Origin of the sequence: Archangium lansingense (assembly GCF_026626635.1) — a bacterium.
GTDB lineage: Bacteria > Myxococcota > Myxococcia > Myxococcales > Myxococcaceae > Archangium > Archangium lansingense.
This window is the reverse complement of sequence record NZ_JAPNKA010000001.1, coordinates 13,128,084-13,184,373: the sequence shown is the minus strand read 5'-3', so window position 1 is coordinate 13,184,373 and position 56,290 is coordinate 13,128,084. Positions and strand designations below refer to the sequence as shown.

General features: G+C 68.2%; 50 protein-coding genes and 1 pseudogene (2 of these 51 only partly in view). 17 read left to right on the top strand and 34 right to left on the bottom strand.

Annotated features, from left to right (window positions below; all coding sequences use genetic code 11):
• Together mobA and ygiD are read left to right on the top strand one after the other, a co-directional pair.
• Nucleotides 1–606, top strand: the 3' portion of a protein-coding gene (gene mobA, locus OV287_RS53200) for a molybdenum cofactor guanylyltransferase (RefSeq protein WP_267541761.1). The gene continues 51 nt to the left of window position 1, outside the view; only the last 606 of its 657 coding nucleotides appear in the window; the start codon falls outside the window, past its left edge; it ends in the stop codon at nt 604–606.
• A 281-nt stretch (nt 607–887) separates the two neighbouring features.
• Complete coding sequence (gene ygiD / locus OV287_RS53195; RefSeq protein WP_267541760.1) at nt 888–1,685, top strand: 4,5-DOPA-extradiol-dioxygenase; 798 nt, start codon at nt 888–890, stop codon at nt 1,683–1,685.
• Between the two features lies 1 nt (nt 1,686).
• On the opposite strand, the gene OV287_RS53190 is transcribed toward ygiD, so the two are convergent.
• Nucleotides 1,687–2,580: a LysR family transcriptional regulator gene (locus OV287_RS53190; protein ID WP_267541759.1), complete on the bottom strand. Its 894-nt coding sequence runs from the start codon at nt 2,578–2,580 to the stop codon at nt 1,687–1,689.
• A gap of 541 nt (nt 2,581–3,121) precedes the next feature.
• Between OV287_RS53190 and OV287_RS53185 the strand changes: the two genes are divergently transcribed.
• On the top strand, nt 3,122–3,904 hold the full coding sequence (locus tag OV287_RS53185) for an SDR family NAD(P)-dependent oxidoreductase (RefSeq protein ID WP_267541758.1): 783 nt from the start codon (nt 3,122–3,124) through the stop codon (nt 3,902–3,904).
• On the opposite strand, the gene OV287_RS53180 is transcribed toward OV287_RS53185, so the two are convergent.
• The 3 genes from OV287_RS53180 to OV287_RS56305 all read right to left on the bottom strand — a co-directional run bounded on the left by OV287_RS53180 (nt 3,901) and on the right by OV287_RS56305 (nt 7,442).
• Nucleotides 3,901–4,962 carry a hypothetical protein gene (locus tag OV287_RS53180; protein WP_267541757.1) on the bottom strand — a complete coding sequence of 354 codons (1,062 nt, stop codon included), beginning with the start codon at nt 4,960–4,962 and terminating at the stop codon, nt 3,901–3,903. The two genes, OV287_RS53185 and OV287_RS53180, sit on opposite strands and share 4 nt — an antisense overlap.
• Before the next feature lie 98 nt (nt 4,963–5,060).
• The gene (locus OV287_RS53175) at nt 5,061–6,164 is read right to left on the bottom strand and encodes an esterase/lipase family protein (RefSeq protein WP_267541756.1); all 1,104 of its coding nucleotides are present in this window, start codon (nt 6,162–6,164) and stop codon (nt 5,061–5,063) included.
• 441 nt (nt 6,165–6,605) lie between these two features.
• Nucleotides 6,606–7,442 carry a peptidoglycan-binding protein gene (locus tag OV287_RS56305; RefSeq protein ID WP_308809813.1) on the bottom strand — a complete coding sequence of 279 codons (837 nt, stop codon included), beginning with the start codon at nt 7,440–7,442 and terminating at the stop codon, nt 6,606–6,608.
• Nucleotides 7,443–7,722: 280 nt separating this feature from the next.
• On the opposite strand from OV287_RS56305, the gene OV287_RS53155 reads away from it, so the two are divergent.
• Nucleotides 7,723–8,256 carry a hypothetical protein gene (locus OV287_RS53155; RefSeq protein WP_267541755.1) on the top strand — a complete coding sequence of 178 codons (534 nt, stop codon included), beginning with the start codon at nt 7,723–7,725 and terminating at the stop codon, nt 8,254–8,256.
• Between the two features lie 25 nt (nt 8,257–8,281).
• On the opposite strand, the gene OV287_RS53150 is transcribed toward OV287_RS53155, so the two are convergent.
• Both OV287_RS53150 and OV287_RS53145 read right to left on the bottom strand, forming a co-directional pair.
• A complete protein-coding gene (locus tag OV287_RS53150; protein WP_267541754.1) occupies nt 8,282–9,130 on the bottom strand; it encodes an ankyrin repeat domain-containing protein in 849 nt (282 codons plus the stop codon).
• Between the two features lie 327 nt (nt 9,131–9,457).
• The gene (locus tag OV287_RS53145) at nt 9,458–10,180 is read right to left on the bottom strand and encodes a hypothetical protein (protein WP_267541753.1); all 723 of its coding nucleotides are present in this window, start codon (nt 10,178–10,180) and stop codon (nt 9,458–9,460) included.
• 163 nt (nt 10,181–10,343) lie between these two features.
• Between OV287_RS53145 and OV287_RS53140 the strand changes: the two genes are divergently transcribed.
• From OV287_RS53140 to OV287_RS53130, 3 genes are all read left to right on the top strand, one after another.
• The gene (locus OV287_RS53140) at nt 10,344–10,775 is read left to right on the top strand and encodes a hypothetical protein (protein ID WP_267541752.1); all 432 of its coding nucleotides are present in this window, start codon (nt 10,344–10,346) and stop codon (nt 10,773–10,775) included.
• A gap of 28 nt (nt 10,776–10,803) precedes the next feature.
• Entirely contained in the window at nt 10,804–10,959 is a 156-nt protein-coding gene (locus OV287_RS53135; RefSeq protein ID WP_267541751.1) for a hypothetical protein, read from the top strand.
• Nucleotides 10,960–11,021: 62 nt separating this feature from the next.
• Complete coding sequence (locus tag OV287_RS53130) at nt 11,022–11,357, top strand: hypothetical protein (RefSeq protein ID WP_267541750.1); 336 nt, start codon at nt 11,022–11,024, stop codon at nt 11,355–11,357.
• A gap of 138 nt (nt 11,358–11,495) precedes the next feature.
• Here the strand turns inward: OV287_RS53130 and OV287_RS53125 are convergent, their stop codons facing one another.
• From OV287_RS53125 to OV287_RS53095, 7 genes are all read right to left on the bottom strand, one after another.
• Nucleotides 11,496–13,430, bottom strand: coding sequence for a serine/threonine-protein kinase (locus tag OV287_RS53125; RefSeq protein WP_267541749.1), 1,935 nt, complete (start codon nt 13,428–13,430; stop codon nt 11,496–11,498).
• Nucleotides 13,431–13,616: 186 nt separating this feature from the next.
• Nucleotides 13,617–14,717, bottom strand: coding sequence for a hypothetical protein (locus tag OV287_RS53120; protein ID WP_267541748.1), 1,101 nt, complete (start codon nt 14,715–14,717; stop codon nt 13,617–13,619).
• Nucleotides 14,718–14,768: 51 nt separating this feature from the next.
• A complete protein-coding gene (locus OV287_RS53115; RefSeq protein ID WP_267541747.1) occupies nt 14,769–15,542 on the bottom strand; it encodes an Imm49 family immunity protein in 774 nt (257 codons plus the stop codon).
• A 12-nt stretch (nt 15,543–15,554) separates the two neighbouring features.
• Entirely contained in the window at nt 15,555–16,148 is a 594-nt protein-coding gene (locus OV287_RS53110) for an imm11 family protein (RefSeq protein WP_267541746.1), read from the bottom strand.
• 21 nt (nt 16,149–16,169) lie between these two features.
• Entirely contained in the window at nt 16,170–16,946 is a 777-nt protein-coding gene (locus OV287_RS53105; RefSeq protein WP_267541745.1) for a hypothetical protein, read from the bottom strand.
• Between the two features lie 65 nt (nt 16,947–17,011).
• A complete protein-coding gene (locus OV287_RS53100; RefSeq protein WP_267541744.1) occupies nt 17,012–18,328 on the bottom strand; it encodes a TIGR02270 family protein in 1,317 nt (438 codons plus the stop codon).
• Between the two features lie 41 nt (nt 18,329–18,369).
• Complete coding sequence (locus OV287_RS53095) at nt 18,370–18,834, bottom strand: DUF4150 domain-containing protein (protein ID WP_267541743.1); 465 nt, start codon at nt 18,832–18,834, stop codon at nt 18,370–18,372.
• Nucleotides 18,835–19,060: 226 nt separating this feature from the next.
• On the opposite strand from OV287_RS53095, the pseudogene OV287_RS53090 reads away from it, so the two are divergent.
• A pseudogene (locus OV287_RS53090) lies at nt 19,061–19,306 on the top strand (SDR family NAD(P)-dependent oxidoreductase); the annotation flags it as partial.
• 89 nt (nt 19,307–19,395) lie between these two features.
• Here OV287_RS53090 and OV287_RS53085 read toward each other — a convergent pair.
• Nucleotides 19,396–21,003, bottom strand: coding sequence for an FAD-binding oxidoreductase (locus OV287_RS53085; RefSeq protein ID WP_267541742.1), 1,608 nt, complete (start codon nt 21,001–21,003; stop codon nt 19,396–19,398).
• 111 nt (nt 21,004–21,114) lie between these two features.
• Between OV287_RS53085 and OV287_RS53080 the strand changes: the two genes are divergently transcribed.
• From OV287_RS53080 to OV287_RS53070, 3 genes are all read left to right on the top strand, one after another.
• Nucleotides 21,115–22,116 carry a DUF2804 domain-containing protein gene (locus OV287_RS53080; RefSeq protein WP_267541741.1) on the top strand — a complete coding sequence of 334 codons (1,002 nt, stop codon included), beginning with the start codon at nt 21,115–21,117 and terminating at the stop codon, nt 22,114–22,116.
• 153 nt (nt 22,117–22,269) lie between these two features.
• Nucleotides 22,270–22,659, top strand: a complete 390-nt coding sequence (locus OV287_RS53075) for a hypothetical protein (protein WP_267541740.1) — start codon at nt 22,270–22,272, stop codon at nt 22,657–22,659.
• Between the two features lie 68 nt (nt 22,660–22,727).
• Complete coding sequence (locus OV287_RS53070; protein ID WP_506344829.1) at nt 22,728–23,270, top strand: hypothetical protein; 543 nt, start codon at nt 22,728–22,730, stop codon at nt 23,268–23,270.
• Nucleotides 23,271–23,300: 30 nt separating this feature from the next.
• On the opposite strand, the gene nrfD is transcribed toward OV287_RS53070, so the two are convergent.
• From nrfD to OV287_RS53050, 4 genes are all read right to left on the bottom strand, one after another.
• Nucleotides 23,301–24,506 carry an NrfD/PsrC family molybdoenzyme membrane anchor subunit gene (gene nrfD, locus OV287_RS53065; protein ID WP_267541738.1) on the bottom strand — a complete coding sequence of 402 codons (1,206 nt, stop codon included), beginning with the start codon at nt 24,504–24,506 and terminating at the stop codon, nt 23,301–23,303.
• Nucleotides 24,499–25,299: a 4Fe-4S dicluster domain-containing protein gene (locus OV287_RS53060; protein WP_267541737.1), complete on the bottom strand. Its 801-nt coding sequence runs from the start codon at nt 25,297–25,299 to the stop codon at nt 24,499–24,501. Before OV287_RS53060 ends, nrfD begins: the two co-directional genes overlap by 8 nt.
• Nucleotides 25,300–25,305: 6 nt before the next feature.
• Nucleotides 25,306–28,566: a formate dehydrogenase gene (gene fdh, locus OV287_RS53055; RefSeq protein ID WP_373371894.1), complete on the bottom strand. Its 3,261-nt coding sequence runs from the start codon at nt 28,564–28,566 to the stop codon at nt 25,306–25,308.
• Between the two features lie 181 nt (nt 28,567–28,747).
• On the bottom strand, nt 28,748–30,502 hold the full coding sequence (locus tag OV287_RS53050; protein WP_267541736.1) for a sigma-54-dependent transcriptional regulator: 1,755 nt from the start codon (nt 30,500–30,502) through the stop codon (nt 28,748–28,750).
• Nucleotides 30,503–30,686: 184 nt separating this feature from the next.
• On the opposite strand from OV287_RS53050, the gene OV287_RS53045 reads away from it, so the two are divergent.
• Nucleotides 30,687–34,658 (top strand): serine/threonine-protein kinase, encoded by a 3,972-nt coding sequence (locus OV287_RS53045; RefSeq protein WP_267541735.1) that lies wholly within the window; start codon nt 30,687–30,689, stop codon nt 34,656–34,658.
• A 129-nt stretch (nt 34,659–34,787) separates the two neighbouring features.
• Here the strand turns inward: OV287_RS53045 and OV287_RS53040 are convergent, their stop codons facing one another.
• The 10 genes from OV287_RS53040 to OV287_RS52995 all read right to left on the bottom strand — a co-directional run bounded on the left by OV287_RS53040 (nt 34,788) and on the right by OV287_RS52995 (nt 44,476).
• Nucleotides 34,788–36,083: an RCC1 domain-containing protein gene (locus OV287_RS53040; protein WP_267541734.1), complete on the bottom strand. Its 1,296-nt coding sequence runs from the start codon at nt 36,081–36,083 to the stop codon at nt 34,788–34,790.
• A gap of 251 nt (nt 36,084–36,334) precedes the next feature.
• Nucleotides 36,335–37,417, bottom strand: coding sequence for a lactonase family protein (locus tag OV287_RS53035; RefSeq protein ID WP_267541733.1), 1,083 nt, complete (start codon nt 37,415–37,417; stop codon nt 36,335–36,337).
• A gap of 23 nt (nt 37,418–37,440) precedes the next feature.
• The gene (locus OV287_RS53030) at nt 37,441–37,854 is read right to left on the bottom strand and encodes a nuclear transport factor 2 family protein (protein WP_267541732.1); all 414 of its coding nucleotides are present in this window, start codon (nt 37,852–37,854) and stop codon (nt 37,441–37,443) included.
• A gap of 153 nt (nt 37,855–38,007) precedes the next feature.
• Nucleotides 38,008–38,532 carry a hypothetical protein gene (locus OV287_RS53025; protein WP_267541731.1) on the bottom strand — a complete coding sequence of 175 codons (525 nt, stop codon included), beginning with the start codon at nt 38,530–38,532 and terminating at the stop codon, nt 38,008–38,010.
• Nucleotides 38,533–38,620: 88 nt separating this feature from the next.
• On the bottom strand, nt 38,621–39,148 hold the full coding sequence (locus OV287_RS53020) for a hypothetical protein (protein ID WP_267541730.1): 528 nt from the start codon (nt 39,146–39,148) through the stop codon (nt 38,621–38,623).
• A gap of 49 nt (nt 39,149–39,197) precedes the next feature.
• On the bottom strand, nt 39,198–40,187 hold the full coding sequence (locus OV287_RS53015; protein WP_267541729.1) for a HEAT repeat domain-containing protein: 990 nt from the start codon (nt 40,185–40,187) through the stop codon (nt 39,198–39,200).
• A gap of 14 nt (nt 40,188–40,201) precedes the next feature.
• Nucleotides 40,202–41,419, bottom strand: coding sequence for a hypothetical protein (locus OV287_RS53010; RefSeq protein ID WP_267541728.1), 1,218 nt, complete (start codon nt 41,417–41,419; stop codon nt 40,202–40,204).
• A 214-nt stretch (nt 41,420–41,633) separates the two neighbouring features.
• Complete coding sequence (locus tag OV287_RS53005) at nt 41,634–42,158, bottom strand: hypothetical protein (protein WP_267541727.1); 525 nt, start codon at nt 42,156–42,158, stop codon at nt 41,634–41,636.
• Nucleotides 42,159–42,289: 131 nt separating this feature from the next.
• On the bottom strand, nt 42,290–42,781 hold the full coding sequence (locus OV287_RS53000; RefSeq protein WP_267541726.1) for a hypothetical protein: 492 nt from the start codon (nt 42,779–42,781) through the stop codon (nt 42,290–42,292).
• A 261-nt stretch (nt 42,782–43,042) separates the two neighbouring features.
• On the bottom strand, nt 43,043–44,476 hold the full coding sequence (locus OV287_RS52995) for a phytoene desaturase family protein (RefSeq protein ID WP_267541725.1): 1,434 nt from the start codon (nt 44,474–44,476) through the stop codon (nt 43,043–43,045).
• 223 nt (nt 44,477–44,699) lie between these two features.
• On the opposite strand from OV287_RS52995, the gene OV287_RS52990 reads away from it, so the two are divergent.
• Both OV287_RS52990 and OV287_RS52985 read left to right on the top strand, forming a co-directional pair.
• On the top strand, nt 44,700–45,683 hold the full coding sequence (locus OV287_RS52990; protein WP_267541724.1) for an SDR family NAD(P)-dependent oxidoreductase: 984 nt from the start codon (nt 44,700–44,702) through the stop codon (nt 45,681–45,683).
• Nucleotides 45,684–45,767: 84 nt separating this feature from the next.
• Nucleotides 45,768–46,352 carry a Uma2 family endonuclease gene (locus OV287_RS52985; protein WP_267541723.1) on the top strand — a complete coding sequence of 195 codons (585 nt, stop codon included), beginning with the start codon at nt 45,768–45,770 and terminating at the stop codon, nt 46,350–46,352.
• A gap of 16 nt (nt 46,353–46,368) precedes the next feature.
• Here OV287_RS52985 and OV287_RS52980 read toward each other — a convergent pair whose 3' ends face one another.
• The gene (locus OV287_RS52980; RefSeq protein ID WP_267541722.1) at nt 46,369–46,737 is read right to left on the bottom strand and encodes a hypothetical protein; all 369 of its coding nucleotides are present in this window, start codon (nt 46,735–46,737) and stop codon (nt 46,369–46,371) included.
• 14 nt (nt 46,738–46,751) lie between these two features.
• Nucleotides 46,752–47,210 carry a hypothetical protein gene (locus tag OV287_RS52975; RefSeq protein WP_267541721.1) on the bottom strand — a complete coding sequence of 153 codons (459 nt, stop codon included), beginning with the start codon at nt 47,208–47,210 and terminating at the stop codon, nt 46,752–46,754.
• Nucleotides 47,211–47,415: 205 nt separating this feature from the next.
• Here OV287_RS52975 and OV287_RS52970 point away from each other — a divergent pair, with 205 nt between their 5' ends.
• Nucleotides 47,416–51,582: an SIR2 family protein gene (locus OV287_RS52970; RefSeq protein WP_267541720.1), complete on the top strand. Its 4,167-nt coding sequence runs from the start codon at nt 47,416–47,418 to the stop codon at nt 51,580–51,582.
• 53 nt (nt 51,583–51,635) lie between these two features.
• Nucleotides 51,636–52,091, top strand: coding sequence for a DUF4265 domain-containing protein (locus OV287_RS52965; RefSeq protein WP_267541719.1), 456 nt, complete (start codon nt 51,636–51,638; stop codon nt 52,089–52,091).
• Nucleotides 52,092–52,221: 130 nt separating this feature from the next.
• On the opposite strand, the gene fghA is transcribed toward OV287_RS52965, so the two are convergent.
• Together fghA and OV287_RS52955 are read right to left on the bottom strand one after the other, a co-directional pair.
• A complete protein-coding gene (gene fghA / locus OV287_RS52960; RefSeq protein WP_308809812.1) occupies nt 52,222–53,073 on the bottom strand; it encodes an S-formylglutathione hydrolase in 852 nt (283 codons plus the stop codon).
• 13 nt (nt 53,074–53,086) lie between these two features.
• A complete protein-coding gene (locus tag OV287_RS52955; protein ID WP_267542593.1) occupies nt 53,087–54,205 on the bottom strand; it encodes an S-(hydroxymethyl)glutathione dehydrogenase/class III alcohol dehydrogenase in 1,119 nt (372 codons plus the stop codon).
• 129 nt (nt 54,206–54,334) lie between these two features.
• On the opposite strand from OV287_RS52955, the gene OV287_RS52950 reads away from it, so the two are divergent.
• Entirely contained in the window at nt 54,335–55,225 is an 891-nt protein-coding gene (locus tag OV287_RS52950; protein ID WP_267541718.1) for a LysR substrate-binding domain-containing protein, read from the top strand.
• A gap of 6 nt (nt 55,226–55,231) precedes the next feature.
• Here the strand turns inward: OV287_RS52950 and OV287_RS52945 are convergent, their stop codons facing one another.
• The gene (locus OV287_RS52945) at nt 55,232–55,861 is read right to left on the bottom strand and encodes a YigZ family protein (protein ID WP_267541717.1); all 630 of its coding nucleotides are present in this window, start codon (nt 55,859–55,861) and stop codon (nt 55,232–55,234) included.
• Between the two features lie 107 nt (nt 55,862–55,968).
• A protein-coding gene (locus tag OV287_RS52940) for a hypothetical protein (protein WP_267541716.1) crosses the window boundary here: on the bottom strand, nt 55,969–56,290 show its 3' portion. It continues 314 nt past the right edge of the window; the window shows 322 of its 636 coding nt (coding positions 315–636); the start codon falls outside the window, past its right edge; its stop codon occupies nt 55,969–55,971.

The following is a 56,290-nucleotide window of genomic DNA, read 5'->3' as shown; positions in this document are numbered from 1 at the left end:
GTCATCGCGGGCGGAAGAGGCGAGCGGCTGGGCGGAGTGGCGAAGGGCCTGCTGGAGGTGGAGGGCCGGACGGTGCTGGAGCGGGTGCTGGGGCTGGGGCGGCTGTTCGGGGACATGCTGCTGGTGGCGAACGAACCGGGGCCCTACAGGCGCTTCAACCTGCGGACGGTGGAGGACGTGGTGCGAGGGAGGGGCGCGCCGGGAGGGGTGCATGCGGCGCTGGTGGGGGCGAGCACGGAGTGGGTGCTGGCGGTGGCATGCGACATGCCGTTCATCGCGGAGGCGGCGGTGCGGGTGTTGCTGGAGGCGCGGGGACCCGAGGTGGACGCGGTGTGCTTCACGGTAGGCGGTCGGGAGGAGCCGTTGCTGGCCCTGTACCGGAGGGCCCTATCGGGCGAGTGGGGCGAGACCCTGAAGACGGAGGAGCCTTCGCTCCGAGCCCTCCTGTCGCGCTGCCGGACGAAGCGCCTCGAGGAGGAGACGCTGCGAGCGGTGGACGCGGAACTGCGCTCGGTGGTGAGCGTGAACACGCCAGAGGATCTGGCGCGCCACGGGGCCTCACTTCCGCCCTATATCCCCTCTCCCTCTGGGAGAGGGCCAGGGTGAGGGTCTTCCTCCCGCGAGACAGAGGGGGACAAACCCTCACCCCCCGCCCTCTCCCAAAGGGAGAGGGAGCAGCGCTGTTCCACCCCAGGAACGGTGATTTGCCCGGCGGGGCTCTAGTGAAACGACGGCTCGCCGCGCATGATCTCCCCATGTCTTCGTATCGACCGAACCGGCGCGCTGTCCTCAAGGCCGCTGCGCTGGGCGTCGCCACGACCCTGCCACTCCTGGGGTGCCGTGATTCGGCTCGTGCCGCGCGTCCCCCCGAGGAGGGAACCTCCGCCATGCCTACCACCTCCACCGAGCAACGCATGCCGGTGCTCTTCATCGGGCACGGCTCCCCAATGAACGCCATCGAGGACAACACCTGGACCGACGGCTTCCGCTCGCTCGCCAGGCAGTTGCCCAAGCCGAAGGCCATTCTCTCCATCTCCGCGCACTGGTTCCTCCCTGGCACCTTTCTCACCGGGAACGAGCACCCGCCCACCATCCATGACTTCGGTGGCTTCCCCCGCGCGCTCTACGAGATGCAGTACCCGGCCCCCGGCAGCGTCGAGCTCGCTCAACGCGTGGTGAAGCTGCTTGGGCCCTCTCGTGCGTCCGTCCAGCACGACTGGGGGCTCGACCATGGCACCTGGACCGTGCTCCACCACCTGCGCCCCGCGGCGGATGTCCCGGTCGTGCAGCTCAGCATCGACGCGCGGCTCGCGCCCTCCGAGCACCTCGCGCTGGGCCGAGCGCTCGCGGGACTCCGTGACGAAGGCGTCCTGGTGATGGGCAGTGGCAACGTGACGCACAACCTGCGCCATGCCTTCACGAGCATGCGCTCGGGCAATACCACCACCCCGCAGTGGGCCGAGAGCTTCGACCAGGACGTGACCCGGGCGCTCGAACAGCACGATGGTGCCTTCCTGTCGCGCGTCATCGAGACCGACGCGGGCCGGATGTCGCACCCGAGCATCGACCACTACCTCCCGCTGCTGTACGCCGCTGGCGCCGCAGGTGACCGCGATGCCGTGCGCTTCCCGGTGAGCGGATTCGATCTCGGCTCGCTGTCGATGCGCTCGGTGCTCTTCGGCTGATTCAGCCTCCGGCGTGGGGCGCCGAGAGCGGCCGCCCCTTGAGGAACTCGAGCAGGAAGTCCCGGAAGGCGGACACCTTCCTTGGGACGTGCTGAGCGCGTGGGTGCAGCATCACGAGGGTTGTCGACGGTTGCGTGTAGCGCGGCAGCACGCGGACGAGCTGCCCGGACGTCACATCCGCCTGGGCGAGGAACGTGGGGAGGACCGCGATTCCCGCGCCCGCCTTGACCGCCTCGCGGATGAAGAGCATGTCGTCGGCGAGCACGCGCGCGTGCTTCTCCGAGATGCCCAGCTCGCTGAGGTACTTCAGCCCCCGGAACGCGACGAAGTCGTGCTCGGTCAGGTCCTCGGGCGTGCGGGGTGTCCCTCGGCGGGCGAGGTACATGGGCGAGGCGAAGAGCTGCACGTCGAGCGCCCCGAGCCGCCGGACCATCAGCGACGAGTCCGCCAGCTTCGTTCCCGCGGCGCGCAGCGCGAGATCGAACCCCTCCGCCACCAGGTCCACGTTCCGGTTCGTGAGGCGGCAGTCGACCCGCACCGAGGGGTAGCGCGCGGTGAAGCGGGCGATGACCTCGGACAGGAAGGTGGCCCCCATGTCATGCGGCGCGGTGAGCCGGAGCTCGCCCGAGGGCGCCTCCTCCCGCTCGGGCAGGCTCCCCACCGCTTCCTTCAGCGAGGCGAGCAGGGGCGCCGCCCGCTCGTACAGCGCGGCACCGGCGGTGCTCAGCGAGACATGACGGGTGGTGCGGTGGAGCAGCTGCGTCCCCACCGAGGCCTCGAGGCTCACCACACCCCTGCTCACGGAGGACTTGGGCAGTCCCAGCTTGCGGGCCGCTTCCGAGAAGCTTCCGGTCTCCGCGACGGCCACGAAGAGGCCGAGGAGGTTCAAATCCATTGTTCCTCCGGAGGAAGGGCCACCACGGCAACACTATAGGGAACGGGAGGAATCAGAGGCTCTCGGCCGTCCGCACGGGTTCCGGGGCGGAGGCCCGGAGGTAGCGGGCGAGGCACGTGAGACGCACCCTCGAAGGTGGAGCCGCTGAAGAGGGCGGCATTCACGAGGGGGGTAGACGGTGCCAGGACGCACCTTCAACGAGCAGCCCGCCGCGTCCAAGCGGACCGTCTCCCCGGCGAAGGAGGTTTTCCAGGCGCCTCGGAGTCCAGCGCCGCGCGTGGCCCGTGGAGCGACGGGGCGCGGCTCGCAGCGCGGTGGGACGAGGCAGAACCCCGAGCGGCGGGGCTCCACAGCCGGGGCGGCGGCTCCCGGGGAAGGTAGGGCCGCGGAATCCACTCTTGGCCACGTGGATTCCACCCAAGGTGCGAGAAGTTCAGTAATTCTCGAAAATTACATAGCCAGAAAGGTCTGCAACTCAGGTAACGTGTGTCCTCACCCAGGCCCCGTTCCGGGCGGAGAGGGCGAGGGTGGTACGGCCTTTATGAGTCGATTGAAGGACAAGGTGGCCCTCGTGACGGGGGCGGCTTCGGGAATCGGTCGGGCGACGGCGCTGATGTTTGGCCGCGAGGGCGCGCGAGTCGTGGTCACGGACATCGCGCCAGCGGGCGAGCAGGTCGCGCAGGAGATCCGGGCCGCCGGTGGGCAGGCCTTCTTCGTGGTGCACGACGTCACGGACGAGGTGACGTGGCAGAAGGTGATGGCGCGCACGCTGGACGTGTATGGCCGGCTGGACGTGCTGGTGAACAACGCCGGCATCGCCATCTCGCGCCCGGTGACCGAGATGTCCATGGCCGAGTGGCGGGAGCAGATGGCGGTGAACCTGGACGCCGTCTTCCTGGGCACCAAGTACGCGGTGCGCACCATGCGCCTGGGCAAGCGCGGGGGCTCCATCGTCAATGTGGCCTCGGTGTCCGGGCTGGTGGGCAGTCCCGGGACGGCGGCCTACTCGGCGAGCAAGGGCGGGGTGCGCATGTTGAGCAAGGCGGTGGCCATGGAGTGCGCGCCCGATGGCATCCGCGTCAACTCGGTGTTCCCGGGCGGGGTGCGCACGCCCATCTGGCAGAACGCGGACTGGTGGAGCGGCTTCGTCGAGCAGGTGGGCAGCGAGGACGAGGCGTGGAAGAAGCTGGAGGGCGCCGCGCCGCTGGGCCGCATGGGCGAGCCCGAGGACATCGCCGAGTCCATCCTCTACCTGGCCTCGGACGCCTCGCGCTACGTCACCGGCGCGGAGCTCGTGGTGGACGGCGGCTATACCGCTCGCTAGTTGCGGCCCCACTGCCGGGGGCGGGTGAAGCGGAAGAAGCCGCTCTGCTCCTCCTCGGCGACGGTCTGGGCCTCGTCGGAGAAGTAGCGCGCGCGCAGCTCCGTCAGCCGCGCCTCCAGCTCCGGTCCCGAGTAGTCCTGGGCCAGGGCCTCGCGCTCGGACATGTACTGCGAGCCCAGCTCCCAGCGCGTGTCGCGCACCCGGTCCAGCTCCTCCCAGCGCTGCAGCGCCTGCTCGTCCAGGCCCATCTCCTGGCGGATGGTGCGCAGGTTCTGAGCGCGCTGCTCGGGCGGCATGCTCCCCAGGTCCTTCTGCACCGAGCCCAGGTCCAGGAAGCGGTTCATCAGCTCCTGCTGGTGGGTCTGCACGTAGGCCTGCGAGTTCTCGCCATACGCCTTCTGGATGCTCTGCTTGTACTGCGCCATGCGGTCGCTGACGCTCGCGCCGGGCAGCGCGTCGATGACCTTGAGCGAATCGGCCACGGCGAGGTTGCGCAGCTCGGCGACCCAGATTTTCTCCGCCACCTCCTTGCCGAACAGGCGGTTGCGCTCCTCCCAGATGGCGGCGCGGCGCTCGGCCTCTGGCTTGTCCTTCAGCTCGGCGTGGTGCTCCTTCACCCACTTCTCGTAGTCGAGCCGCTGGTGCAGCCGCTGGGCGAGCTCGTCATACAGCTCGGGGAAGGCCTGCTTGAGCACGGCCAGCAGGTCCGCCTCCCAGCCCGTGGGGTTGAGCTTCTGGAAGTGGCGCATGAGCTGCTCCAGCATGCGCATCTGCGTGTGCGGGTTGCGGATGTGGGCGCCAAAGCGCGAGCGCAGATAGGAGACGAGGTCTCCACCTGGCTGCTCCAGTCCGTCCTCGCCCTCCTGTGCACCGGCCGCGGGTGACGCCCGGTTCCGGGCCGCGAGCGCCTGTGCGTTGGCCGCAGTCTGGGCCGAGGCCCGTGCCGGGGCCGCCTCCGGGGACGAGCCTTGCTCGGGACGCGTCTTGAAGACGAGCAGCGCGGAGCCAGCGAGGAGCAGCACGAGCGCCAGCAGCAGGGGGGCCTTCCGACGATTCATGGGCGGCGTCATCTCTGGGAGGGGGGCGGAAGCGGGAGAAGGCTACCCCCGGAAGGCCCTCGCACGCACGGGGGGCCCTCCGGGGAGTGAGGCGTGCGTCAGTCGTAGGTGGCGATGTACTGGAAGATGGCCGCGTAGAACTCGGGCTCATCGAAGGTGTCCGGGCCCACGCCGACCACGTCCATGTGGTCCTGGTTGATGACGCTCGAGGTGGAGGTCATCTGCGCGGACGTGGGCGCGTTGATGGTGCCCAGGTAGGGGACGTTGGCGTCGTTGGTGACGGAGTCGAAGCCGAAGGTGGACTCGCTGTACTTCAGCCGGTAGCCCATCTGCTGCGAGTTGATGCCCACCAGGCCGTCGTCATCGGCCTCGTTGGCGATGCCGTCGCCCTTGCCCGCGGCGCCGTCGTTGTCGCAGTCGTCGGTGCAGTAGCCGTCGCCGTCGATGTCGTAGAAGAACTCGCTCACCAGCCAGAGGGCGGGGTTCACGCTGGCGCCGTTCTGCGCGGTGATGAGGGACACGTAGCGCGAGGCGTAGCGCGCATCGATGGGGTTGTTGACGTTGAAGTTCTTGGCGCCGGTGGTGATGCCGTCGGTGGCGCTGTAGTCGTTGTAGACGAGCTGCTTGGCGCCGGCGAAGGCGTCATTGCCCGACTGGTAGACGACGTTGCCGTAGAACTCGGCCAGGGCGGCGATGACGCTGGTGACGCCGGGCTTCAGGTCCAGGATGTACTTGGCCACGGGCGAGCCGCGGTGCGGCGAGGACACGCTGACGAGCACGGGCACCACGGTGTAGCCCTTGCGGGTGTAGAGCACCTTGGCCGCCTTGCGCGCGTCCAGGCCGCCCTGCGAGTGGCCGATGAGGTTCACGCGCGTGACGCCCGCGCTGGCCATGTAGCCCTCGATGTCGTTGGCCAGGTCCAGGCCACGCACCTCGGAGTTCTGGAAGGGCTGCACCTGGCCGACGAACGTCTTCTGCCCGCCGTCGATGTCCTCGTTGCAGGGCACCTCGAAGAGGCTGCAGACGTCGCCGACGAACATGCCGTAGTCGTCGCCCCAGTAGTCGTAGCCGAGGATGTCGTCGAAGCCGGCCATGCCGTGGGCGAACACCACGGGGTACGTCGTCTTCGCGGCGCCGGCCTGCGCCTGGGTGGTGAGCCCGAGCGCGCACAGCGCCATCAAGAGGGTGTGCAGCTTCTTCATGGTGAGTCCTTGGGGTGTCCCTGCCGGGGGGCCGGTCAGGGCAGTGGGTGTGTGAGCAGGACAGCGCGGGATCCCGGGAGCTTCGGGTCGCCTCCGGGTGAGCAGCAACCCGAGCAATCCTCGCGCCAGACCCACTGCGTCATCGCTGCGGGGACGACGCGACGCGTCATGTAGGTAAAGTGGAGCATTGATGCTCCAGTCAATCTTGCGCCCGAGGTGCTGGAGGCGGCTCTTGGAGGCTGAGAACCTTGGAAGACCAGGGGGTTACATGGCCATACCGCCAACTGTCCTGGATGAGGACAGAGAGTGCCGTGAGTTCGGACAGTCCGTCCGGAGGGCAGGGGCGGGTGGGGGTGCGGAAAAACAACAGCCCCCGCGCCTCGGGGGAGGGGCGGGGGCCAGGGGGGCTTCGCGGTGGGGGGAAAGGCGCGTTGCCCCGAATCAGGGCCGGTACTCCCAGTGCCAGGGCTCGGAGGGGACGGTGCGGGCGAAGCCGAAGCGGCTCGCGTTGTTGGCCAGCCATTTATAGGTGGAGGTGCCGGTGCCGCCCACGTTGATGTCCAGGGCGATGCCACCCTGGTGGTTGGAGTAGCCGGGCTTGGCGGCGAGGTTGCCGGTGCCGTTGAGGTACTTCTGATAGAGGACGCGCTGCTCCTCCATGGTGCGGAAGGCGCTGTTGACGTGGAGGTTGATGCCAGCGGCCTTGGCCGCGGCGTGCATGCGGTTGAAGGCGGCCGCCGCGTCCGAGCGCATCACCTTGCCGCCAGCGATGGGCGAGACGGTGATGTTGCGGGGCACGCCATTGACGTAGCCGGTGACGGCGCGGCCGCCGCCGCCGCCGGACGGGTTGGTGACGGAGCCGGTCACCTTGATGCCGAGCTTGTCCCACGTCTTGGGACCGACGATTCCATCGGCGGTGAGGCCCTTGGCCTTCTGGAAGGCCTTCACGGCGGCCTCGGTCTTGGGGCCGAAGGAGCCATCGGCGGTGCCGGCGTTGAAGCCGAGCTGGTTGAGGCGGTTCTGCAGGGCGCGCACGGGCTCGCCGCGGGCACCCTCACGCAGGGTGGGGCCGGAGCCGCCCGAGGTCGGGGTGGAGGGCTTGGGGGCAGTGGCCTTGTTGAGGGCGCTCCAGGTCTTGGGGCCCGCGATGCCATCGGCCTCGAGGCCCTTGGCCTTCTGGAAGGCCTTCACGGCGGCGAGCGTCTTGGGGCCGAACTGCCCGTCCACGGCGCCAGGGTTGAAGCCCGCGGCCTTGAGCTTGTTCTGGAGGGTGGTCACCGCGGCGCCTTTCGAATTCAGGCGGAGCGTGGGAGGGGCGGCAGCCGCGGCGGTGCGGGGGGCGAGGGCGGCGGTGGATCGGGCGATGGCGACCATGGCGGGGGCCTTGGGGGGGTCGAAGGGGGGTAGACCTGCTCTTATTTTCGTAGGTGCCGGGAAGAAGTTTCCTCACACCCGTCGATTCCGGGTGATCGGCGGTGGACGAGGCGTGGAGGAAAGCGCTGCCACCCGGGGCTGAGGCTCGATACGCTGGAGGGCTCGCGGGTTCCGGGAGGGGAACGTGGCGATCAGAATGAGGCTCGACACGATGGCAGGGGAGACCTTCCTCCAGTTGGAGGATGGGGCGGTGCGGCAGGAGGACGGGCCGCGGCTGGCGCTGGTGACGCGCGGGGAGGAGCTCGCGCGGCTGCTGGAGGGGGCCATGGCGTGCTCCTTCTCGCACGAGGTACCGGAGAGCCTCGAGGAGAGCGCGGTGGTGGAGCGCTTCCTGAGGGACTGCTCGGAGTACAGCGATGTGCACGGGCTGCCGGACTCGCTGCGCGAGGAGATGGAGGAGCACTTCGCGCAGTTGCTGGACGCGCTGTGGCGGCTGGACTGGCTGGTGTTCGGCGAGGCGCGGGAGACGACGCTGGTGCCGGGGGAGGACCCGGTGCGAGGGCGCGCGGTGACGCTGTGCCTGGCGCGCTACGACAGTCCGTCGGTGCAGATGGGAGCGAGGCTGCGCCGGTACCTGGAGAGCTTCAAGGAGGCGGTGGTGCGCATCGAGGGCCGCTCCGAGGCCAACGAGGGCGGCGCCAGCAAGCTGTTGCACTGACACTCCCGGGACGCGGGAGCGGCGCTCAGTTCCGCTTGTTGCCCGGGTGGTGCCACGAGAGCTGCAGCACCTTCGCGAGCGGCTGATCCTCGGCGCGGCGCTCCAGCAACCGGGTGATGTGGGGCCGGGCGTAGCTGCGAGACAGCGACAGGGCACTCTGGCGGCGAGCGTTCTCGCGCAGCGGCTCGGCGCCGGCCAGCAGCAGCAGGCGGATGCAGTCCTCGTCTCCGCGGCGGGCCGCCATCATCAGTGGTGTGGTGCCCTCGCTGGTCTCCGCGTCTGCCTTGGCTCCGGCGTCGAGCAGCAGTTGCACCAGCAGCGCGTACCGGCGGTCCGCCGCGTAGTGCAGCGGGTGCCAGCCGAAGTCGTCGCGGTTCTCGAAGGGCAGGAAGGTGGAGCTGCGCGCTTCGACATCCGCCCCGCGGCGCAGCAGCTCCTCGGCCAGCGCGGCGTGGCCTCCGAGGGCGGCGCAGGTGAGGGGTGTCTTACCGTCCGTGCCCCCGTACTCGAGCGCCGCGCCCGCCTCGTCCAGCAGCCACACCACGAGCTCGAGGCGGCCCGCGCCCACCGCGTGCCGCAGGGCCTCGCCGCGCTCGTCCGGCCCTGCGCGTCCCACCAGCAGGCGCGAGGCCTCCAGGTGACCGCGCTCGGCCGCCAGCATCAGCGCGGTGGTACCCCGAGAGTCCCGGGCCGCCGCGTCCGCGCCGAGCTCCAGCATCCGTTGCACCAGGGGCGCGTGGCCGTGCCAGGCGGCCCACATCAGCGGCGTCATTCCTTGCTCATCGCCGCGGGCGAGCGCACGGGGCTCGGTGTCCAGCAGGGCCTCCACGGCGGCGGTGTCCCCGCGCCGCACGGCATCGATGAGGTTGGTCATGATGTATCCCACCAGGTTGGATGACCCGTAGTGTCGGATTCTAAGGCAGAAGGGCGGAGGCGGCGACACGAGCAGACACCGCCCCCGCCCCGGTGCTGCGACTGCTACAGCCAGCAGGCGTTGGGGCCGTCACCAGTGCGCGTGGTGAGCAACAGCAACAAGGCGAAGGTGTGCGGGCCGCGGCGCTTCGCGCGGGACGACGGGGGGCGCATGGAATTCCTTTTTCTGGAATTCCAGGTTCAAGTCAACGCGCTGGAATATTCTGTCTGGCTATGGGCCATCCCGTGACGGAGGGAAGGGAAGGCCGTCACGGAGCAGTGGGAGCTGTCAGCGGGCCTTGAGGTGCTTGGCGTAGAGGGACTCGAGCGACTGGAAATAGCCGCGCTCTTCCCACATGGCCGCGGCGAGCCGCTCGGCGAGGGAAGCCACTTCCTGGTCCTCGCCCTCCATGGGAGTGCGGGGAGCACCATTCCAATGCTCGAGGGCCTTGGAGAGCTCGGCGAGCAGCAACCGGCTGCCGGCGAAGAGGCGGCGCAGCACCTGGTTGACGGGGCGCGCGTCCAACTCCTTGCAGGCGGCGTCGATGGCATCGTGCACGCGGCGTGGGGTGTCCTCGGTGGCGAGCCGGGTGGCGTCGAGGTCTCCCCGCTCGAGCGCGTGCTGTAGCAGGTAGCCGTGGTGCAGGGAGACGGAGGCCATGTCCACGCAGTCCTTCACCCACAGGGCGGTGGCCAGCCGCTTGTAGGCCTTGCGCCAGGTGAGGCGGAGGGAGATGAGGGCCGTCTTGCTGGCGAACTGCTGCAGGCGGCTGCCCTCGCGCGGGTGGAGGCCGGCGAGCACCGTCACCGTGCGGTCCGGCGGGGAGAAGGAGTACTCGCGGAGGATGGTGCGAACCATGCGCTCGCGCACGCGGCGCAGCGCGTACTCGTCGAGGAAGGGGACGGGGATGAGGGGAGTGAGGCCGGAGACCACAGCGTACAGGGCCACGCGCTGCACCCGCGGGGGCACGGTGGAAGACTGGGGCTCGGAGCCGGATGTCGGGGAGGACATAAGAGGTATCGGCGGGGAGTTATCACGGACGGGCCCGCGCCGTGAGGCCCGTTACGCGATGGTCACCTTCCCACCGGAGGGCGGGCTCCGACGGGGCGGTGGTTGCCGCCCGGGAGCGGCTTGTCCTACATAGAGGGCTCACGAGCCCATCGTCGAGGGATGAATGCTTGCTCGTCTGTTCGGATTTCTCGTGCTGCTTGCAACGACAGCTGCCGCTGCTGGGCCGGTGGCGCAGCATTCGGCAGCACGGGTGCAGCAACTCTACATGGCTCAGGCTTTCACCCAGCCTCTGCGAATTTCCCAGTCCGTGCTCCAGGCAACGGACACAGTCCGGGCCCAGATGCTGGCGATGCTCGCCAGAGGGGAAATCCAGAAGGCCATCGCGCTCTACCAGTTGGAAACCGGGAGGCAGGCCATCCCGCAGTGGTTGCGGCTCTTGGAACTTGCCTTCGTCGCCGAGAATCGCAGGCCAGGACCCTGCATCGAGGTGGCCCGGCGCATCTCCATGGCGTTCCAGCAGCTCGGAGGCAAGCCCGAGTTCATCCGGTTCACGTCACAAGGCTCGAAATACATCGCCTTCGAGATGCGCGGGTGAGCCACGCAGCACGGTTCAGCTCTCCGACTTGAGCTTGCACGTCGCTGTGCGTCTGCAGAACAAGATCTACGATGCCTTCACCGGGCCACAGGGGCTGTCGGAGGACGAGTACATCCGTCGCCTCGTGACGGAAGAGGGAATGAAGATCACCTCCGCGGTGCTGAACAGTCTGGACGACCTATGACCCGTGGCTCGGAAACCGTTGTTAAAGTCGTGCCGCTTCCTGAGGAGTGGCGCGGGCGCTTCGTGTCCCTCATTGATGTCCTGCTGCGCGTCCGGTCCGAGCATGCGCGCGGCAGGCCCCTGGGGGTCTTCTTCGGGGGAATGGAGACGACCCAGGCCGTGGCCGCTTTCGAGACCGGCTATCGGGCCTGCTGCCGGTACCATGGCATGGAGGACCCCTGGTACGAGGCATTCAATGACTGGCTCTTCAGACGGGAACTCTCCACGGAGGGCTGGCACAAGAGGTATCTCTCCGAATGCGGAGGAGCGCACCTGAATGCCATTCAGAGGTACCTGGACACCGTGGCCGAGTTCGCCGCCCAGAACCCCGCGCCTCCTCCCTCGCGAGCCGAGGGTTGAATCACGACTCACGGTGACCAGAGATTTTCATGGGTCAAAGCCATCCTTCAGCTTCTTCCGCGCACGCTCAATCTGCTTGAGGATCTTCTTCCGCCGTCCCTTTGCGTGCGCTCGGACGAGGGGTGGGTGACTTGGGCATTACGCGATGGTCACCTTCCCACCGGAGCCGGGGCCCGAACGCCCCGAGCTTCCCAGGGCTCGGCACACCACCAGGTACTGCTTGTGCAACTCCAGCGAGAGCGGGTCCAGGATGAGGGCTCGCTCGTAGGCTTCGCGCGCATGGGAGAGCAGCCCGGCCTGCTGGTGGGCCTGGGCGGTGGCGAGGTGCACGCGCAGCGGCCCCTGCGCATGGGGGCGGCGGGAGAGGAAGTCGCGGCGCATCTCCTCCAGCTGGCTGGCGGTGAGCCCCGCGGCCAGACAGCGCGCCACGCCCTGGAAGTTGCCCCGCTCGGCGTCGTAGGCGGCGCGGCGCTGCGTGTGGCTGAGCGTCTCGGAGGCCTTGCGCACCCGGTCGAGCACGGTCTCCACCTTGGCGCGCAGCATAGGGGAGATGGGGCGCTCGCGCAGCCGCTCCAGCGCACTGCAGGCCCGGCGCGCGCGCACCCGCAGCTCCTCGCAGCCCGTGTCCGGCGGCAGCGCGAGGACGGCGTAGAGGTCCTCCGTGCCGCGCTCGCGGTAGGGGGCGAGCATCTGCTCCACCTCGGCCTCGGCGGCCGGGTCCATGGGCGGGCGCAGCGTGTTGAGCGGCTGCCCCAGCATCAGGTGCGCCACCGCCGCCTTGAAGGAGACGGAGGGCTCCACGAACTGCACGCCGAAGCCGGCGGCCATGCCCCAGGCGCGCGCCTCCTCGGATTGCACGTGGCGCACCACCTCGCACTCGCACGTGAGCTCCCCGTCCGGGTGCTCCAGCGCCACCACCACTCGGGAGAGCAGCGACGGCAGCGCCTGGTCCGTGCTCAGGAACATGCCCCCACGCGTCAGGTCCGTGCACGTGAGCTGCTCGGCCGCGGCACCAGGGCTCGCCGTCACCAGCACGGGCACGGCCACGGCGGGGCGCACTGCGAAGGTGCCCAGGGGCGTGGGCGTGCGGGCGGGGCCAGCCGGCGAGCGCACCATGTCGAGAGCCACCTGGAGTGCACCGCGCATCATGGAGGCACTTGGGAAACGGTCCCCGGGTTCCTTGGCGAGCACACGCAGGATGACGCTGGAGAGGGCGGGCGGTACGTCCGGGCACAGCGAGGTGGGGGAGATGGGCAGCTTCGTCTGGTGGGCGAGCAGCAGCGCGGTGAGGGAGCGCTCGACGAAGGGGAGCCGGCCAGTGACGAGCTGGTAGGCGATGACGCCGAGGGCGTAGAGGTCGGCGCGCCCGTCCAGGTCGTCGCCGCGCGACTGCTCCGGCGCCATGTAGTCGGCCGAGCCGATGATGGCGCCCTCCTGCGTGTCGGTGCTGCGCTCCTCGCAGTCGAGCAGCTTGGCGATGCCGAAGTCGAGCACCTTGACGAAGGCGGGGCCGTGGCCGCGCTGCAGCAGGAAGAGGTTCTCCGGCTTGAGGTCCCGGTGGACGATGCCTCGCGCGTGCGTGGCCTGGAGCGCGTCACACACCTGGGCGAGCAGCGCTACGGCGATCTCCGCGCGCACGGGCCCGCGCGCCAGCAGCGCGGAGAGCGGCTCTCCCTCGAGATACTCCATGACGAGGTAGGGCCGGGGCGGCGCGGGGTTGATGTCGATGATGTTGACGATGTTCTCGTGGCCGATGAGGTTCACGGCGCGCGCTTCCGTGTGGAAGCGGCGCAGCACCTGGGGCGAGTTGGCCAGCTTGCCGTGCAACACCTTGATGGCCACGCGGCTGCCGATGTCCACGTGCTCGCCGAGGTACACCGCGCCCATGCCGCCCTGGCCCAGCTTGCGGGTGAGCCGGAAGCTGCCAATACACTCGCCCAACAGCGGATCCGCCCCGGGCTCGCGGCGCTGGACCGAGGGCTCGAGCGTCTCGCGGAGATCGGCGGACTTATCTGGGCCTGCTTCGCTGGGCATGGGACTGACGGCGCTGGAGGCGTACGGAGATGGTCCCACGAAATGTCCCCCCCGGGACATCCCCCACCTGGTTGGGTGCGGATCGGTTCAGGACATTGTCTCCCACCCCGCCGTGTAGGCGCAGGGAGGTGGGCTGTAATGGTTCACTCAGGATGCAGCGTTTTGATTGCTAACGGACAGTGGGGGGGGAGGGAGCGGCCCGGTCCGCGATGGACAGCGCCGGAGTCAGGCCTTGTCCGCGCGTCCGAGCACCATGGCGCCCACCTGCCCTGGCTCGGCGCTCGATAACAGCACGACCTGTCCGGTACGGGAGTACCGTCGGCTCAAGGAGCGGACGGCGACGCAGACGCCTACCGCGCCGCTCGCGGCCCCGGTCTCCCCCAGCGACTCGGCGGGCGCGATGATGCGAACGTCTTCCCCCAACTGGCCGCGAGCCCGGACCCAGGCGTTCCCCAACTCCCGAGCTCTCCAGTTCTCCCCGTTGAGGTCGCAGATGATGTCTCCCTGGAAGGGCTTGCCGGGTGAGGCTGTCTCCAGGGCTTCCTGAAGGACCCTGGCGAGGCCCATTCCATTGTTGGGCTCCTGCTGGAAGCGGTGCCTCTCCTCGATTCCGAGCGCGGTGCTTTCGACGAAGACCCGCGGGGGGAGTTGCCTTTGTCGCAGGCTGGCCTCGGTCTCCAGCATGAAACAGGCGCCTGCTTCGCCCGGAATCAGTCCGTAGGGGACATCTCCCGCCTTGAGTCTCCTGGCAGCGGCCAACCATTGCAGCGTTGGTCCATCCAGGTAGGAGTCCACCGCGAGGACGAGGAGCCGCTCGAGTCCCGTGGCGGCCATCCGCCGCCGGGCCTGCTGCACGGCGGTGATGACTCCCGCATGGCCCAGGGCCAGGATCTCCGCATGCACTCGTTGCAGTGGAAGCCTCAGCACCGTGAGCAGCCGCTGGAGGAGGGCGTCGTAGAGGGCCTCGGGTGAAGCAGACTTCTCGTTCGGGAAGCGCTCGCTCTCGAATGAGGGCAGGACCACCATGAGCCCTGTCCTTCGCCAGAAACCCGTGTCCGAGGCGTTTGGAATTCCTTCCTGCTGGAGCAGGTCCAGGACGCATCCACGTGCCAGCCGCAGCCAGAGACCGGTCTGGCTGAATCCTTCCGTGTAGCCTCGGATGGGGCGGCCGACCACGGGGACGAGCTCGTGCACCGTTGGATCCAACACGGTGAAGGAGGGGCATTCCCGAGGCCGGGAGAGGCCGGCCCGGATGGCGGCACATGAAGCAATCGCGCCGAACCCGAGGGAGGAAATCATGCCCAGGCTGTTGATGCTCAGTCGCATGGAGAGATGGACCTTCAGCCGGGACGTCCTGGGACACGCCGGGAGTGGCGCCTACGTGGAGATGTGGGCCCAGGAATCCGGACGGAAGGGCTGAGCTCCCGTCAATGCCCGCGCCGTGGACGGCACATGGAGATGGTCCGAAGCGGTCTCCAGGTGCTTGCGCTCCGCCAGTTGGAGCAGCGCGAGACCGACCACCGAGAAATGACGCTCGGTCAGCAGCAGGGCAGGGGGCTGGGTCTGCCGTGAGGCCACCAGCTCGAAGCGGAGGCTGCGATCCTCGAGGTATAGGCCAAGGGCCTCGTCGAAGGCGCGCGAGTCCGAGTCCAGCAACGCCCTGCACACCGGCAGGCGCGTGTCGTCCGCGCCCTGCAGCGCTTCCTCATACCGGAGGAGAAGCTTCTGGCAGGCCTCGGGGGGGCTCCCCAGGAAGAAGTGCTGCATCAGGAGCTCGACGAAGAGGAAGTCCTCCTCGTATTCGAATCCGCGAGCCCAGGAGCGTCTCGCATGACGGGCCATCTTCTCCGCGGAGGAGAAGTCCCCGGCGGCGACGGCATCGAAGAAGGGGTGGAGCTTGCTGCCTGGCGGCGGCTCCTGGCCGGGTTCGCCAAGAAAGTGTGCGAAGGCAGCGCCGCTCTGGTGCAGGTGCCAGCGGAGAGGCTCGGGGTCATCCGTGAGGAACAGCTTCCCGATGCCGGCGATCCGGAAGTTGTGGCAGAAGGCGAGCACCTGCCCCACGGATGCCCTCCCGCGCTGGAGGGCTGGCACCAGGGCGCGGTTCTCCTCGAGTGCGTCCTCGACGAAGGCTGGAAGGAATTCCGTGTTCATGGAGGGCGCCGCTTACAGCTCGTCGTTGAAGCGCAGACGGGTCCAGAAGACGTTGGTCAGCTTGCGCTGCTGCATCTCCTTCGCGAGATCCAGCCCCACCACGTACGTATGCGGGCTTTCTTTCAGACGGAAGAGCTGGGGGGCCGCCCGGGTCTTCTCACGATCCAGCACGGCCTCCTCGATGCGCAAGATGTTATCCGGCTTCTCCGTGTCCCAGACGATGTCGCTGGCCTTGAGGTCGAGACAGTCGAACGTGCCGATCGGATTGATGATGCAGTAGTCGCGGCTGTAGGGCCGCTTGTGGTGGTCGTAGAGCGTGAAGGGCAGATATTCGATCTCCACGTTGGCGCAGAGCTTCTCGATGGCCTCCCTGAAATCCCTGGAGGCGACCAACATGCTCTCGCTGTTGCCCAGGAGCGAGGAGAGCTGGACCCCCGGATTCTCGGGACGCATGAGGATCTTCGCGTCTTCCGGGTACAGCTCCCCCACGCGCACCCCTCTTCCGACGCGCCAGGACTGGATCTTGATGCCCTCGACGAAGTCATCGAGATAGCAGAGGTCCAGGTTGTTGATGTCTCCCATGGTATCGAGCTCTCGGAAACTCATCTCACGTTCTCCTGTTGTGCATCACGTCAGGGGGTCGTTGATGGAGGTCCTGGTGCTCTTGGGGGGCGGCTTGGCGAGCAGGTGGTTCTCCTTGACGTCATCGAGGGAGTCACCCGCCATCACGCCCTTCTTCATCAACTGACCGGCTGATTTGATCTGCTCGTAGAGGCTCTTGGAGAGTGCCTCGAGCTGTTTCTTCGACTGGACATAGTCGGGCAGCTCGTGCTTGCTGGCCTTCTCCTGCATCGGCTGGAAGATGTCCTTGACCTGTTTCAGGACTACCTTGCTGTAGGCCGAATGGTGGAAGGTGGTGGGAGTCATGCGGTGCTTGGGGAGCCCCACGGCTCGCGCATGGAGCGCCAGCATCGGCAGGATGATCATGTTGATCTGATCATTGAGGATGTAGGCCTCATCCAGCAGCCCCCCGCGGACCGTCAGCTTGATTTCACTCGCCTTGGGTGCATCTCCCCCCACCCACGCGATGGCATTCGTCAATTCCGCATGGGGGATGATGTGGTGGGACTCGTGCCAGTACGGCACGGTGCACTTGTCCTGGAAGTTGCCTGGATGCCCGATGTTCCAGTTCTGACCGCTGGGCGGTTGGAGGCCGTAGTCCTTTGGCCAGGTGTAGGACCCCGTGTCCGATTTGGCCTTGAGGTAGCCCTGCCAGCGGTAGCTGCAAGTGTTCCCATCCGTGTAGGCGCCGTGATGGGCGTTGAGACAGGCTGGCTTGTGCTTGTCCGGAAAGTCCTCGATATCGGTCAGGTGCTGGTCTGAGCGTTTCCTCTTCTTGCCCATGGGAACCTCGCTGACAGAGCGGCCGAGCCTATCACGGAAGGTCGTCGTGATTCGTGCCGGGCACTTCAGGCCGTGATGCCGTCCGTGATGGAGCGGATGAGCCGCACGGGAGGTGCCGCGCGGAGCGCTCGCAGTGCATCCTTCTGCTGGCGCGCGAAGAGCCGGGTGGGCAACTGCACCATCCCTCTGCTGCGAATCATCACCTCGAGCGACAGCGCGTGCCGACGCCGCATGGGCGCGCGCTCGAGGGATTCCAGCAGGACCTCCGTACTCAGGACTTCACCACCCAGGTAGCGCTGACGGGCATCGAAGCGCGGACGGGCTTCCTTCCACCATCGCGCCACCGCGGGCGCATCCGGGAGAGGCAGCGCATCCTCGGCGGAGGGCTCGAGCGACGCGTCGAGGTTCTCCTCCTCGAGAGGGGGGAGCTCCTCGGATGGCTCGGGGCGCTCCACCGCGAGCCCCTGGTCGAGACGCAGACCCGTGATGGCGCAGAACGCCTCCGCGGCCAGTGCGGCCGAGGACTCGTCCTCCATGAGCGCGACACAGGCATCCGCGGCGGCCTGGCGGCCACTGAAGCCGAGCGCCCACAGCACATCCTGGCGCAGCTTCGGCGTATCGAGCAGGGCCAGGCGCTTTCCGAGCTCATGCTCGTCTGCCCCCATGGCGACCAGCAGCCGGGAGAGCTTCCCCTCCGGGGCGCCCATCGTCGCCAGGCAGGTACTCCAGGACGCCCGGTGTCCCTGGAGGAGTCCGGCGACGAGGGCGGCATCCCGCACCTCGGGGTGAGGCGACGCCAGCAAACGCTCCAGTGCCGCCCGGTCGAGTCTGGTCCGTGAGCGGCTCATCGCGCGCAGGGCCGCGTGGACCACCCGGGGCTCCTCGTGCGTGAGGCTCTCCGACAGCACCTGGGGAGGAACCGCGCCGTGCTGGCCCAGCAGGTCGATGGCGAGGGCTCGCAGCGCGGGGGAGGGAGCCCCGAGCAGGGAGGGGAGCCATGCTGGCAGCGCTTCGCGGGCGAGCAGCTCGAGCGCCCGTTGAATGGCGGCCAGGGACGCCGGAGCGTCCTCCTTCAGGGCTGTCCGCAGGGCCTCCGTGGAGGTGGGGACTTCTCCGCTGGCGAGCGCGAACGCCGCCACGGAGACGCGTGCTGGCACGTCCGCTTCGAGGGCGGGTACCAGCAACCGTTCCGCCACCGGGGACCCGCCGAGCACCAGCCCGTCCAGGAGCGCGAACAGCCGCTCCTCGCGCTCCTCCACCTCGTGCAGCCAGTCGTCGGGAGAGACGAGCATCCGCTCCCATTGGCTCCAGAGGAACTCCGCTTCGTCCAGGTACTCCTCGTAGATGTCCCAGAGAAGGGGAAGGTCAGCTCTCGCGGTCATGGTCCTGATGGATTTCTACCCAGGGGCTCTGTCGCTCCGGGTCAGACATCATGGTCGCACACGAGGCACTTCGGCTTGCCGGTGCTCTTGCCCAGCGCAACGACAGGCCCCTGCATGACGGGAAAGGGCGGCGTGTTCTTGTCGTTGTGGAGCATCAGGTCGAACGCCCGGGCGACGTTCTTCCCCTCGAACTTCACGTCGAAGGAGTAGTTGACGAACTCGGCCTTTCCCTTGGTCTTGCCCGAGGCCACGCCTCCACCGGCGGTGCCCGCTTCGTCTCCCGTGCTGGTGCTGAAATTGGAGTCCTTCACGCACACGGGCTTGCCTTTGACGGAAACCTTCTTGGTGCCTTTCGCCGTGTCCGACGAGCGCGCGATGTTGGGGTACGGGATGGGGATGGGACCACCCGGGCTGGGTGTCTTGCACACGTCCGGGAATGCCACCGTGGTGCCGTTGCTGTCCTCTGTCACCACGGACAGCTTGTTGACGCCGACGTGGACCGACATGGTTCTACCTCCCCTCGTGACAGGGTGTTCCACCAGAGTCTATCCCAGATCGACCCTCGTTAGCGGAAGAAGCGGAGTGGGATGCTCGCCCGTGCCGGAAGGTGGCTGACGGACAGTAGAGGGCGGGGGCGCGGGTAGGGTTTGAGGCTTACGGACGCAACGACAAGGGGGGAACAGTGATGAAGGGACTCGCGGGCAAGGTGGCGCTGGTGACGGGGGGAAGGGCGTCCGGGTGAACGTGGTGTGCCCGGGAGCGCACCGCACGCCGATGCTGGAAGGGCTGCTGGAGAAGATCTCTCCGGGGGAGCCGAGGAAGGCGGAGGAGCAGTACTACGTGCCGAGGATTCCGATGGGGAGGCTGGGGGAGCCGGCGGAGTGTGGGAAGGCGATCGCCTGGCTGTTGTCGGAAGAGGCCTCGTACGTGAACGGCTGCGTGATGACGGTGGATGGCGGAGTGATGGCGGGCCTGTAGCCGTGGTGTAGGAGGAATCCACGGCCCAATTTCCCCTCGCCCTCCGGGAGAGGGACGGGGTGAGGGTATCGAGGCCCGCGGGTTGCCCTTCACGGGCCCACGAGGACACCCGGATTCAAAATCCCCTGGGGATCGAGCGCTCCCTTCACGGCCTTCAAGGCGAGGGCGAAGGGCTCTGGGCGCTCGCGGTCATACCAGGGGCGGTGGAGCCGGCCCACGGAGTGGTGGTGGGTGATGGTGCCGCCGTGAGCGATGATGGCCTCGCTGGCGGCCTGCTTGAGTGCGAGCCACTGTTCCAACTCGCCGCCGCGCTTCGCCGGTCCGAGGAACGTGTAATAGGGCGCGGGCCCGTCTGGGTAGACGTGGGTGAAGCGGCAGCTCACGACTCCACCGCCGCAGATGCGCTCGAGGGCGCCGCGCACGGAGTCGAGGATGGCGCCGTGGAGCGAGTCGAACTTGTCCCACGTGCAGGCGGTCTCGAAGGTATCGGCGATGACGCCGAGGCTCACCATGACGTTTTGCAGATACGGGGCCTCGATGAAGGCTGAGCGCCAGCTCTCCGCGGCACCACTGGCGCGGGCTTGAGCACCCGGCTCATCGGAGCGGTAGCGAGCACCCTCGCGGCACTCGCCTCCGTGGGATGCGGTAATGGCGAGCGCGCGCTCCATCCAGGCTTGCAGCGGATGGTCCGCGGACTCGAAGGCGAGCACGAGCACGCAGGAACCATCCCCGGCGACGCTATTGAGGAAGGACTCCTGCGCGTCGAGGAGGCGGCAGTTGGAGGGGTGGAGGCCGGACTGGGAGAGCTCACGGACGGCGCGCACGGCGGCGTCGAAGTCGGAGAAGTGGACGCTGGCGCTGGCGCGGAAGCGGGGGCGGGACTGGAGCCGCACCCAGGCCTCGGTGATGACGCCGAGCGTGCCCTCGGAGCCGAGCACGAGCCTGTCCGGAGAGGGGCCAGCGCCCGAGGCGGGAAGACGGCGCGTCTCGTAGGGGCCGCGCGGGGTGAGCATGCGGGTGGACTGCACCAGGTCATCGATGTGCGTGTAGAGCGTGGCGAAGTGGCCACCGGCGCGCGTGGCAATCCAGCCGCCGAGCGTGGAGAACTCGAAGGACTGGGGGAAGTGGCGCAGGGTGAAGCCGTGCGAGGCGAGCTGAGACTCGAGCACGGGCCCGGTGGCGCCGGCCTGGATGCGGGCGGAGCGGGAGACGGGGTCCACCTCGAGGACTCGGTCCAGGCGGCGCAGGTCGAGCGACACAGCTCCGCGGAAGCCATTGCCGATGGCGGCCTCGATACCGCGCACGACGCTGGTGCCACCGCCGAAGGGGATGAGGGCCACATGGTGGTCGCCGCACCAGTCCATGACGGCGCGCACGTCCTCCTCGGTGCGGGGGCGGGCGACGAAGTCGGGCGCGGAGGAGAAGTCCCCATGGAAGCCGCGCACGAGGTCTCCATAACCCTTGCCATAGGTGTGCGCGGCCCGGTCGGCCTCGTCCACCGAGCACAGCACCGCGAGGGACTCGGGTGGAGCAACCCGGGGGCTGGGGAGACGCAGGGCCGTGGCGGGCTCGTGGGGCTCCAGCGAGGGGCCTCCGAGGAGCGGGGAGACCTGCTCGGCGAGGGAACGCCGTGCCTCGGTGTCGGGGAACTTGTCCGCATAACCCCAGCCCCAGATGCTCGTCGCGCGAGTGCTCATGGCCCGCGAGCGTACGCGGTTCCCCGCCCAATCGCGCGCGTCCGTTCGCGGGGCCCCAGCCAACGTCTCCTTATGAGCTGCTCCCGGCATTCGTGCCGCTAAGGTGGTGGCATGCCGTCATCCTTGCCAACAAGTTGTCCCGAACTCACCGCTCCCGTTGACCTGTGCCTCGCCAACGGTCGCCTCAACCCGGCCGCCGTTGGGCACAGCCGGCGCCCGCTGCATCGGACCAACCTCGCTGGATGGGGGCGCACCAAACGCTGGGAGTACTGGGGCATTGTGACCCCCACTCACGTCATCGGGGTCACCGTGTCGAGCCTCGACTATGCCGGCGTGCACCAGTTCTATCTGCTCGATCGCGTCACAGGCATCGAGCGCGAAGAGGGCGCGCTCGTGCCGCTCGCGGCCGGGGTGACGCTGCCGGACGTTGAGCCTCCGCTCACCGTCACCGCGAAGGCTCGGCACTTCGACTTCGCGTTCACCGACGAGGCGGGCGGCACCCGGCTGCGCGCGAGCCTCGGTGGCCTCGAACTGGACGTATTCGCAGAGGATGCTGGCGAGTCGCTGAGCGTCGTCGTGCCGTGGAGTGACACCCGGTTTCAGTACACCGTCAAGGACCTCGCCCGCCCTGTATCGGGCGTGCTGCGCATCGACGGGGTCGAGCATCCGATTCCAGCAGGTGACTCGTGGGCGGTACTCGATCGAGGCCGCGGCAAATGGCCATACCGCATGACCTGGAACTGGGCGGCCGGCTCCGGCGTGGTCGACGGGCACCGGTTGGGGTTGCAGCTGGGCGGCAAGTGGACCGACGGCACGGGCAGTACTGAGAACGCGCTCATCGTCGACGGGGTGCTGCATTTCATCCCCGAGGAGCTGCGCTGGGAGTACGACACCGGTCACTGGACGGCGCCGTGGAGGGTCCACGGCGAGCGCGTCGATGTCACCCTCACCCCGTTCCATGTTCGGCACGCGGCCACCAACGCGCTTGTGATCGCGTCTGCGACGCAGCAGGCCTTCGGCGTGTGGTCCGGCTGGGCGACCGATACCGCTGGCAACCGGTTCAGCGTCGACGGCCTCGTGGGCTGGGCGGAGCAGGCCGCGAATCGGTGGTAGCGGGGCTGGCACCAGTGACGCTTGGCCCACTAATGGACAGGTGAGAAGCAGTCAGCGCGCCAGGAGACCCTCCCCAAGTAAAATGAACCCAGACGCTTGGCGGTGTATGAGGGAGGTTTCATGCCGGCCTCAAGGGATATTGGGATCGCACTCATGCTGCTGCTTGCCAGTGGGTGTGGCCATGTCACTGGCAGCGCGCGCGACCTCTCCGAGCGCCATCGACTGGAGCATGCCTCGTATGAGGAGCCCGAGAACGGCGTTCGGGCCGAGTGCAGTACGGTCGGCGCACGCATCAATGCGCTGATCGCGAAGGGGCAGTTCGCCGAGGCAGAGGCGCTGATTGCTGAGGCATCTGCTGGAGGTCTGGTTTCCCAAGCCTGGGCTACGGAGAAGCTGCAAACGATTGCACAGTTGAGCACCCGGGTGGGGCAGCTTTCGGCTTCTCTCCAGCGCGCGAAGGATTTCCCTTCACAGCTCAAGGACTACACACTGTTCGAGAGTTGCAGCATAAGGACTTCAGCCTCGCGACGGAGGCTCAGTTGAAGATGGTGAAGAAGCTGCTCGAGGATCCAGAGCGGGTCATGGAGAAGATGGGCACGGTGAGGTGAACCATGGCGCACCCCGATCTGGAGGAGTTGGTCGCAAGATTCCGGGAGGCCCGGCGGGAGGCCGAGGCCGACATGAGCAACCCGGAGCAGCTGAAGTTGCACAGGGAACTAGCCGAGGCCTGCCCCGCGTTCACCCAGAATCTCCTCTTCCTGGCCTGGCGGCTGTTGAGCTCCGAGGGGCCCGAGCGGGCTCTCGAAGACCGGCTTGCTGAAATCCAACGTCTGTTGGAAATGGCCGTCCTGGGCTCGTACCGGAGTGCTCCCGCAGTCGTAGAACTCGGCTACTTCCTGGACACCTACCGTAACGCTCCTCATGAGGCCGCAAGACTTTATGAGGAGGCCAGCGCCAGGGCCTTGGAGACGGTCAGGGATTCCTGGCGGGGATTGATTCGATACTGGAACGACGAGCGTACCAAGGAGACCCTGGAGAAGGCGCTGAAGCTCGGTGCGCTGGCGGAGAAGCTGTTCCCGGACTACACGCCCCTCATGCTCGAGGTTCTCACGACGAGGGAGTATGCGACCCTCGATGGGCTCATCTCGTCGTAGTTCAACTGATTCCCCCTCGCTTTCGGTGTCTCAGTGCGCGGGAAGTTCCGGCTCCTGCATCTCGACCGCAGGTGCCTGCCGTTCGGGTTTCCTCGGCTCCTCCCGCAGCACCGGCAGCGGGAACTTCAGCGGCTTTCCGTCCGACGCGTGCGTATGGCCCGTTACCTCCGCGGCGCCCATGCCCTGGCGCTGTGGCTGGAAGGTGGCCTGTGGATCGCTCGCCGACATCTTGCCCGCGCGGAACACGGCGAAGCGCGTCGCAATTGCTCCTGCCGTGCCGAGCAGCGCTCCCGCAACCTTCATCCACCGGGCCCGACCCGGCCACACGCCCAGCGCGAGCGACGCCGCGGTGCACGCCTTGGCCACCTTCCACAGTGTCCCCGAGGGTCCGTGCTTCAGCGGTCGCTCCAGCACCTCCAGGCGCGAGGCCTCGTGCTGTACCGCGACCCCCGCCAGCAGCTCGCCCACCTTGCCCAGGGTGCCGAACAGGTGAGCCACCTTCTCGTCGCGGCGGAAGTGCGGCAGCAGCTCCAAAAGGCTCCCCGCGCCCGCCATGGCTGAGGACATGAACAGCAGTGGCAGCGTCTTGCGCGTGGCCTGCCAGAAGGGCACCGCTGTGTTGGCGAGCAGCACCGCAGTGTACCCGGAGAGCGGCAGCCCCAGCAGGCCAGCCCCGATGGCTGCTCCTTCCCCCGCGCGGCCCAGCCAGCCGCGCCGGCCCGAGAACAGTAGCGATGCTGTGTTCATCGCCCCCGAGCCCACCAGCACCCACGAGCCCACGCTCATGGGCGACGTAGGGCGGAACACTCGCAGCATGTGCAGGAAGCGCTCGGGCCGCCCCAGATCGTGGATGAGCAGTCCCGAGCCCACTACATCCCCCACCATGCCCACCCACCGGCACCGTCGCCCCAGCCCCTCCAACCTCTTCCCGCCAACCGCATCCGCTGCCGCGCCCAGCACGCTTGCCGCGCCCGCCACTCCGCCGACGTAGAAGTACAGCGGGATGCTCCAAATCCAGACGGGCTCCTTGATGGCGGGCTGCCCGTAGTAGCTCGGCGACTCCCCGGCTACTCCCGATTGCGAAGGCCGCGTCCTCAGCAGCTCCCGAGAGGGATTGGCCTCCTCCAACTCCTTCACCCGCTGCTGCGCGCCCTCGCCGGACAGCGTTCCCAGCCGCGGGTTGATGTTGCGCCCGTCCCGCCGCTTCTCCAGGTCCTCGGGCCGGATGTCACCCACGCGCCACCTCCCGTCCGAACAGCACCGCTCCGAGCGCCACCACCGCCATGCCCAGCGCTCCCCAGCCCATCGCCGCCCAGGCGTCCCGGCCCTTCATCGTCGGCACCACCGGATCCGGCGGCAGGTTGTAGACCTCGGGCCTGTCCACGAGCAGGAAGAAGGCATTCAGCCCGCCCGTTCCCGGCTGGTTCTCCGCGTCCGCGCCGTACAGGTACGCCTGCTCCAATCCCTTGTCATGGAGCTGCTCCACCCGGCGCACAGCCCGCTCGCGCAACTCGTCCACGTCGCCGAACTGAATGGAGGCGGTGGGGCACGCCTTGGCGCAGGCGGGCGTCATGTCCTCGCCCAGCCGGTCGTAGCAGAGGGTGCACTTCCACGCGCGTCCGTCGTCCTCGCGCCGGTCGATGACTCCGAAGGGACACGCCGCCACGCAATAGCCGCAGCCGTTGCACACGTCCGGCTGCACGTACACGGTGTCGAACTCGGTGCGAATGATGGCTCCGGTGGGGCACGCCTCCAGGCACCCAGCTCGCTGACAGTGCTTGCACACGTCCGAGCTCATCAACCAGGAGAAGTCCAGCGTGCCCGTCGTCTGCGTGGGGAGTGGCACCGGCCGCTCGATGAAGGCCACGTGCCGCCAGGTGGCGGACCCGAGGTGTCCCGTGTTGTCGTACGACATGCCCGTGAGCCGGAAGCCATCATCCGGAAGCTGGTTCCACTGCTTGCAGGCCACCTCACACGCCTTGCAGCCGATGCACAGCGTGGTGTCGGTGAAGAAGCCCTTCTGTCCCATGGGGCATTACTCCTTGTCCTGCGACGGTTGCTCGTGCGGGCCGATGCCCTCATGGTCCCTCGGTACCTCCTCGACGCCCGGTGGTAGCGGCAACGGTTCCCAGCCCAGGGCCGCGCGCCGGTGCTGGCTGCGCTTGCCGGGCAGGAGGTTGCACGTGAGCGCCTTGGACTCCTGGATGGAGACGTTCGGGTCCGCCGTGAAGCCCAGCAAGTCATTGGCACTCTCTCCCCGAGCGCGTCCCGTGTAGCCCCAGTGGTAGGGCAGGCCCACCTGGTGCACCTGCTTGCCATCCAGTTGCAGCGGACGGATGCGCTCCGTTACCAGCACCCGGCACTCCAGCTCGCCGCGCGCCGTGTACACCGTGCACCAGCCACCGTTCTCCAGCTCGGCCTCGGCGGCGAGCTCCGGAGACACTTCAACGAACATCTCCGGCTGCAGCTCGCTCAGCCAGGACAACCAGCGCGACATGCCGCCCGCGGTGTGGTGCTCGGTGAGCCGGTACGTGGTGAGCACGTACGGGTAGCGCGGATCTTCCCATGCCCGGTGATAGGGATTGTCCCTGCGCCTCCACTCATGGCGGGCCGGGTTGCACTGCTGCCCGTAGAGGAAGTTTTGGACGGGTGACTCCAGCGGCTCGTAGTGCGTGGGCAGTGGACCGTCCATCATCCCGCTCGGCGCGAAGAGCCAGCCCTTCCCGTCCGCCTGCATCATGAACGGGTCATCCCCGGAGATGACATCCAGCCCCTGGTCTCTCTTGTCGGCGCGGTACGAGGGCGGACGGTCCACGATGAAGTCGGGCACGTCTGCACCCGTCCATTTGCCCTGCTGGGCGTCCCACCAGACGTACTTCTTGCGCTCGCTCCACGGGCGGCCCTCGAGGTCCGCCGAGGCTCGGTTGTAGAGGAGCCGCCGGTTGGCGGGCCACGACCAGGCCCATTCGGAGGCCACCCACGTCTGCTCGCGGCCCGGCTTGCGGCGTGCCGTCTGGTTCACCCCGTCCGCGTAGCAGCCTGAATAAATCCAACAGCCGCACGCGGTGGAGCCGTCGTCCTTCAGCTCCGTGAAGCCAGACACCAGTTTGCCATCGGCCACGGTGCAACCGTTGATCTCCTTCAGCACGGCCTCGGCGTCGGGCTCCTCGCGCAGGCCCTTGGTGGGGTAGTCCCAGGTGAGGGCCTGGATGGGACGGTCCTTCTCCTCCTTCGAGTCCGCGTAGAGCTTCTTGAGCCGGCGCCCGATCTCGAGAATGAAATGCAAATCACTTCGCGCCTCGCCGGGCGACTCCACGGCCTTGTGGTGCCATTGCAGCAGGCGCTGGGTGTTGGTGAAGGAGCCGGCCTTCTCGGTATGCGCGGCGCAGGGGAAGAAGAAGACCTCGGTTCGAATCTCCTGGGCGTGCACGTCGCCGCAGAGCACCTCGGGGGCGGTGCGCCAGAACTCGGCCGTCTCGGTGAGGGTGAAGTCGCTCACCACCAGCCAGTCGAGCTTTCGCAAGGCCTTGCGCTGCAGGGCACCGTTCATCGAGCCCACGGCGGGGTTCTCGCCCAGGACGAAGTAGCCCTTCACCTTGCCATCGGCCATGTTGGCCACGGTCGTCATGTGCGAGTGGTCGCCGGTGAGCTTCGGTATCCAGTGGAAGCCCCAGTCGTTCTTCTTCCTGGCGGCGTCGCCGTAATACGCCTTGAGCAGCGAGACGACGTACTTGGGGAATTCGCTCCACCAGCCGCTGGCCGACTCGTTGTTGTGGAGGTACTGCTCGAAGCGCTGCGCGTTGGGCGCATGCGGCATGGGGATGTAGCCGGGCAGCAGGTTGTAGAGCGTGGGGATGTCGGTAGAGCCCTGGATGGAGGCGTGGCCGCGCAGGGCCATGATGCCGCCGCCGGGCCGGCCGATGTTGCCGAGCAGCAGCTGGATGATGGCGGCGGTGCGGATGTACTGCACGCCCACCGAGTGCTGCGTCCAGCCCACCGCGTAGCAGAAGGCGCTGGTGCGCTCGCGCCCCGAGTTGTCGCAGAGCGTCTGGGCCACCTTCAGGAAGAGCCCTTGGGGCACGCCGCAGATGCGCGAGACGACGTCCGGGGTGTAGCGCGCGAAGTGACGCTTGAGCACCTGGAAGACACAGCGCGGGTGCTGGAGCGTCTTGTCCCGAGGCACCTCGGTGATGTGCTTGCCGCGCACCTTGCCTCGGCCACCGGCACCCGGCTCGCTGAAGACTTCCTTGTGACCTGCGGCGGGCACCACGCCGTCCATGTTCTCGTACTGCCAGGTATGCGGGCTGTACTCGCCCGTCTCCGGGTCGTAGCCGCTGAAGAGGCCATCGAGCTCCTCGGTGTCCTGGAAGTCCGTGCGCAGGATGGCGGGCGCGTTGGTGTAGTGGACGACGTACTCGTGGAAGTAGCGCTCGTTCTCCAGGATGTAGTGAACGAGCCCTCCGAGGAACGCGATGTCCGAGCCCGGGCGGATGGGCACGTGGACATCCGCCATGGCACTGGTGCGAGTGAAGCGGGGGTCCACGTGGATGACGGTGGCGCCGCGCTCACGGGCCTCCATCACCCATTGGAAGCCCACCGGGTGGCACTCGGCCATGTTGCTGCCTTGAATGATGATGCAGTCCGCGTTCGCCAGGTCCTGCTGGAACGAGGTGGCACCGCCTCGGCCGAACGAGATGCCCAGACCGGGCACCGTGGACGAGTGTCATATTCGAGCCTGGTTCTCCACCTGGACGATGCCGAGCCCGCCGGTGAAGAGCTTCTTGATGAGGTAGTTCTCCTCGTTGTCGAGCGTGGCGCCGCCGAGGTGGGCGATGCCCAGGGTGCGGTTGAGTGTCTCGCCCTGGTCGTTGTGTGACTCCCAGGTGGAGTCGCGCGCCTGCTTCACGCGCTCGGCGACCATGTCCAGGGCCTTGTGCAGGGGTATGCGCTCCCACTGCATGGCGCCGGGACGCCGGTAGAGGACAGTGTCGAGTCGGTGGCTGCCGGTGACGAGCTGGAAGGTGGCGGCGCCCTTGGGGCAGAGCCGGCCGCGGGAGATGGGCGAGTCCTCATCGCCCTCGATGTCGAGGAGCCTGCCGTCCTTCACATACACGCGTTGGCCGCAGCCCACGGCGCAGTAGGGGCAGATGGACTGGACGACCTTGTCGGCCCGGGCGGTGCGCGGCTCGAGCTGCCGGCTGCGCTCGGACATGGCCGTGTCGCCGAGGGCGGTGGAGTCCTTCTCCTGGAGCTGACGGATGAACGGCCAGCGAGTGAACAGGTCGAAGAGTCCCAAGGACTGCCTCCCGGTATGACGCAACCCGGAGGGCAAGGTGGGGACGCCGGGGCCGGGAAGGGAGCGGCCCTCGAGGGCAGGGACGGGAGGCACCGCTGGACGGGAGGCACCGCTGGACGGGCTGGCCTCCCGGCAACCGGGCATGCTCGGACCCGCCGGCGCCGCCCGCGGGCCACGCGCCTCAGGAAGGCTCGCCCGCTTCCGCTTGTGCCACGGAGTCGGGCATCGGCTGCCCCACCTCGCGGCACAGGGCCTCCACCTTCTTCAGCTCCTGCCGCAGCGCCTTCTGGTGGTTGCGGCTCTTCACCAGCGACTCCCGCCCCACCAGTTGGAAGGCTTCATCCCGCCCCACCTGCCGCACCGCCTCGGCCAGCACGAAGCCCCGCAGGCTCTCGGCCAGATCGATGTCGAGCGGGGCCTGCCGGCGCCGTGCCTCCTGGACGAAGGCCCGCGCCGCCTGGCCCATCGCCTCCACCAGCGGCGCGCCTTGCTGCTTCCCCTCGTAGGTCAGCGCCTCCCGCACGTGGGCCTCGCTCAGCGCCAGCTCCTGGCTGGTGCCCCCCTGCTCCACCATGGCCAGCGTGTAGGCGCGACGGACGATGTTGTCGAGATGCCGCAGGTTGCCGGGCCACGTTCCCTGCTCCAGCAGCCGCTCGGCCTCCGGGGACAGGTGGGCCATGCCCTCGGGACTCGTCTCCCGGTGGCGGCGCGTCAGCATGTAGCGCGCCCAGGGGCCAATCTCATCCCGGCGCTCCTCCAGCGGCGGGAGCCGGACGGGCAGGACGTTGATGCGGTAGTACAGGTCCTCCCGGAAGGTGCCCCGGCGCACCGACTCGAGCAGGTTCGCATTGGTGCCGATGATGAAGCGCACGTTGGCCCGCTGCTCGCCCCCGGTGTCGCCGAGCGCGCGCCAGGTGCGCTCCTCCAGCACGCGCAGCAGCCCCGCCTGGGCCTTGAGGGACAGCTTGTCGAGCTCATCGATGAACAGCGTGCCTTCCTCGGCCCGCGCCAGGCTGCCGGGGTTGTCCCGCACCGCGCCCGTGAAGGCGCCCCTGCGCCAGCCGAAGAGCTCCGCCATCTGCAGCTCCTCGGGAACCATCATCAGGTCCAGGCTCTCGAAGCGGCCCTTCCGGCGCGGGGAACGCTCGTGGCACCAGCGGGCCAGGCGGGACTTGCCCGCTCCGGTAGGGCCACTCAGCAGGAGGGTCTCCTCTTGCTGGGCGAAGACGCGCAGCACCGACACCCGGCTGGCCGTGGACGCGCCAATCACTGGCAGATACTCGTCCGTCTCCGGCATGGCGCCCGGGCGTGGCGGCAGGCCCGTGAGGTAGGGCGCCGCCAGGTCCACCGCGAGCTGCATCCCCGGCCCCATCTGCCGCCAGATGAACTCCTGGCCGAGCGCCTCCATGCAGCTCGCCTCCAGGGCGATCATCCCGTCGATGCGCCCGCCGGGCATGCGCAGCGGGAGGACGCAGACGTGCGTGGCCTGGCGGTTGAGCAGCCGCCGCTGGCTCTCCCAGGTGAAGGAGGCGGCCGCCGGGAGCGGCGCGGCCATCCGCCGGGGATTCTCCTGGTGGGGCATCAGTGTGCCCAGGCCCACATCGACGGAGACAGCGCAGCCGTGCTCCACCACCGCGCGCCAGGCGGAGGCGGAGGCCAGCAGCGCCACCTGGGGCCCATCGGCCGGCGGGAGCGCCTCGTCCTCGGGCGACGTGTGCTCCATCGCCTCGTACTCCAGCGCCACCAGCCGCTGGTAGGCTTCCGCCGGCCGCAGGTGCACCACCCCTCGTAGCATCCGCCCTCGCCGGCCGTGGGGGCTGGCCTCCAGCGCTTGTCCGGCTACTCGCAGCAGCGTGCGTAACGTCGAGAGAGCCGCCTGCTCGAAGTACCTCGCGGCATGCAGGGCCACGGCGAGGGAGGAGAGTTCCTCGGTCATTACACCCCCATGGGGCGGCACTGTGCCTTCCGCGCGCTCCGCCGTCCAGGCACTAGCGGACGGGCGGTCTCCTGCCCGTCCAGGGAGACGCCCCCCGTTGCCGGTGGGGAGCACCGCGTCGCCGCTGGAGGCGGGCCGTACTTCGGTTCGAGGGGCGAGGGGCGGGTGCTCTAGACTTCGCGCCATGGACAGCTCCGCCCTCCGCCAGCCCCCCGCGCCGCTGGCTTCCTCTCTGCCCGCGGGCACGGTCCTCGCGGGCCGATTCACCCTTGGGGAGCTCGCGGGCCGCGGGGGGATGGGCAGCGTCTATCGCGCCACGGACTCGCACTCCGGCCAGGAGGTGGCTCTCAAGCTGTTGCACCTGTCCGCCAGCGCCGACTCCCCGCGGCGTTTCACCCGCGAGGCTTCCCTGCTGGCGGAGCTGCGTCACCCCGGCATCGTCTCCTATGTGGCCCACGGCCACACCGAGCATGGACAGCTCTTCCTCGCCATGGAGTGGCTGGAGGGCGAGGACCTGGCCCGGCGGCTCGCGCGCCAGCCGTTGTCGCTCGCGGAGACGCTGACGCTGGTGCGCCATGCCGCCCGGGCGCTCGCGGTGGCCCACCAGCACGGCATCATCCACCGCGATCTCAAGCCCTCCAACCTCTTCCTGCGCCACGGCCGCGTCGAGGACGTGGTGCTGCTGGACTTCGGACTGGCCCGCCATGTGGTGCGCTCCTCCGACATGACGGACAGTCAGGTGGTGCTCGGCACTCCGGGGTACATGGCGCCCGAGCTGGTGTCGGGCCAGTCCCAGCTCACCCCCGGCGCCGACATCTTCTCCCTGGGGTGTGTTCTCTATGAGTGCCTCACGGGCCAGCCACCCTTCCGCGCCCCGCACCTGGTGGCCGCGCTGGCCAAGATTCTCTTCACCGAGCCAACACCGCTGAGGGAGCTGCGCCCCGAGCTGCCCGCCTCCCTCCAGGAGTTGTTGGAGCGCATGCTGGCCAAGGCGCCCGCGCGCCGGCTGCCGGAGATTCCCCGCCTGCTGGAGGCGCTGGAGGAGTTGTGCTCCGGCCTGGAGATGGGGACTGGCGGCGCCGCGCCCCCGGGCGTCCCCCTGCTCTCCCTGGCCGAGGCAGAACAGCAGCTCGTCACCGTGCTGCTGGCCTCCCCTCGCGCCACGGACGGGCACGCCCCCGGCGAGCCGGGCTCACGCCAGGCGCTGCGCGACTCCCTGCGCACCCTGCTGGCCCCCCAGGGCGCCCGGGTGGAGCTGCTGGCCGACGGTGCCCTGGTGCTCACCCTCGGGGCCACCCTCGGCTCGGCCACCGATCCCGCCGCCCTCGCCGCCCGCTGCGCCCTCACCCTGCTGGAGCGCTGGCCCGGAGCCGTCGTGGTGCTCACCACCGGCCGTGGCACCCGGGACCCGCATCTGCCCGGGGGCGAGGCCATGGACCGGGCGGGCCAGTTGCTGCGCCAGATGGAGCAGCTCCTCACGGCTGGCGTGCCCGCCCCCACTCCCGTGCTGCTGGATGAGGCGACAGCGGGGCTGCTCGGCCCCGGCTTCCAGCTCACCCGGCCCCAACCCGGTCTCTTCCTGCTGCATGGCGAGCTGTCGGGCGCCGACGAGTCCCGCCCCCTGTTGGGCAGGCCCACTCCCTGCGTGGGCCGTGAGCACGAGCTGGCCCTGCTCGAGATGGCCTTCTCGAACTGTGTCAAGGAATCCACCGCGCGGGCGGTGCTGGTGACGGCCCCGGCCGGCATGGGCAAGTCCCGGTTGCGGCACGAGTTCCTCCGCCGCCTGGAGCTCCATGTTCCGCCCGTGCGGGTGCTGCTCGGCCGGGGAGACCCCATGAGCGCGGGCTCGGCGGATGGTCTACTCGGACAGGCCCTGCGCCGGCTGTGCGGTATCTCGGGCGGCGAGCCGCTCGAGGAGCGGCGGGCCCGGTTGTCCCAACACCTGTCCCGGCACCTGCCCGAGGCGCGGGCCCGGGAGGAGGTGGAATTCCTCGGGGAGTTGTGCGGCATTCCCTTCGCTGACGAGCACCACCCGCGGCTGCGCGCCGCGCGGGGAGATCCGCGGCTGATGAGCGCCCAGGTGGGCCGGGCGCTGGTGGCCTTCCTGGCGGCCGAGTGCGCGCACCACCCGGTGCTGCTGGTGCTGGAGGACCTGCACTGGGGAGACCTGCTCAGCATCAAGTTGGTGGACGACGCCCTGCGCGAGCTCGCCGAGCATCCCTTCATGGTGCTGGCCCTGGCCAGGCCCGAGGTCGAGCAGTTGCTGCCCGGCTCCTGGACGCAGCGCATGCAGGAGGTGCCCCTGCGGGGGCTGAGCCGCAAGGCCGGCGCGCGGCTGGTGCGCGAGGTGCTGGGAGCGCAGGTGCCGGACTCCCTCGTCGACAGGCTCGTGGAGCAGGCCGCGGGCAACGCCCTCTTCCTGGAGGAGCTCATCCGCGCGGTGGTGGAGGGCCGGGGGGAGGCACCGCCCGAGTCGGTGCTGGCCATGTTGCAGGCGCGCCTGGTGCGGCTGGAGCCCGAGGCCCGCCAGGTGCTGTTGGCCGCCAGCCTCTTCGGCCGCACCTTCTGGGCGGGCGGGGTCCGGACGCTGCTGGGCGGGGCACTTCCGGGCGAGGCGCTGGAGCACCAGCTCCGCAAGCTGGTGGAGCTGGAGTGGGTGGAGTTCCGGCCGGGCAGCCGCTTCCCGGCGGAGGACGAGTACCGCTTCCGCCATGAGTTGGTGCGGGATGCGGCCCATGGGCTGGTTCCCGACGAGCTCAAGCCCACCGGCCACCGGGGGGTCGCGGACTGGCTGGAGCGGGTGGGGGAGCGCGACGCGCGGGTGCTCGCCGAGCACTCCCGGCTCGGTCAACAGCCGGAGCGCGCCATCCACTACTACACCCGGGCCGCCGAGCAGCTCTTCGAGCACCACGACATGCAGGGCATGAAGCGATGCCTGGAAGCGGCCCTGGCGCTCGGTCCCCAGGGAGAGCCGCTGGTGCACCTGCACGCGCTCCAGGCCACCGCGGCCTTCTGGATGGATGATTTCGTGACCATGGAGGAGCTGGGGAGCGCCGTGCTGCCCCTGCTGAAGCCGGGGACTTCCCTGTGGTGCAATCTGATCAGCGGCCTGAGCATGGGCTGCAGCCATGAAGCGCAGAAGGACACCCTGCACTCTCTGTGCGGGCGGCTGCTGGAGGCCGAGCCGGAGCCGGAGGCCCGGGCCGCCTACGCCCTGTCGCTCTGCTTCGCGGGCAGCATGGCCTGGTACCTGGGCTCGCTCCGGGACGCCGACGCCTGCTTCGAGCGGTTGGAGCGCACGGGGCGTGACGTCCTCGAGCAGAACGGCCTCGTGCTCGGCTGGCGGAATACCTTGTACAGCTTCCGGTCCCTCTACCTGACGGATGGGCCCTGGCGGGCGCTGACCTGGGCCGGGCTCGCCGAGCGGGCCTTCCGCGAGATAGAGGCGGAGCGCGACGAGGGAGCGCCCCTCGGTTGGGGAGCGCAGGCGCAGGTGGCCCTGGGAGACCCGCGCGGAGCCCAGGAGCGGGTGCGCCGCGCCCTGCGCCAGGCCCAGCGGTTGGGGCATCTCTTTTCCATCGCCCACGCCCGGCTGAATCTGATGGTGGTGCTGGCGGCCAGCCCCGAGCCGGCCCATCAGCGGGAAGCCCAGGCCCTGGCGCTCGAGTGTGTGGAGGCCCAGGGCTCCAACCGGTTGCACCGCGGCTCCGCGCTGCTGGTGCTGGCGCGGGTGATGGCGGGGGAAGGAGACCTGCCGGGAGCCGAGGCCCGGGCGCGCGAGGCCTGCGAGGCGTTGGCGCCATTCACCCCCTTCGTGCCCCTGGCGCGCTGGAGTCTGGGGGCCCTGCTGCTGGCCCGGGGGGACGCGGCCGGGGCCCGCCAGTCGGTGGAGCTCGGGCTGCTCGAGACCGACGCGATGGGCCCGGGTGGACTGGCCCGGGTGGGCCTGCTCCAGGTGCTGGCCGAGGCCTGCTTCGCCAGCGGAGATACCGCCGCTGGCGAGCAGGCCCTGCGCCGCGCCCTGCGGTGCCTGCGCGAGCGCGCCGGGGACATTCCAGACACGGAGAGCCGCGAGCGCTTCCTGCGTCAGGTGCCCGAGAACGCGCGCACCCTGGAGCTGGCCCGCCAGCGTTGGGGTGACGCCGAAGTGCCATAGCTCCCCGTCGTGGCGGGAGTTGTCGCCGCCCCAGCTCCAGAGCGAGGACTGCCGCGGTACCTCTCCCCTCCTGGCGAGCCTGTCGGCTTGCAGGAGGGGAGGAACTACGAATTCACCACGACCGGCTCATCAGAAGTTGGGCACCTGGGTCAGGATGTTGGTCGTGGCCGCTCCCGGGACGTCGTACCCAAGCGCGTCGTAACCTTCAAAGCCACAGGACCAGAGTTTTCCATCGCTGGCCATGCCCACGGAGAACTCATACCCCGCGCCCACGTAGCTCATGTTCACCAGGACAGACGGGGGGGTCGGCACCGTGTACATGGAGTTCGACCATCCGCCACCGCTTCCAGAGCAGATTTGCCCGTAGGTATGAGAGCCCCAGGCGAAGAACTTCCCATTGGAGACGGCCAGACTGGTGTACTTGCCAGCGTCGATCTGCGTCACGCCGGCGAAGTTGGGGACCAGGACCGGAGTCATATACGGGGTTGAACTCGAGGAGCCCAGCCCGAGCTGTCCGGAACCGTTGTTTCCCCAGGCCATGACGGCGCCATTCGAGAACAGGGCCAGGCTGTGATCCTCGCCCATCGCGACATCCACCGGCACGACATTGTCGGTGGAATCGTTGGGAGTAGGATCCGGGTACGAGATCCTCACCGCCCTGCATCGCTCGGTATTCGTCCCATCCCCGAGCCTGCCATTGGCGTTCTGGCCCCAGGCCCACAGGGAGCCATCGGAGCCCACCGCCAGGGCGGAGAGGGGACCGGCCGCGATGGCCACCACGCCGGTCAGGTAGGGCATTGCCGGATCCGTCGTCGTCACCCGCACCGGAACCGCCGAGGGGTTGTACGACGGCCCGATTCCGAGCTGACAGCTGCCATTGTGACCCCAGGCCCACACATCACCGTTGGATTCCACGCCCACGGAGAAGTTGTATCCCCCCGCCATGGCCACCACATTGGTGAGGGTCTGCACCTGCACCGGAATCGAGTCGACTCCGACGGTTCCGATGCCCATCTGCCCCCCATCGTTGCGTCCCCAGGCCCACAGGGTACCGTCGGACCGCAGGGCCATGGCGTGATCGGCTCCTGCGGCGACACCCACGAACGTGCCCGTCAGGCCCTGCACCTGCATGGGGGTGGCACGATTGGTGGTCGTGCCATCCCCGAGCTGATGGTTCCCGTTGCGTCCCCAGGCCCACACGGCACCGTCTTTCAGCGCGAGGCCGAAGTTGTACCCCGTGGCCAGCTTGGGAAGCGCGCTCGAGCGCAGGGTCTGACCCACCTGGACCTGTGCATTCTCGTTACCCGCGACCGTGTCACCGCAAGCAGCCACCAGTAGCGAACCCACGGACACCGCTGCCAACACCTTCATCGACACAATCCCCTTGTACATGGAACTCCCGTTGACGTGACGTCCGTTATTCACGTCGATCTCTGTATGTGATGAATCCGTTCACGAGGACCGGTCCGGGCCCGTTGCGAATCGGGTAGGGGCCAGAGGTCCTCGGGTTCGTGCCTCAGCAATCCACGTACCAGCGCGGCGCTCCGAGCGGAGCCAGAGGGGAACTCGCTCGCATGAACCGCCCGACGAGCACCGAGCCCCGCGATGCTGCGTGTTGGGAACACGCAGCCGCGTGGGCCCACTACGCGGGTCGGGCCCTGACGGGCGGCAACCGGTCAATCCACGGCGAGGCCCACCGCGCCGTCCGAGACGGGCAGGCCGCCCACCTCGCCGAGGGGCGTCAGGTGACCGGAGTCCGGGTCTATCCGGAACGCATCGAGCGCGCCCCTGCCAGCGTTCACCGTATAGAGGAAGCGCCCGTCGCGGCTGACGGAGAGGTCCACGGGGGCCGAGCCCGGAGGCAGGCGGGCGCTGACGCCGCCGTCATCCAGCAGGCGCAGATGCCCGTCCTCGTCGATACGATAGCCGCTGATGGTGGCGCTGGCGTTGTTGGTTGCATACGCATAGCGGCCCTGGCCATCCACGGCGATCCAGCACGTCGCCGTCTGGGCGTTGTCCACCGAGGCATCGAGCACTTCCAGCCGCCCATCCGGCCGGAGCTTGTAAGAGGTGACAGCGCCCGAGTTGGGTGTGCCGACGCCGTGGCTGCCGAACAGCTCGGCGACGAGCAGGTGCCCGTGTGTGTCGAAAGAGAAGCTAAAGGGCCGGGTGCCCACGGACTTCGTGGTCACCGGCCGCGCGCCTGGCAGCCCGTCCACGCCGATGGTGAAGACATGGATGTCATTGGAGCCCTTCACCGTGACGAGGAGCTTGTCGCCGGCCGGGCTGAACCCCACCTGTGCGGGCGAGACGAGGAACGAGGGCGGATTGGTCCCACCGGCGTGCAGCGAGCGCGTCGAGCCGTTCAGGTGGGTCAGCCGCCCCGCCTCGCCGACGGTGAAGCCGGTGATGTTGCCGTCGCCGCCGGAGTTGAGGACGTAGAGCAGGTTGCCGTGAAGCGTCAGGCTGACCGGGAACTCGCCTCCTGACGGAACCTTGTCCCGGAGCACGAGCCCGCTCGAGGTGACCTCCAGGCTCGAAACCTCATCGCTGCCCGCGTTGACGGCGAAGAGCCAGCGCCCGTCCTCACTCAACAGGAGCGAGCCCTGGGAGCCCAGTGCGTCCACCGGGCTGGTGAGCTCCCCACCGCTTCCCCGTCCTCCCGTGGAGACTCTCGCATTGAGCCGGGGGATGTCGTCCCCGGACTGCGTGTAGATGAGGATCTGATTGCCATCCGCCGCGTTCGTCATCGCATACATGACCGGATTCCCTTCCCTGCCCGCTACACCGGCAGCTCGCTTCCCACCGAGGCCTCATTCGCCACGCCCAGGGAGGCATGGGTCTGAACGAGCCTCCACTCGCCCTCCTCCTGGTGGAAGACGCAGGTGAGCCGCATCGGGAGGTCGCCATCTGGTGTCTGGAGCCTGGGTTGGTCCGCGACCCAGCCGACAGAGCCCTCCTGCCAGGCCTGCGGGTCTCCCGCGACGAGCGGGACCCTGCCGCCCAGCGCCTGGAACTGCGCCTTCCAGGCCTGGAGGATGCGGTCCGAGCCCATCCACCACTCGTGTGGATCCGTCCCGATGTTGAGCGATCCCGCCTCTCGCGAGAAGAGCCGCTCGATGAAGCCGGTATCGCCGCGCGCGTAGGCCTCGCACAGCCGGATGTGCAGGTCCCGGAGCTCCCTGGACTCCCTCATGACTGTTCCCCCGTGTGTTGCTCAGGAAGAGGGTAACGGGGAGGGCCGTACGGCCGCAGTCACTGGGGGGGGGCGGGGAAGCAGGGGTTCCGGGCGGGGCTCGTCCGCCCGCACGTGCTGGTGGGCCATGCACGCGGAGCTGGGGCGGGCGGCTCAGCCGAGGACGCCGACGCGCTCGCTCAGGGACAGGGCCTCGCCCTTGGTGGTGTAGCCCGAGTACCAGGAGGTGTCCTTGGTGCCGCTCTTGTCCCTCTGGAGGTGGATGTCCGAGTCCGGGTTGCCGGGCGAGCTGGCCTTGCCGATGTTGCATCGGTCACAGGTCTTGTCGACCGAGGCCGCCGACGGGTTGAAGTGCATCACGCGGAACGTGAAGCCGTCGGCGAAGGTGTGCCGCACCTCGTTCTTCGGGATGGAGAGGTTCGTGTAGCAGATGGTGTTGGGGGTGTTGATGACCACGTTCCACGCCAGCGAGCCAACCACTGCCGTGGTGACGTTGGTCGTACCGCAAGTGCCGCCGTCGATGTCCACGGCGCCGTGGAACGCGCCGCTCGAGGAGTACGTGGTGGCCGTCACCGTGCCAGCCAGAGGCGCCTCGACGTCGCGAGCGGCGGGAGCGGGGGCGGGGACGAGTGCGGCCAGCGCGGCGAGCGCGCCCAGGGTCTTCAGCGTTCGTGGCATGGGGAATTCCGCGGGAAACCGGCCGGGAAGCGGAGCCGGGTGGATCCGCTCCCTGGCCGAGGTCAGGCTTCAACTCGAGACGCTTCGCTCAGTCGAGGACGCCGAGGGTCTCGGTGCGGTCCACGGCCTCACCCTTGGTGGTGTAGCCGGAGTACCAGGAGGTGTCGTAGGTGCCGCTCTTGGTCTGCTGCATGTGCGTGTGGGCGCCCGTGGAGTTACCGGTGGAGCCCTCGTCGCCGACCTGGCAGCGGTCGCAGGTCTTGTCGACGGAGGAGGCGGTCTTGTTGAAGTGCCAGATCTTGAAGACCCAGCCGTCCGCCCAGGTGTGCGCCGCCTCGTTCTGGTTGCCGCTGCCGTTGCCCGAGTTGCAGTAGTGGGCGGTGGTGCGGATGGTCACGTTCCAGTAGACCGAGCCCACCACGCCCGTCTCCACGCCCCAGTAGTCGCAGGTGCCGCTGGAGACGTCGACCGCGCCGTGGAACGAGCCGCTCGAATAGTACGTGGTGGTGGTGACCGTGGCGGGGTACGGCGCCTTGACGGTGTGCGCGGTCACTGCCGCGGGGACAAGCGCCAGGGAAGCCAGGGCCGCCAGGGACAGCTTCATCGTGTTACGCATCGTTTTTCCTCTCGAGCCGGTTCACGGCCCTCGTGGGGGGGGTGGACTTCTATGGAACCTGCTGCAGCCGCTGCTTCTCCCTCAGGATCAGGTTCCACTCCTGAAGGTCCAGACTGAGAACTCGAATCCACACGTCGATCTCCGGCGCCAGGCTGGGGTCGGTGCTCCGCAGCCGCTGCAGCTCGGGAATCGCTTCAATGAAACCCAACTGGGCGTAGCTCTGCAGGAGCGCCTTGCGCACTCCGGCATCCCGCTCGTCGCGGAACATGGCGAGCACGGACTGCCGGGCGCTGGCCATCTGCTCCGCGGGCACTCCGCCCAGCGCGAGGGCCGCCGCCCTGCGCACCTCGGCATCATCGTTGCGCAGCAGCGATTGAATCTTGCCGGCCGACTCGGCGCTGATCTTCTGCGTGTCCATGTTGCCGAGGATCTTCGCCGTCACCTTTGGATCCGTGGAGGCGGCCGCGGCCGACACCGCGGCGTCCGAGGCCGGGCCGTGGTAGCCCGCGTAGACGTTCTGGATGTCCTCGACGATGTTCGTCGCGGCCTCCTGGCGCACCTCGGGGGAGGCGTCGCGCACCAGCTTCTCGTACGCACCGTCCGTGCTCTCCAGGGCGCTGGTGCGGCGCATGGAGCGGACGGCGGCGGCGCGCAGGGCCGGGTCGCGCTCCTCGATGGCCCGTTTCGCCACGGCCTTGATCGCCTCGGGGTCCGCTCCGCGCTCGGTGCGCGCCACCAGGGCGGCAGCGAGATGCTCGGACATGACCGGATCCGTCTCGCGCTCGAACGCGGCCCGCAGCTCGTGGTCGGGCAGGGTGACGGCGGACTCGCGCAGCAGCGTCCGCATGTACTTCTTGTAGGACTCGGAGTTCGACTTGAGCCCGCGGCGGATGGAGTCCATCAGGCCCTCGACCGAGCAGCTCCCAGCCTGGAGCTCGGGGCCGGGGGCGACCTGGGCGGCGGCCGTGCCAGGCAGTAGCGGGCAGAGCGTGAGCGCGAGCAGGAGGGCGCCGGTGCGGAAGGAAGTGGTGCGTGTCATGGGAGTTCCCTCGCTCATTCGTGGCGGTCGAGGCAGTTGAAGGGATCCTGGTTGGGCAGGCTGGTGAAGAGCCGCACGAAGTCCAGGGTGCCGCTCGCGTAGATGCGCTCGAAGTCCTGGTAGATGCCCTGGAAGCGCGGATCCATGGCGGCCATGTTCGCCATGACGGGCAGGGCGCGCTTGCCGGCGGTGCGCGCGGAGAAGCGGAAGAGGGCCCACTTCACGCACAGCGACTGCTCGGTCTCGAAGGTCTTGGCGAACAGGTCCAACACCCTCCCCTTGTCCGTGGACAGAGAGAGGTTGTGGGCCGCCGCGTCCCGGCCGTCCTCGTTGCCCTCGCCGACGAGGATCTTCGCGAAGCGCTCGGTCTCCTCCGGGCTGAGCAGGGGCGCGGCGTGCATGGGCATCATCTGCCCCAGGTAGCGGATCTGCTCGTCGGGCGACTGGGCGCCGATGGAGAGCAGCTTGTCCATGTAGGAGCCGATGTTGGCGTTCTGCTTGAACTCGCGCTTCATGACGCGCGCGATGGTGCGGGCCGCGGCCCAGCCCGCCTCGCCGGCGACGGGGTCGTTGGCGAAGTTCGTCAGCTTGTCGAGCGCTGCCGGCGCCAGCCGCTTCTGCGTGTCCAGGGCGGAGAGGACGCCCGCGCGCCGCTCGGCCGCGATGCTGTTGTCCAGGCCCATGTCCAGGAGCTTCGTGGCCACCTGGGGCTGGTGGACGGCCTCGGAGTCCCTCACCGCCATCAGGTAGATGCCGAAGGACCTGCCCTGGGCGTCGCGAGACCACTCCAGCACCTCGAGCGCATGGGCCGGGTTCTTGCCGATGAGCTCCGTGAGGCGGTCCTTCAGGAAGTCCCGGACGAGCCCATCCCGCGAGTTCAACAGGGGCTCGGCCCACTCGCGGAAGTTGTGGATGCTCACCCCGTCGTTGAAGCGCTCCAGGTCCTGCCAGCAGACGGTGGAGGTGAAGCGCGGGGCCTTGGCCTCCTCGCCCGGGGCCAGGGGCGCGGCCGGGCCGGGGGGACCCTTCTTCTGCGGCTTGGCCTGTGTCGCCTGGGTTTGCGCGACGGCGGGTTCTGCCTCAGCCGGGCGCTCCGCACTCCCGCCGCGGCCGATCAGCGCCACTCCGGCCAGCAGGGCGGCGAGGCCGGTCCCAGCCACCAGCAGCGGCTTGCGCCAGCTCGAGGTGCCTGACGGGGAGGTAGAGGTGGGAGACGGGGATGCTGGTGTCATGGCTGTTGGCCCGATCTAGGGGTTCCTCTTCGTAGAGGGCCCGTTTTTATCGCCATCCCAAAAAATGAATAAAACCGGGAATATCTAGGGAATTTAGGTGTCCCGGAGATTCAGACTCAGCCCGTAAGTGCCCGGAAAGACAGAGGCCCCGCGTGAGGAGGGCGTCCTCACGAAGGGCCTCGGTGCGCGCGGGGCGCGGTTCAGCGGCGGCGGCTCAGTCGAGGACGCCGAGGGTCTCGGAGCGGTCCACGGCCTCGCCCTGGACGGTGTAGCCCGAGTACCAGGAGGTGTCCTTGGTGCCGCTCTTCTCCTGCATGAGGTGGGCGTGGGGGCCGGTGGCCTGGCCGGTGCCGCCCTCGTTGCCCACCTGGCAGCGGTCGCACGTGCGGTCATACGAGTCGCTGGTCTTGATGAAGTGCTTCTGGTGGAACTTCCAGCCGTCCGCCCAGGTGTGCACCGCCATGTTGGCGTTCTCGTAGCCGTTGCCGTTGCAGACGACGCCGGTGGTGTTGATGGTCACGTTCCAGTGGACGGAGCCCACCACGGCCGTCTCGGCGCCCCAGTAGTTGCAGCGGCCGCTGGAGACGTCGATGGCACCGTGGTACCCGCCGCTCGGGTAGTAGGTGGTGGCGGTGATGGTGCCCGGGAAGGGCGCCTTGACGGTGTGCGCGGTCACCGCCGCGGGGACGAGCGCCAGGGAAGCCAGCGCCGCCAGGGTCATCTTCATCGTGTTACGCATGGGGAATGCCTCTCGAGCCAGGTGTCCGGCTCGCGTGGGGGAAACGTCCTGGAGCCTGCTGCAACGCTGCTGCTTCCCCAGGAGCAGGCCCCACTCCTGGAGGTCCATCTGCGGGGGAGCCGGGCGGCGCGCTAGTTGATGACGCCGATCATCTCTCCGGCGGAGATGGCCTCACCCTTGGTGGTGACGCCCGAGTACCAGGAGGTGTCCTTGGTGCCGTTCTTGTTGTACTGGACGTGGGTGCGGAGGCCCTCGTCGCCGATCGTGCAGCGGTCACACGTCTTGTCGACCGAGGCGGGGGTCTTGAGGAAGTCGACGATGCGGTAGGACCTGCCGTCCGCGAAGTTGTGCACCGCCACGTTCCCGGTGGGGGCTGCGCAGTTGGTCGCGGTGCTGTTGATGGTCACGTTCCAGAAGAGAGAGCCGACGAACGCGGTCTGGACGCCCCAGTAGCCGCAGCGGCCGCTGGAGATGTCCACCGCGCCATGGAACGAGCCGTCCGTGTTGTACGTGGTGGCCGTCACGGTGCCGGGGTGCGGCGCCATGACGCCGTTGCCAGCCAGGGCAGTGGGGATGAGCGCCAGGGACGCCAGCGTGGCGAGGGTCCTCATCGTGTTGCGCATTGTTCTTCCCTTCTGAAGTCATGGGTCTCCATCAAGGAAGAGGGCCCGAATTCCCGGTCATCCCAAAAAAAGAGAAAAAACCTGGGAAGGCCCGGCGCCCCGCGGTGGAACGGCCCGGGTTCTCGGGGCCCTCGTGGCGGCGCGGCTGACGGGGAAGGGATTCCAGTTCGGCCCGGCGGACGTGGTGCCGCGCTCTACATGTTGAAGCGGGCGCCGACGATGTCGGGCTCCACGCGCCCGGCCACCTGAGGGCGAGGCCCGTCAGCCTTTGCGCCAGACCTCGCTGGCGAGCAGTGCCCGGGCAGCTAGGAATCCGCAGAGTCCGTGCACGCCAGGCCCCGGAGGCGTGGAGGCCGAGCACAGGTAGAGGCGTGGATCCGGCGTGGCGTATGGGACGAGTCGCGCCATGGGACGCGCGAATAGTTGCAGGCCCTCCAGCGAGCCGCCGGAGATGTCCCCGCCGATGAAGTTGGCGTTGTAGACCTCGTATTGCGCGGGCGAGCGCGTGTGCCGGGCGAGGATGCGCTCGCGGAAGCCGGGGGCGGCGCGCTCCACCTGGGCCTCGATGCGCTCCGTCATGTCCTCGGTGGAGCCGTTGGGCACGTGGCAGTAGGCCCAGCCGGTGTGCTGGCCGGCGGGGGCGCGGCTGTCGTCGAAGAGCGTGTGCTGGGCGAGCAGTACATAGGGCCGCTCGGGAATCTCCCCGCGCGAGACGGCGGCTTCGCTGGCTGAAATCTCCTCCAGCGTGCCTCCGAGGTGCACGGTGCCGGCGCGGGCACACGCGCTCGCGCGCCACGGAATGGGGCCGGAGAGGGCCCAGTCCACCTTGAAGACGCCGGGCCCGTAGCGGAAGCGCTGGAGCTTCTCCACGTAGGACGGAGGCAGCCGATGGCCGGCCAGCTTCAGCAACTGCTTGGGTGTCACGTCGAGCAGCACGGCGCGCGAGCGGGGCAGCTCATCCACGTTGTGCACGCGGTGGCTCGTCACCACGTCGCCGCCGAGCGCACGCAGGTAGCTGACGAGCGAGTCCACGAGCTTCTGCGTGCCACCGCGAGGGAAGGGCCAGCCCACGGCGTGGCCGGAGGCGAGCAGGAGAATCCCAAAGGCAGAGGTGAAGGGCTTCTCCAGCGCGGAGAAGGAGTGCGCGGCGGAGCCAGCGAAGAGGGCTCGCGCCAAAGGCCCCTGAAAGGCGTGCGAGGCGAGCGAGTGCGCGGGCCGCAGGGCGCGCAGGCCGAAGCGGGCGAGGCGCAGGGGCCGGCGGGGGATGCGCAGCGGGTCGGCCATTTGCGCCATGACGTCGTCGAAGGCACGCACCATGGGGCGCATCCACTTCACGTACCGCTCGGCGTCGGGGCCGAGCCCCTGGGCTGTGGCCTCGAGGGAGCGCTCGAGGACGGCGGCGGTGCCATTCTCCAGCGGGTGGGCGAGGGGGGCCTCGGGGTGAACCCACTCGAGACCATGGGCATCGAGCGGGAGCTGGCGGAAGAAGGGTGAGGCGGCGGCGAGCGGGTGGATGGCGGAGCAGACGTCGTGGACGAAGCCGGGGAGGGTGAGCTCGGCCGAGCGCGCGCCACCGCCGGGAGTGGGGCCTGCCTCGAAGACCCGCACCGAGCGGCCCGCGCGTGCCAGGGAGATGGCGGCGGCGAGCCCATTAGGGCCCGCGCCCACCACGATGGCATCGAGCGTCGAGCTCATAGGTTGTGCAGCTTCACCCGACCTGATGGGACTGCGAGGAAAATGACACCGGATTGCGTTCACCAGTGGACGTAAGAGGTCGTCCGGCACCAAGGCACCCGGGCGGGCAGGCGGGAGACGAGGGGGGCTTGGCTGCGCGAAGGGGGCGAGAATTCCCATCCTCCCAGTGGGAGTGCTGCTCGAGCGAGGCCCGCCGAGGGGCCGGAGAGACAGGGGAGAGGACATGGCTCGCCAGGACCTGAGGGGCAAGGTCGCCATCGTGACGGGGGCGTCGAGCGGGGTGGGGTGGCAGACGGCGGTGCGGCTGGGCGAGGCGGGGGTGAAGCTGTGCATCACCGCGCGCCGGGTGGAGGCGCTGGAGAAGCTGCGCCACGAGCTGCAAGAGAAGGGCGTGGAGTGCATCTCGGTGCCCGGAGACGTGACGGTGCAGGAGGACGTGGAGCAGGTGGTGCGCGAGTGCCTGACGCACTACGGCCGAGTGGACCTGCTGGTGAACGACGCGGGGGTGCAGTCCTACGGCCTCTTCAGCGAGCTGCCGTGGGAGCACCTCACGCGCACCTTCGACGTCAACGTGTTTGGCTTCATGCGCTTCGCGCGGGCGGTGCTGCCACACTTCAAGGAGCGAGGCAGCGGGCACATCCTCAACGTGCAGTCGATGCTGTCCAGGAGCTCGGCGCCGCTGCTGGCGGCGTACAGCGCGAGCAAGCACGCGACGCTCGGCTGGGCGAAGTGTCTGGAGATGGAACTGGTGGGCACGGGCATCCAGGTGTCCAACGTGATGGTGCCCTCGGTGGCGACGAACATGTTTGCCCATGCGCCGACGATGTTTGGCCTGGCGCCCAAGCCGGTGCCCCCGACATATGACCCGGACGTGGCGGCGCGAGCGGTGGTGCGGTGCGCGCGGTGGCCGGGGCGGACGGTGGTGCCGGTGTTCCTCGGCGGCCGGCTGCTCTTGTGGGTGAACACGCTCCTGCCGAAGTTGGGCAAGGCGCTGATGGGTCGGTTCGGGGCGCGGATGCAGATGCGGGACGAGCCCATCGACCGGCCCGAGGGCAACCTCTTCCGGCCGATGGTGCAGGGCGTGGGCCCGTATGGACCCGTGCCCCCGACGCCGCTGTGGAAGCGCCTGTCGGCGACGGCGGGCCTCGTCATGCTGGCAGGCGGCGTGGTGCTGGGCGTGGCGGGGCTGGCTCGCGCGGCACGCTGAGAGGAGGCGGACACTACCTCTCCCGTCAGACCTTCCTGTAGGATGTGAGCAGTCAGGCGGGAAGGCCTGCGGGAGGAGTTGTAAATGGGCAGGGGAAAGCGTCCAGCCACCTACGAGGACATCGAGGCGTTACCGCCGGGGTGGGTGGGGGAGATCATCGACGACGAGCTGTGGGCCCTGCCCCGGCCGGCGAAATGGCACGCGTGGGTGGCTTCGGAGCTCGGAGTGGAGCTGGGGGTTCGCTTCGGCGTAGGGAGACGAGGGCCGGGAGGCTGGTGGTTCGTGGACGAGCCGGAACTGCACTTTGGCCGGCAGGTGCTGGTGCCGGACCTGGCGGGCTGGCGCTACGAACGGGCACCGGGGTTGATTGAGCGGAATGACCCCTTCTTCGACCTGGCGCCGGATTGGGTGTGCGAGGTGCTCTCCCCCTCCACGGCTGCATTGGACCGGGGGCGCAAGCTGTGGCTCTACCATCAGGAGGGCGTGAGCCACGCATGGCTGATGGATCCGCAGGCGCACACGCTGGAGGTCTACCGGCGAGGAGCGCGAGGCTGGCGGCTGGCCCGCTACGGAGGAGAGGCGGTGGTCCGTGCCGAGCCGTTCGACGCCGAGCCGCTGGACCTGGGGCGGCTCTGGGCTCCCGGGCCCACGCCAGCGCCCGGGCCCTGATGCCTTGAAGGGATGCTCACTCCTCCGTGTCCTCCATTGCGTCCAACTCCTCGCGGGAAGGAATGCGGATGAAGATCCACTCACCGTCGCGCATGCGTGTGACGTTGTGGAGAGCGCCTGCCACCGCGATGACCGTTTCGTAGGGGACGGTCGCTTGGGCTCGCAGCCAGGCCAGTGCCTCGTCCCGGGTGCCGAAGGAGCGCAGGGGCTTCGGCCATGCTGCTTCAGTGTTGAAGACCCTGGCGTACTCCCAGAAGTCCTTCAATCGGCCGACGTGCTGAAGGAAGTGGATCGCCTTGGCAGCGGTTTCGATGGTGGCCACGGCTTCAGGCTCGCTGGCGTGTTGTCCGGCCAGCGCTTCGAGGGAGTTCAGGAGGTCTTCCATCTTGGAACTCATATTCATTCCCCACACACGGCGCCTTCTGGCGCGCCTGCCGATTGAGTCATGAGCACCAGCGGGGCAAGGACCAAGGCCCCGGCACTGACGGAGATGACGACGAAGGTGACCCCAGCCGCTGTGACGATGGTTCCCACCAGTAGTTCCTGGCGATGGCGCTTCAGCCAGTCAATGGCTTCATTCATTGCCGTGAACTCCAGGGCGTGAAGCTCTTTCAGCTTGAGGCAATCCTCATACGCTTCACGGCACGTATTCTGGCAGTGCGAATAATGGCTCGGGCTACCGCGCTCGATGGGAGACGGAGGCTTCCTCTTCCAGCAGCGCCGGAAGCACTCGATTTGCTCCTGGTCGCAGTCCCTGGGACGGCGAGCGGTGAGAACCACGGGCCCTGACTCCCGTGCCCGGACGAGCGCTTGATCGAGCAGCGCCCGGTCGAGTTCCGATGCGGTCTGCCAGGTCACCGCCTGGGCCTCATCCGCGGTATCGCGAATGACCAGGAGCCGGTCCTGAGGAGGCTGGAAACGCTCGAAGGGGACAGGGCGAGGGCTGCTGCACGCCAGGAGCATGAGGGGCAGGAGCGTGTAGGCACCTGCCCTGACGCGGAGGGGCATCATCGAGGGCATCCCACGAAGTTGAGGGGGCGCTCTGGTACCATGCCGGGCGGGCATGGCAAGCGACATCATCGACTTCCAGTCGGAGCGGGGGCGCCACGAGGAACTGCTCGGGCGAGAGGACGTGATGGCCGAGCTGGATGCGCTCGTGCTGGGCGGTCCATCGCGCGGGTGGGTGCTGGTCAAGGGTGGGCCGGGGATGGGCAAGAGCGCGCTGCTGGCCGAGTGGCTGAAGCGGCGTGAGGACGCGGGGTTGCCGGTGCCGCCGCACCACTTCTTGCGGCGTGGCGTGGAGGACTGGGACCGGCCCGAGGTGATCAAGCGCAACCTGGCGGCGCAGGTGGAGCGGCTGTACCCCGCGCTGGCCGAGCCGGATGCCCGGCCTGAATCGCGTCTGCGGGAGTTGTTGCAGCGGGTTTCGGACAAGGAGCTGAAGCCACGAAATGACCGGTTGGTGCTGGTGGTGGATGGTCTCGACGAGGTCGAGGGGGACTCGGACGGCTCCAATCCACTGAAGCGCTTCCTGCCGCACGTATTGCCACCCGGAGTGAAGGTGCTGTGTGCCTCGCGGCCCACGTACCCGTACCTGAGCTGGTTGGAAGGATTGGAGGCCGTTCGCACCCTCGACCTGGATGGCGAGCGGTGGGCGGGCTCGAACAAGAACGTGGTGCACCAGTATTGGGAGCACGTGGCACCCTGGTTCGTGCCACCACTGACTCCGGCCTTCGTGAGAGAGGTCGTGCAGCGGGCCGAAGGCAACGTGCTCTACACGGTGAAGTTGGCGGAGTGGCTGCACGAGCAGCCCGTGGAGAAGCGGCGGGCCGAACTTCTGCCGCGAGGACTGGAAGCGCTACTGGATGAGAGCTGGGGGCGAATCCAGCAGTTGCCAGAGCAGCTTCGCGAGGTAGCTCGCGAGGGGCTGTGGGTGGTGGCCGTGGCTCGTGAGGCCCTGCCGTTGTCGGTGTTGGCGGCGGTGGCCCACTGGAAGGACTCGGACGGCGAGCGATTCCTGCGCGTGGCGCGCTCGTTCCTCCTAGAGGAAACGGCGTACGAGGGGCGCGAGAAGGCTTGGCGTCCCTTCCATGAGTCCTTCCGCAGCTTCATCCTGTCGAAGCTCGGCCACGAGCGGGAGCGGGGAGAGCACCGGCGATTGGCGGAGCAGTTGTGCCGGTGGCCAGTGGAGACGTCCGAGCGTGGCTTTCGCTGGAGCTATGCCTTGCGTCATGGCGTGACGCACTGGCTGAAGGCAGGCAAGTGGGAGCAGGCGCGCGGGCTCTACATGAACTTGGGTTACCTTGAGGAGAAGTGCCGGGTGGCCGGAGTCCTCTCGCTTGAGGATGCTTTGATGAATGCGGCGGTGGAGGGCCCCGAGAACCTGCGGGAGCTTCCGAGAGCCCTTCACCGTGCTGTCCAGGCAGAGTCGCATCGCTTGAGGACAGAGCCAGAGTCCCTGTCCCTGCTTGTCTACAATCAGCTGCGCTCCTCCGGGTGGACTGAAACGCGGATTGAAAAGACACTGTGCTTTCCAGATGGGTTGCTGCCCGCGCTCCGCTTACGTCATCCCGTGAAAGCAGAGGGGAATGAACGAACGCTGGAGGGTCATGGCGCTCCTGTTAATAGCTGTGCGGTGACGCCGGACGGGCGATGCGTAGTGTCGGCATCTGCCGATAAGACGTTGAAGGTGTGGGAGTTGGAGACGGGGCGGGAGTTGGTCACGCTGGAGGGCCACGATGGTGTGGTGACTGGCTGTGCGGTGATGCCGGATGGGCGTCGCGTGGTATCTGCGTCCGAAGATGGAACGCTGAAGGTGTGGGAATTGGAGACGGGGCGAGAACTGGCCACCTTGGTCGGTCACGGGGCCTCGGTGACTGCTTGTGCAGTCACACCGGACGGAAGGCGCTTGGTGTCGGCTTCTGTCGATTCAATGTTGAAGATGTGGGACGTGGCGACGGGAACCGAACTGTTCACCCTAGAGGGCCATAGGCGCGCGGTAAGGTGTTGCACGGTGACGCCAGATGGACAGTGCGTGATATCGGCGTCTGACGATAGGACGTTGAAAGTGTGGGAGGTGGAGACAGGGAGGGCACTGGCCACCTTCCAAGGCCATGGGCGTGCAGTAAAGGGATGTTCGGTGACGCCGGATGGGCGGTGCGTGGTGTCAGCTTCTGCCGATAAGACACTGAAGGTGTGGGAGTTGAGGACGGGGAGGGAACTGGTCTCCCTGAAGGGCCATGAGGAAGGCGTGTGGGGATGCGTCGTCATGCCGGATGGGCGGCGCGTGGTGTCGGTCTCCTTCGATAGATCACTGAAGGTGTGGGAACTGGAGACAGGGCGGGAGTTGGCTGTGCTGAGAGGCCACGGGGGATTGGTGAGTGGATGCGCGATGACGCCCGACGGACTGCGTGTGGTGTCGGCGTCCTGGGACAGGACCTTGCGGGTGTGGGGAGTGGATACGGGGATGGATCTGGGCTCCCTGCTGGGCCATGGGGATAGGGTAAGGAGCTGCGCGATGATGCCGGATGGACGGCGCGTGGTGTCGGCATCCGACGATGGGACGCTGAAGGTTTGGGATGCAGCGACGGGACGGGAACTGTCCACCCTGAAGGGCCACAAGGACAAAGTGTGGGGCTGCGCAGTAACGCCAGATGGGCGGCGCGTGGTGTCGGCATCCGACGATGGGACGCTAAAGGTTTGGGATGCGGCGACGGGACGGGAACTGTTCTCGCGAGTAGGCCACAGGGCGCGGGTCCGGAGTTGTGCGGTGACCCCGGACGGCCGCCGAATGGTATCGGCATCTGACGATAAGACGCTGAAGGTGTGGGACGTGGGGATTGGACGGAATCTGGTCATCCTGAAGGGACACCAGAGCTGGGTGAGTGGTTGTGTAGTAACTCCAGACGGGAGACACGTGGTGTCAGCGTCCGACGATGAGACGTTGAAGGTGTGGGAGGTAGAGACTGGACGAGAGCTGGTCACACTGAAAGGCCACGAAGCGCTGGTGAGGAGCTGCGCGGTGACTCCGGACGGAAGTCGCGTGGTATCGGCATCCGACGATTGGACCCTGAAGGTGTGGGAGTTGGGGACGGGGCGCGAGCTGGCTACCTTGAAGGGCCATGGTGGAGGGGTGAGGGGGTGTGCAGTGACGCTAGATGGGATGCGCGTGGTGTCGGCATCTGCTGACAAGACGGTGAAGGTGTGGGACATCGAATCGGGACGATGTCTGCACACGCTCTACGGTGCTGGTGCCTTTCTTTGTGTTGCTTCAACGGATGCGGTTATCTGCGCGGGGGACGTACTCGGAAACGTCTGGATTCTTGAAATGGAGCCTAGTGTTCACAGCACGAGCCCGTCTCACACGAATACGCCTGCGCCTGGACCCACCATGAGCGTTCCTTTCCCGAAGCCCGTTCTTGATGCTTACCGCGCACACTCGCTCGCCTTGTTCATTGGCTCCGGTCTCTCGCTCGGCCGCGACGTCAAGGGCAACTTCCCCACGTGGTTGCAGCTTCCCCACAGGTTGCTCGATGCCTGTGAGCGCCTGGGCTCGCTCGACGAGCCGGTCATTCAGGCCCGGCGTGGCCTGTTCACCGGCCGCATGCGCCTCGAGGTCATGCTCGCGGACCTCGGCTCCCTGCGTGCCGCCCTCGATCGCGACTACCAGAAGGCCCTTAACGACATCTTCCGTCCCTCGGATGCGGCCCCGGGTTCAGCGCATCAGGCCGTGGCGCGGCTCGGTGTGCGCGCCATCCTGACCACCAACTATGACGGGCTCCTCGAGCGTCTCCAGGAGACGCAACACAGGCAACCCTATACATGGAAGGAATCAGACCTCGCGCTCAACGACCTGGAGTCTGGACGCCAGGTCCTGCTCAAGGTCCATGGGACGGCGGAGCGTCATGACACCGTGGTCATGACCGAGCGCGAGTACCACGAGGTCCGCTCCAACCCGTCCTACCGGGCAGTCCTTGGCCACCTGCTCCAGGGGTACACGTTCCTGTTCATTGGCTATGGGATGAATGACCCGCTGGACCTGGACCTGGTGCTGAAGTGGAACGCGGATGCATTCAAGTCCGCGGCCCGCCGCCACTACGCGCTCCTGAAGGATCCGAGCGACAACGACCGCGACCGCTACGAGCGCGAGTACAACGTCCGGGTCATTCCCTACAGCGACCACGCTCAACTTCCGGCCATCCTTGAGGAACTCCAGCGCGCCGCCAGTTGATGCATCACCACTGATGAGGACATGGCCATGGAAAGGAGCAAGGAGGACGCGCCGTGACCTCCTCCAGAGTGGATGACCGGGTGAAGGTCGTCATCAAGCTGGAGACGGATGAGGACGACTACCCTCCTGTGGACTATGAGGGCCTGTGGGCGCTCCCCGTGGGAGAGGGGCTGTTCCAGATCGACAATGTCCCCTTCTTCGCCGTGGGCATTGCGTATGGGGACATCGTTTCCGCTACGGCTGAGCAGCAGGAGCTTCGTTTCCGGGAGGTCGTGCGCCCCTCGGGTCACAGCACCCTTCGCCTCATCATCTACGAGGAGAAGGACATTCCTTCCGTCAGGGCGCTCCTCGAGGAACTGGGTTGTTCCATCGAGCGAAGCCACATCCCGGGGCTGATCTCCGTGGACGTCCCTCCCACTGTTTCCCTGGCCGTGTTGAGGAAGACCCTGGACGAAGGCGAGGCCCAGGCGCGATGGGGCTACGAAGAGGCCTGTCTCGCCTCGACCTGATGCTGCGGGCTCAAGGCCGCGATCGAGCGGTTCGACTTCATCGTCCGGCGAAGTCCACACGCCCTCCTGGGAACTACTTCGCCGGGCGCATGCGGTCCGCCCGGCGAAGACGCCGCGAAGTCCCTCCGCTTCAGCCGAGCAGCGCCTGCGCGTGGTGGCGCAGGTGGTCGTCGATGAAGCTGGCGACGAAGTAGTAGCCGTGGTCGTAGCCGGGCTGCCTGCGCAGGGTCAGCGGGTGCCCGGCCGCGACGGCGGCGCGCTCCAGGGTCTCGGGGTGGAGCTGCTCGGCGAGGAACTGATCAGCGTCACCCTGGTCCACGAGCAGCGGCAGCTTCTCCGTGGCCCCGGCGAGCAGCGCGCACGCATCCCACTCCCGCCAGGCGTTTCGGTCGGTCCCAAGGTAACGGCTGAAGGCCTTCTCGCCCCAGGGGCAGTTCATCGGGTTGCTGATGGGCGCGAAGGCCGAGACCGACAGGTATCGCCCCGGATTGCGCAGTGCGCACACCAGCGCTCCATGCCCGCCCATCGAGTGTCCGCTGATGCCCCGCTTCCCGTTGACGGGGAAGGTCTTCTCCACCAGCGCGGGTAGCTCATGCACCACGTAGTCGTGCATCCGGTAGTGGCGAGACCAGGGCTCCCGCGTGGCGTTGACGTAGAAGCCCGCTCCATGGCCGAAGTCCCAGGCTCCCTCGGGGTCTCCCGGCACCTCCTTGCCGCGAGGGCTGGTATCCGGCATCACCAGGGCAATCCCCAGCTCGGCCGCCAGCTTCTGTGCCCCGCCCTTCTGCGAGAAGTTCTCGTCCGTGCAGCTCAGCCCGGAGAGCCAGTAGAGCGCTGGCACCTGCTCCCCGCGCGCCGTCTTCGGCGGCAGGTAGATGGCGAACACCATGTCGCAGCCCAGCGTGGTGGACCGGTGCCGGTAGCGCTTGAGCCAGCCACCGAAGCTCTTGTTACTGCTGAGGAGGGTCAGTGCGTCGCTCATCGTCGCCTCCGGCTCAGCGGTTGTTGAACAGGAGCACCGAGCGGATGCTCTTGCCCTCGTGCATGAGGTCGAACGCCTTGTTCACCTGCTCCAGCCCCATCGTGTGGGTGATGAAGGTGTCCAGCTCGAACTCGCCGCGCAGGTAGCGGTCCACGTAGCCGGGGAGCTCGCTGCGCCCGCGCACGCCGCCGAACGCCGAGCCGCGCCACACTCGCCCCGTGACGAGCTGGAAGGGTCGCGTGGCGATCTCCTCGCCTGCGCCGGCCACGCCGATGATGATGCTCTCGCCCCAACCCTTGTGGCAGCACTCGAGCGCCGAGCGCATCACCTGCACGCTGCCGATGCACTCGAAGGAGTAGTCCACGCCGCCGTCCGTCAGCCCGACGATGACCTCCTGGATGGGCCTGTCGTAGTCCTTCGGGTTGATGCACTCGGTGGCGCCGAGCTGCTTCGCCACCTCGAACTTCGCCGGGTTGATGTCGATGGCGATGATGCGCTCGGCCTTGGCCATGACGGCGCCGATGATGACGGACAGGCCGATGCCGCCCAGGCCGAACACTGCCACCGTGCTGCCCGGCTTCACCTTGGCGGTGTTGAGCACCGCGCCCATGCCCGTCGTCACGCCGCAGCCGAGCAGGCACACCTTCTCCAGCGGCGCCTCCTTGGGAATCTTCGCCACGGCGATCTCCGGCAGCACGGTGTACTCGGAGAAGGTGGAGGTGCCCATGTAGTGGAGGATGGGCTGGCCCTTCTTGGAGAAGCGCGAGGTGCCATCCGGCATCAGCCCCTTGCCCTGCGTGGCGCGGATGGCCTGGCAGAGGTTCGTCTTGCCGGAGCGGCAGAATTTGCACTGTCCGCACTCGGGTGTGTAGAGCGGGATGACGTGGTCGCCCGGCTTCACCGAGGTGACGCCCGCGCCCACCTCCTCGACGATGGCGCCGCCCTCGTGCCCGAGGATGACGGGGAAGAGGCCCTCGGGGTCCTTGCCCGAGAGCGTATAGGCGTCGGTGTGGCAGACGCCGGTGGCGACCATGCGCAGGAGCACCTCGCCCGCCTTGGGCGGAGCGACGTCGATCTCCTCGATTTCGAGCGGGCGGTTGGCGGCCCAGGCGATGGCGGCGCGAGACTTGATCATGGTGGGGTTCTCCTCTGCGGTGGGTGAAGTCCCGCGCTAGCTAGTCCATGCGCGCGGAAGGATCTTCACCGGCCCGGGAAAAGATTGTTGCTCCCTGGGGATAATCCCGTGGCAGATGGGCCCATCATGAACCGGTGGGAAGGAATCGACGAGTTCGTCGGCGTGGCGGAGACGGGGAGCTTCTCTCGGGCGGCCGAGCGGCTGGGGGTGTCCTCCTCGCACGTGAGCCGGCAGATCAGCCGGCTGGAGGACAGGCTCCAGGCGCGGCTCTTCTATCGCACCACGCGGCGGGTCTCGCTGACGGAGGCGGGGCACACCTTCCTGGCCCACTGCCAGCGGTTGGCGGAGGAGCGCGACGAGGCCTTCCTCGCGGTGAGTGACCTGCAGGGCACGCCCAAGGGGCTGCTGCGGATGACGTCGGCGGTGACGTACGGCGAGCGCTTCATCGTGCCGCTGGTGAATGCCTTCATGGCGAGGCATCCGGGGCTGCGGGTGGACATCCAGCTCACCAACGACACGGTGGACCTGGTGAAGGAGGGCTTCGACCTGGCCATCCGCCTGGGACGGCTGACGGAGTCCACGCTGGTGGGAACACGGCTGGCGCCACGGGCGATGTACCTGTGCGCCGCGCCGGAGTACCTGGAGCGCTACGGCACGCCGCACAGCCTGTCGGAGCTGGAGCGCCACCCGTGTCTGATTGGGACCTCGGATGTCTGGGTGTTCCAGGACGAGGGCCGCGAGCACCTCTTTCGGGCTCGGGGGCCGTGGCGGTGCAACAGTGGCGCGGCGGTGCTGGATGCGGCGCTGCGAGGCTTCGGGCTGTGCCAGCTCCCGGACTACTACGTGCGCGAGCATCTGCGCACGGGCCGGCTCATCTCGCTCTTGGAGGCCAACCAGCCACCGAATACGGCGGTCTGGGCGCTCTACCCGCAGAAGCGTCACCTCTCTCCGAAGGTGCGCCTGCTGGTGGAGCACCTGAAGCGCGAGCTGCCCCTGCTGCCCGAGTATCGGACCTGAGGTCCGTCACTCCCCGGGGTCGAGCACTTCCAGCAGGGCCTGCCCGTTGGTCAGGTCGAGCAGTGCCTTCTGGAAGGACTCCAGGTGGGTAACGGGAAGCAGGAGCTGGTAGCTCACGGTGGCGGCGTACTCCTCGGAGACGACTTCCGCCTCGTGGGCCGGGAGCATCCGGCGGAAGCCGTCGACGCTCGCGTACTCGATTTCAACGGAGAGGCGGGCCTTGCTCACGCGCTCGGTGGTGGGGAGCTGCTCGAGGCCTTGCAGGACGCAGCTGGTGTAGGCCCGCACGAGCCCGCCCTTGCCCAGGAGCGTTCCGCCGAAGTAGCGGGTGACGACGACGGCCACGTCTCCCACGGTGCCGTGGAGCAGCGCGGTCAGCATCGGCCGGCCCGCGGTCCCGTGGGGCTCGCCGTCATCGCTCATTCCCGCCATGCCCGTGGAACCGGGAGGGCCCACCACATACGCCCAGCAGTTGTGGTTGGCATCGGGGAACTCCTCGCGGACGCGGGCGATGAACGCCTTGGCCTCCTCCACCGTTGGTGCTGGGGCCACCGTGGTGATGAAGCGGCTGCGCTGAATCTCCTGCTCCACTCGGTGGAGCCGTGCCGGAATGGGGTAACGCGCGTTCTTCGGCATGGAGCCAGTCTACCTGGCACAGGCGGGGAGCTTGTTCCAACTCACGTGTCGAGCACCCGTGGAACGCATATCCCACGGGCTCGACCGGCGCCCTGCCCCTGACGGGCTCAGTGAATCCGCAGGGCCAGCTTGCCCAGGTGGTGCTGGAGCACTTCCTTCTGCGCCTTGGCAGCCTCCTCCATCGCGTAGATGTGGCCGATCTCCAGGTGGAAGGGCCCCGCTTCGATGAGCTCATTCAGCCCTACTGGCCGCCGGGCAAGCCCCTCACTCGAACTTCCCGACGACGGTGAAGGGGACACTCTTGGCAGGGTGATGGCGCCATCGGTGGTGCCAGCCTCGGCGTAGATGCCGCCCGGGGCCGAGGAGCCGAGCACCAGACACACGGGGTAGCTCTGCCCATCCGGCGTGTTTGCCTGGGTGTAGCGGGCC

What these genes read in the sequence shown, in the direction of transcription:
- ygiD (WP_267541760.1), top strand. Translation starts at nt 888, where the DNA reads ATGCCTACCACCTCCACCGAGCAACGCATGCCGGTGCTCTTCATCGGG.
- OV287_RS53190 (WP_267541759.1), bottom strand. Translation starts at nt 2,580, where the DNA reads ATGGATTTGAACCTCCTCGGCCTCTTCGTGGCCGTCGCGGAGACCGGA.
- OV287_RS53185 (WP_267541758.1), top strand. Translation starts at nt 3,122, where the DNA reads ATGAGTCGATTGAAGGACAAGGTGGCCCTCGTGACGGGGGCGGCTTCG.
- OV287_RS53180 (WP_267541757.1), bottom strand. Translation starts at nt 4,962, where the DNA reads ATGAATCGTCGGAAGGCCCCCCTGCTGCTGGCGCTCGTGCTGCTCCTC.
- OV287_RS53175 (WP_267541756.1), bottom strand. Translation starts at nt 6,164, where the DNA reads ATGAAGAAGCTGCACACCCTCTTGATGGCGCTGTGCGCGCTCGGGCTC.
- OV287_RS53150 (WP_267541754.1), bottom strand. Translation starts at nt 9,130, where the DNA reads ATGACCAACCTCATCGATGCCGTGCGGCGCGGGGACACCGCCGCCGTG.
- OV287_RS53145 (WP_267541753.1), bottom strand. Translation starts at nt 10,180, where the DNA reads ATGTCCTCCCCGACATCCGGCTCCGAGCCCCAGTCTTCCACCGTGCCC.
- OV287_RS53140 (WP_267541752.1), top strand. Translation starts at nt 10,344, where the DNA reads ATGCTTGCTCGTCTGTTCGGATTTCTCGTGCTGCTTGCAACGACAGCT.
- OV287_RS53120 (WP_267541748.1), bottom strand. Translation starts at nt 14,717, where the DNA reads ATGCGACTGAGCATCAACAGCCTGGGCATGATTTCCTCCCTCGGGTTC.
- OV287_RS53115 (WP_267541747.1), bottom strand. Translation starts at nt 15,542, where the DNA reads ATGAACACGGAATTCCTTCCAGCCTTCGTCGAGGACGCACTCGAGGAG.
- OV287_RS53110 (WP_267541746.1), bottom strand. Translation starts at nt 16,148, where the DNA reads ATGAGTTTCCGAGAGCTCGATACCATGGGAGACATCAACAACCTGGAC.
- OV287_RS53105 (WP_267541745.1), bottom strand. Translation starts at nt 16,946, where the DNA reads ATGGGCAAGAAGAGGAAACGCTCAGACCAGCACCTGACCGATATCGAG.
- OV287_RS53100 (WP_267541744.1), bottom strand. Translation starts at nt 18,328, where the DNA reads ATGACCGCGAGAGCTGACCTTCCCCTTCTCTGGGACATCTACGAGGAG.
- OV287_RS53095 (WP_267541743.1), bottom strand. Translation starts at nt 18,834, where the DNA reads ATGTCGGTCCACGTCGGCGTCAACAAGCTGTCCGTGGTGACAGAGGAC.
- OV287_RS53085 (WP_267541742.1), bottom strand. Translation starts at nt 21,003, where the DNA reads ATGAGCACTCGCGCGACGAGCATCTGGGGCTGGGGTTATGCGGACAAG.
- OV287_RS53080 (WP_267541741.1), top strand. Translation starts at nt 21,115, where the DNA reads ATGCCGTCATCCTTGCCAACAAGTTGTCCCGAACTCACCGCTCCCGTT.
- OV287_RS53075 (WP_267541740.1), top strand. Translation starts at nt 22,270, where the DNA reads ATGCTGCTGCTTGCCAGTGGGTGTGGCCATGTCACTGGCAGCGCGCGC.
- OV287_RS53070 (WP_506344829.1), top strand. Translation starts at nt 22,728, where the DNA reads ATGGCGCACCCCGATCTGGAGGAGTTGGTCGCAAGATTCCGGGAGGCC.
- OV287_RS53060 (WP_267541737.1), bottom strand. Translation starts at nt 25,299, where the DNA reads ATGGGACAGAAGGGCTTCTTCACCGACACCACGCTGTGCATCGGCTGC.
- OV287_RS53050 (WP_267541736.1), bottom strand. Translation starts at nt 30,502, where the DNA reads ATGACCGAGGAACTCTCCTCCCTCGCCGTGGCCCTGCATGCCGCGAGG.
- OV287_RS53045 (WP_267541735.1), top strand. Translation starts at nt 30,687, where the DNA reads ATGGACAGCTCCGCCCTCCGCCAGCCCCCCGCGCCGCTGGCTTCCTCT.
- OV287_RS53035 (WP_267541733.1), bottom strand. Translation starts at nt 37,417, where the DNA reads ATGTATGCGATGACGAACGCGGCGGATGGCAATCAGATCCTCATCTAC.
- OV287_RS53030 (WP_267541732.1), bottom strand. Translation starts at nt 37,854, where the DNA reads ATGAGGGAGTCCAGGGAGCTCCGGGACCTGCACATCCGGCTGTGCGAG.
- OV287_RS53025 (WP_267541731.1), bottom strand. Translation starts at nt 38,532, where the DNA reads ATGCCACGAACGCTGAAGACCCTGGGCGCGCTCGCCGCGCTGGCCGCA.
- OV287_RS53020 (WP_267541730.1), bottom strand. Translation starts at nt 39,148, where the DNA reads ATGCGTAACACGATGAAGCTGTCCCTGGCGGCCCTGGCTTCCCTGGCG.
- OV287_RS53015 (WP_267541729.1), bottom strand. Translation starts at nt 40,187, where the DNA reads ATGACACGCACCACTTCCTTCCGCACCGGCGCCCTCCTGCTCGCGCTC.
- OV287_RS53010 (WP_267541728.1), bottom strand. Translation starts at nt 41,419, where the DNA reads ATGACACCAGCATCCCCGTCTCCCACCTCTACCTCCCCGTCAGGCACC.
- OV287_RS53005 (WP_267541727.1), bottom strand. Translation starts at nt 42,158, where the DNA reads ATGCGTAACACGATGAAGATGACCCTGGCGGCGCTGGCTTCCCTGGCG.
- OV287_RS53000 (WP_267541726.1), bottom strand. Translation starts at nt 42,781, where the DNA reads ATGCGCAACACGATGAGGACCCTCGCCACGCTGGCGTCCCTGGCGCTC.
- OV287_RS52995 (WP_267541725.1), bottom strand. Translation starts at nt 44,476, where the DNA reads ATGAGCTCGACGCTCGATGCCATCGTGGTGGGCGCGGGCCCTAATGGG.
- OV287_RS52990 (WP_267541724.1), top strand. Translation starts at nt 44,700, where the DNA reads ATGGCTCGCCAGGACCTGAGGGGCAAGGTCGCCATCGTGACGGGGGCG.
- OV287_RS52985 (WP_267541723.1), top strand. Translation starts at nt 45,768, where the DNA reads ATGGGCAGGGGAAAGCGTCCAGCCACCTACGAGGACATCGAGGCGTTA.
- OV287_RS52980 (WP_267541722.1), bottom strand. Translation starts at nt 46,737, where the DNA reads ATGGAAGACCTCCTGAACTCCCTCGAAGCGCTGGCCGGACAACACGCC.
- OV287_RS52970 (WP_267541720.1), top strand. Translation starts at nt 47,416, where the DNA reads ATGGCAAGCGACATCATCGACTTCCAGTCGGAGCGGGGGCGCCACGAG.
- fghA (WP_308809812.1), bottom strand. Translation starts at nt 53,073, where the DNA reads ATGAGCGACGCACTGACCCTCCTCAGCAGTAACAAGAGCTTCGGTGGC.
- OV287_RS52950 (WP_267541718.1), top strand. Translation starts at nt 54,335, where the DNA reads ATGAACCGGTGGGAAGGAATCGACGAGTTCGTCGGCGTGGCGGAGACG.
- OV287_RS52945 (WP_267541717.1), bottom strand. Translation starts at nt 55,861, where the DNA reads ATGCCGAAGAACGCGCGTTACCCCATTCCGGCACGGCTCCACCGAGTG.